The organism is Brevundimonas sp., assembly GCF_046299535.1.
GTDB lineage: Bacteria > Pseudomonadota > Alphaproteobacteria > Caulobacterales > Caulobacteraceae > Brevundimonas.
On the sequence record NZ_JBKBIB010000013.1, the window covers coordinates 1 to 53,189 of the forward strand.

Annotated in this window: 66 protein-coding genes, 1 tRNA gene and 1 pseudogene (1 of these 68 running past the window's edge); 45 read left to right on the forward strand and 23 right to left on the reverse strand. The window is 66.9% G+C overall.

Annotated elements, in window-relative coordinates; genetic code table 11:
• The 29 genes and pseudogenes from tuf to ACK4FB_RS11610 all read left to right on the forward strand — a co-directional run.
• Positions 1 to 263, forward strand: a pseudogene (tuf, locus tag ACK4FB_RS11470) (elongation factor Tu); the annotation flags it as partial.
• A 443-nt stretch (positions 264 to 706) separates the two neighbouring features.
• Positions 707 to 2,041, forward strand: a complete 1,335-nt coding sequence (locus ACK4FB_RS11475; RefSeq protein WP_409752183.1) for a hemolysin family protein — start codon at positions 707 to 709, stop codon at positions 2,039 to 2,041.
• A gap of 123 nt (positions 2,042 to 2,164) precedes the next feature.
• Positions 2,165 to 2,240, forward strand: a tRNA-Trp gene (locus tag ACK4FB_RS11480).
• Positions 2,241 to 2,391: 151 nt separating this feature from the next.
• Positions 2,392 to 2,613: a preprotein translocase subunit SecE gene (secE, locus tag ACK4FB_RS11485; RefSeq protein ID WP_409752186.1), complete on the forward strand. Its 222-nt coding sequence runs from the start codon at positions 2,392 to 2,394 to the stop codon at positions 2,611 to 2,613.
• 22 nt (positions 2,614 to 2,635) lie between these two features.
• Positions 2,636 to 3,214 (forward strand): transcription termination/antitermination protein NusG, encoded by a 579-nt coding sequence (gene nusG / locus ACK4FB_RS11490; RefSeq protein WP_409752190.1) that lies wholly within the window; start codon positions 2,636 to 2,638, stop codon positions 3,212 to 3,214.
• A gap of 275 nt (positions 3,215 to 3,489) precedes the next feature.
• Positions 3,490 to 4,458, forward strand: coding sequence for a GIN domain-containing protein (locus tag ACK4FB_RS11495; protein ID WP_409752193.1), 969 nt, complete (start codon positions 3,490 to 3,492; stop codon positions 4,456 to 4,458).
• 350 nt (positions 4,459 to 4,808) lie between these two features.
• Entirely contained in the window at positions 4,809 to 5,114 is a 306-nt protein-coding gene (gene rpsJ / locus ACK4FB_RS11500) for a 30S ribosomal protein S10 (protein ID WP_021698470.1), read from the forward strand.
• Between the two features lie 22 nt (positions 5,115 to 5,136).
• Positions 5,137 to 5,895 carry a 50S ribosomal protein L3 gene (rplC, locus tag ACK4FB_RS11505; RefSeq protein ID WP_409752196.1) on the forward strand — a complete coding sequence of 253 codons (759 nt, stop codon included), beginning with the start codon at positions 5,137 to 5,139 and terminating at the stop codon, positions 5,893 to 5,895.
• Complete coding sequence (gene rplD, locus ACK4FB_RS11510) at positions 5,892 to 6,530, forward strand: 50S ribosomal protein L4 (protein WP_409752199.1); 639 nt, start codon at positions 5,892 to 5,894, stop codon at positions 6,528 to 6,530. The genes rplC and rplD overlap by 4 nt, the downstream gene beginning before the upstream one ends.
• A complete protein-coding gene (locus ACK4FB_RS11515; RefSeq protein ID WP_409752202.1) occupies positions 6,530 to 6,835 on the forward strand; it encodes a 50S ribosomal protein L23 in 306 nt (101 codons plus the stop codon). Before rplD ends, ACK4FB_RS11515 begins: the two co-directional genes overlap by 1 nt.
• A 4-nt stretch (positions 6,836 to 6,839) precedes the next feature.
• Positions 6,840 to 7,673, forward strand: a complete 834-nt coding sequence (gene rplB / locus ACK4FB_RS11520; protein WP_409752205.1) for a 50S ribosomal protein L2 — start codon at positions 6,840 to 6,842, stop codon at positions 7,671 to 7,673.
• A gap of 3 nt (positions 7,674 to 7,676) precedes the next feature.
• Positions 7,677 to 7,955 carry a 30S ribosomal protein S19 gene (rpsS, locus tag ACK4FB_RS11525; RefSeq protein ID WP_409752208.1) on the forward strand — a complete coding sequence of 93 codons (279 nt, stop codon included), beginning with the start codon at positions 7,677 to 7,679 and terminating at the stop codon, positions 7,953 to 7,955.
• Between the two features lie 3 nt (positions 7,956 to 7,958).
• A complete protein-coding gene (gene rplV / locus ACK4FB_RS11530; protein WP_292103345.1) occupies positions 7,959 to 8,339 on the forward strand; it encodes a 50S ribosomal protein L22 in 381 nt (126 codons plus the stop codon).
• The gene (gene rpsC / locus ACK4FB_RS11535; protein ID WP_409752211.1) at positions 8,339 to 9,091 is read left to right on the forward strand and encodes a 30S ribosomal protein S3; all 753 of its coding nucleotides are present in this window, start codon (positions 8,339 to 8,341) and stop codon (positions 9,089 to 9,091) included. The genes rplV and rpsC overlap by 1 nt, the downstream gene beginning before the upstream one ends.
• A 3-nt stretch (positions 9,092 to 9,094) precedes the next feature.
• Positions 9,095 to 9,535, forward strand: coding sequence for a 50S ribosomal protein L16 (gene rplP / locus ACK4FB_RS11540; protein WP_409752214.1), 441 nt, complete (start codon positions 9,095 to 9,097; stop codon positions 9,533 to 9,535).
• A complete protein-coding gene (rpmC, locus tag ACK4FB_RS11545) occupies positions 9,532 to 9,729 on the forward strand; it encodes a 50S ribosomal protein L29 (RefSeq protein ID WP_292103339.1) in 198 nt (65 codons plus the stop codon). The genes rplP and rpmC overlap by 4 nt, the downstream gene beginning before the upstream one ends.
• A gap of 10 nt (positions 9,730 to 9,739) precedes the next feature.
• Positions 9,740 to 9,988, forward strand: a complete 249-nt coding sequence (gene rpsQ / locus ACK4FB_RS11550; RefSeq protein ID WP_409752217.1) for a 30S ribosomal protein S17 — start codon at positions 9,740 to 9,742, stop codon at positions 9,986 to 9,988.
• Positions 9,989 to 10,006: 18 nt separating this feature from the next.
• On the forward strand, positions 10,007 to 10,375 hold the full coding sequence (gene rplN / locus ACK4FB_RS11555) for a 50S ribosomal protein L14 (protein ID WP_021698481.1): 369 nt from the start codon (positions 10,007 to 10,009) through the stop codon (positions 10,373 to 10,375).
• A gap of 1 nt (position 10,376) precedes the next feature.
• Positions 10,377 to 10,685: a 50S ribosomal protein L24 gene (gene rplX / locus ACK4FB_RS11560; RefSeq protein ID WP_021698482.1), complete on the forward strand. Its 309-nt coding sequence runs from the start codon at positions 10,377 to 10,379 to the stop codon at positions 10,683 to 10,685.
• Positions 10,685 to 11,245, forward strand: a complete 561-nt coding sequence (gene rplE, locus ACK4FB_RS11565; RefSeq protein ID WP_409752220.1) for a 50S ribosomal protein L5 — start codon at positions 10,685 to 10,687, stop codon at positions 11,243 to 11,245. The genes rplX and rplE overlap by 1 nt, the downstream gene beginning before the upstream one ends.
• 22 nt (positions 11,246 to 11,267) lie before the next feature.
• Positions 11,268 to 11,573: a 30S ribosomal protein S14 gene (gene rpsN / locus ACK4FB_RS11570; RefSeq protein WP_292103337.1), complete on the forward strand. Its 306-nt coding sequence runs from the start codon at positions 11,268 to 11,270 to the stop codon at positions 11,571 to 11,573.
• A 15-nt stretch (positions 11,574 to 11,588) separates the two neighbouring features.
• Entirely contained in the window at positions 11,589 to 11,987 is a 399-nt protein-coding gene (rpsH, locus tag ACK4FB_RS11575; RefSeq protein WP_021698485.1) for a 30S ribosomal protein S8, read from the forward strand.
• Position 11,988: 1 nt separating this feature from the next.
• Positions 11,989 to 12,522 (forward strand): 50S ribosomal protein L6, encoded by a 534-nt coding sequence (gene rplF / locus ACK4FB_RS11580; protein WP_409752224.1) that lies wholly within the window; start codon positions 11,989 to 11,991, stop codon positions 12,520 to 12,522.
• A gap of 3 nt (positions 12,523 to 12,525) precedes the next feature.
• The gene (rplR, locus tag ACK4FB_RS11585; protein ID WP_292103333.1) at positions 12,526 to 12,888 is read left to right on the forward strand and encodes a 50S ribosomal protein L18; all 363 of its coding nucleotides are present in this window, start codon (positions 12,526 to 12,528) and stop codon (positions 12,886 to 12,888) included.
• An 11-nt stretch (positions 12,889 to 12,899) separates the two neighbouring features.
• Complete coding sequence (rpsE, locus tag ACK4FB_RS11590; protein ID WP_292103331.1) at positions 12,900 to 13,508, forward strand: 30S ribosomal protein S5; 609 nt, start codon at positions 12,900 to 12,902, stop codon at positions 13,506 to 13,508.
• A 5-nt stretch (positions 13,509 to 13,513) separates the two neighbouring features.
• Entirely contained in the window at positions 13,514 to 13,708 is a 195-nt protein-coding gene (rpmD, locus tag ACK4FB_RS11595) for a 50S ribosomal protein L30 (protein WP_409752227.1), read from the forward strand.
• A gap of 163 nt (positions 13,709 to 13,871) precedes the next feature.
• Positions 13,872 to 14,399, forward strand: coding sequence for a 50S ribosomal protein L15 (gene rplO / locus ACK4FB_RS11600; RefSeq protein ID WP_409693064.1), 528 nt, complete (start codon positions 13,872 to 13,874; stop codon positions 14,397 to 14,399).
• A 131-nt stretch (positions 14,400 to 14,530) separates the two neighbouring features.
• The gene (gene secY / locus ACK4FB_RS11605) at positions 14,531 to 15,892 is read left to right on the forward strand and encodes a preprotein translocase subunit SecY (protein WP_409752230.1); all 1,362 of its coding nucleotides are present in this window, start codon (positions 14,531 to 14,533) and stop codon (positions 15,890 to 15,892) included.
• Positions 15,893 to 15,914: 22 nt separating this feature from the next.
• Positions 15,915 to 16,478: an adenylate kinase gene (locus ACK4FB_RS11610; RefSeq protein ID WP_409752232.1), complete on the forward strand. Its 564-nt coding sequence runs from the start codon at positions 15,915 to 15,917 to the stop codon at positions 16,476 to 16,478.
• A 6-nt stretch (positions 16,479 to 16,484) separates the two neighbouring features.
• Here ACK4FB_RS11610 and ACK4FB_RS11615 read toward each other — a convergent pair whose 3' ends face one another.
• The 5 genes from ACK4FB_RS11615 to erpA all read right to left on the reverse strand — a co-directional run bounded on the left by ACK4FB_RS11615 (position 16,485) and on the right by erpA (position 19,661).
• Positions 16,485 to 17,402 carry an alpha/beta hydrolase gene (locus tag ACK4FB_RS11615; RefSeq protein ID WP_409752235.1) on the reverse strand — a complete coding sequence of 306 codons (918 nt, stop codon included), beginning with the start codon at positions 17,400 to 17,402 and terminating at the stop codon, positions 16,485 to 16,487.
• Between the two features lie 13 nt (positions 17,403 to 17,415).
• Complete coding sequence (locus tag ACK4FB_RS11620; protein WP_409752238.1) at positions 17,416 to 18,081, reverse strand: SdpI family protein; 666 nt, start codon at positions 18,079 to 18,081, stop codon at positions 17,416 to 17,418.
• Positions 18,081 to 18,365 carry a metalloregulator ArsR/SmtB family transcription factor gene (locus ACK4FB_RS11625; protein WP_409752242.1) on the reverse strand — a complete coding sequence of 95 codons (285 nt, stop codon included), beginning with the start codon at positions 18,363 to 18,365 and terminating at the stop codon, positions 18,081 to 18,083. The genes ACK4FB_RS11620 and ACK4FB_RS11625 overlap by 1 nt, the downstream gene beginning before the upstream one ends.
• 70 nt (positions 18,366 to 18,435) lie before the next feature.
• On the reverse strand, positions 18,436 to 19,269 hold the full coding sequence (locus ACK4FB_RS11630) for a DUF5694 domain-containing protein (RefSeq protein WP_409752245.1): 834 nt from the start codon (positions 19,267 to 19,269) through the stop codon (positions 18,436 to 18,438).
• Between the two features lie 50 nt (positions 19,270 to 19,319).
• A complete protein-coding gene (erpA, locus tag ACK4FB_RS11635) occupies positions 19,320 to 19,661 on the reverse strand; it encodes an iron-sulfur cluster insertion protein ErpA (RefSeq protein ID WP_409752449.1) in 342 nt (113 codons plus the stop codon).
• A gap of 108 nt (positions 19,662 to 19,769) precedes the next feature.
• On the opposite strand from erpA, the gene ACK4FB_RS11640 reads away from it, so the two are divergent.
• The 6 genes from ACK4FB_RS11640 to ACK4FB_RS11665 all read left to right on the forward strand — a co-directional run bounded on the left by ACK4FB_RS11640 (position 19,770) and on the right by ACK4FB_RS11665 (position 24,925).
• Positions 19,770 to 20,951 (forward strand): deoxyguanosinetriphosphate triphosphohydrolase, encoded by a 1,182-nt coding sequence (locus ACK4FB_RS11640; RefSeq protein WP_409752248.1) that lies wholly within the window; start codon positions 19,770 to 19,772, stop codon positions 20,949 to 20,951.
• Between the two features lie 83 nt (positions 20,952 to 21,034).
• Complete coding sequence (locus ACK4FB_RS11645) at positions 21,035 to 21,796, forward strand: SPOR domain-containing protein (RefSeq protein ID WP_409752251.1); 762 nt, start codon at positions 21,035 to 21,037, stop codon at positions 21,794 to 21,796.
• A complete protein-coding gene (gene nagZ, locus ACK4FB_RS11650; RefSeq protein WP_409752254.1) occupies positions 21,796 to 22,854 on the forward strand; it encodes a beta-N-acetylhexosaminidase in 1,059 nt (352 codons plus the stop codon). Before ACK4FB_RS11645 ends, nagZ begins: the two co-directional genes overlap by 1 nt.
• On the forward strand, positions 22,851 to 23,675 hold the full coding sequence (locus tag ACK4FB_RS11655; RefSeq protein ID WP_409752257.1) for a segregation and condensation protein A: 825 nt from the start codon (positions 22,851 to 22,853) through the stop codon (positions 23,673 to 23,675). Before nagZ ends, ACK4FB_RS11655 begins: the two co-directional genes overlap by 4 nt.
• Positions 23,672 to 24,328 carry an SMC-Scp complex subunit ScpB gene (gene scpB / locus ACK4FB_RS11660; protein ID WP_409752260.1) on the forward strand — a complete coding sequence of 219 codons (657 nt, stop codon included), beginning with the start codon at positions 23,672 to 23,674 and terminating at the stop codon, positions 24,326 to 24,328. Before ACK4FB_RS11655 ends, scpB begins: the two co-directional genes overlap by 4 nt.
• A 201-nt stretch (positions 24,329 to 24,529) precedes the next feature.
• Positions 24,530 to 24,925: a hypothetical protein gene (locus ACK4FB_RS11665; RefSeq protein ID WP_409752263.1), complete on the forward strand. Its 396-nt coding sequence runs from the start codon at positions 24,530 to 24,532 to the stop codon at positions 24,923 to 24,925.
• Between the two features lie 12 nt (positions 24,926 to 24,937).
• Here ACK4FB_RS11665 and ACK4FB_RS11670 read toward each other — a convergent pair whose 3' ends face one another.
• From ACK4FB_RS11670 to ACK4FB_RS11700, 7 genes are all read right to left on the reverse strand, one after another.
• Positions 24,938 to 25,360: an acyl-CoA thioesterase gene (locus tag ACK4FB_RS11670; protein WP_409752266.1), complete on the reverse strand. Its 423-nt coding sequence runs from the start codon at positions 25,358 to 25,360 to the stop codon at positions 24,938 to 24,940.
• Between the two features lie 2 nt (positions 25,361 to 25,362).
• Positions 25,363 to 25,710 carry a Grx4 family monothiol glutaredoxin gene (grxD, locus tag ACK4FB_RS11675; protein ID WP_409752269.1) on the reverse strand — a complete coding sequence of 116 codons (348 nt, stop codon included), beginning with the start codon at positions 25,708 to 25,710 and terminating at the stop codon, positions 25,363 to 25,365.
• Between the two features lie 115 nt (positions 25,711 to 25,825).
• Entirely contained in the window at positions 25,826 to 26,737 is a 912-nt protein-coding gene (locus tag ACK4FB_RS11680) for an aldo/keto reductase (RefSeq protein WP_409752272.1), read from the reverse strand.
• A gap of 2 nt (positions 26,738 to 26,739) precedes the next feature.
• Positions 26,740 to 26,979 carry a BolA/IbaG family iron-sulfur metabolism protein gene (locus ACK4FB_RS11685; protein ID WP_409752275.1) on the reverse strand — a complete coding sequence of 80 codons (240 nt, stop codon included), beginning with the start codon at positions 26,977 to 26,979 and terminating at the stop codon, positions 26,740 to 26,742.
• A gap of 58 nt (positions 26,980 to 27,037) precedes the next feature.
• On the reverse strand, positions 27,038 to 28,429 hold the full coding sequence (locus tag ACK4FB_RS11690) for a cytochrome P450 (RefSeq protein WP_409752278.1): 1,392 nt from the start codon (positions 28,427 to 28,429) through the stop codon (positions 27,038 to 27,040).
• 4 nt (positions 28,430 to 28,433) lie between these two features.
• Complete coding sequence (purL, locus tag ACK4FB_RS11695; protein WP_409752281.1) at positions 28,434 to 30,632, reverse strand: phosphoribosylformylglycinamidine synthase subunit PurL; 2,199 nt, start codon at positions 30,630 to 30,632, stop codon at positions 28,434 to 28,436.
• A 49-nt stretch (positions 30,633 to 30,681) separates the two neighbouring features.
• Positions 30,682 to 31,473: a hypothetical protein gene (locus ACK4FB_RS11700; protein ID WP_409752284.1), complete on the reverse strand. Its 792-nt coding sequence runs from the start codon at positions 31,471 to 31,473 to the stop codon at positions 30,682 to 30,684.
• Between the two features lie 140 nt (positions 31,474 to 31,613).
• Here ACK4FB_RS11700 and ACK4FB_RS11705 point away from each other — a divergent pair, with 140 nt between their 5' ends.
• A complete protein-coding gene (locus ACK4FB_RS11705) occupies positions 31,614 to 31,856 on the forward strand; it encodes a hypothetical protein (RefSeq protein ID WP_409752287.1) in 243 nt (80 codons plus the stop codon).
• 3 nt (positions 31,857 to 31,859) lie between these two features.
• Here ACK4FB_RS11705 and ACK4FB_RS11710 read toward each other — a convergent pair whose 3' ends face one another.
• From ACK4FB_RS11710 to ACK4FB_RS11730, 5 genes are all read right to left on the reverse strand, one after another.
• On the reverse strand, positions 31,860 to 33,167 hold the full coding sequence (locus tag ACK4FB_RS11710; RefSeq protein ID WP_409752290.1) for an amidohydrolase: 1,308 nt from the start codon (positions 33,165 to 33,167) through the stop codon (positions 31,860 to 31,862).
• A 70-nt stretch (positions 33,168 to 33,237) separates the two neighbouring features.
• The gene (locus ACK4FB_RS11715; RefSeq protein ID WP_409752293.1) at positions 33,238 to 33,537 is read right to left on the reverse strand and encodes a DUF1294 domain-containing protein; all 300 of its coding nucleotides are present in this window, start codon (positions 33,535 to 33,537) and stop codon (positions 33,238 to 33,240) included.
• Between the two features lie 5 nt (positions 33,538 to 33,542).
• Entirely contained in the window at positions 33,543 to 36,842 is a 3,300-nt protein-coding gene (carB, locus tag ACK4FB_RS11720; protein ID WP_409752296.1) for a carbamoyl-phosphate synthase large subunit, read from the reverse strand.
• A gap of 10 nt (positions 36,843 to 36,852) precedes the next feature.
• Positions 36,853 to 37,164, reverse strand: coding sequence for a hypothetical protein (locus ACK4FB_RS11725; RefSeq protein WP_409752299.1), 312 nt, complete (start codon positions 37,162 to 37,164; stop codon positions 36,853 to 36,855).
• Between the two features lie 116 nt (positions 37,165 to 37,280).
• Positions 37,281 to 37,982: an HAD family hydrolase gene (locus tag ACK4FB_RS11730; RefSeq protein ID WP_409752302.1), complete on the reverse strand. Its 702-nt coding sequence runs from the start codon at positions 37,980 to 37,982 to the stop codon at positions 37,281 to 37,283.
• A gap of 55 nt (positions 37,983 to 38,037) precedes the next feature.
• Here ACK4FB_RS11730 and ACK4FB_RS11735 point away from each other — a divergent pair, with 55 nt between their 5' ends.
• The 4 genes from ACK4FB_RS11735 (at position 38,038) to ACK4FB_RS11750 (ending at position 41,791) form a co-directional block, all read left to right on the forward strand.
• On the forward strand, positions 38,038 to 38,736 hold the full coding sequence (locus ACK4FB_RS11735) for an SDR family NAD(P)-dependent oxidoreductase (RefSeq protein WP_409752305.1): 699 nt from the start codon (positions 38,038 to 38,040) through the stop codon (positions 38,734 to 38,736).
• A 236-nt stretch (positions 38,737 to 38,972) separates the two neighbouring features.
• On the forward strand, positions 38,973 to 39,668 hold the full coding sequence (locus ACK4FB_RS11740) for a hypothetical protein (protein WP_409752307.1): 696 nt from the start codon (positions 38,973 to 38,975) through the stop codon (positions 39,666 to 39,668).
• 110 nt (positions 39,669 to 39,778) lie between these two features.
• The gene (carA, locus tag ACK4FB_RS11745; protein WP_409752310.1) at positions 39,779 to 40,963 is read left to right on the forward strand and encodes a glutamine-hydrolyzing carbamoyl-phosphate synthase small subunit; all 1,185 of its coding nucleotides are present in this window, start codon (positions 39,779 to 39,781) and stop codon (positions 40,961 to 40,963) included.
• Between the two features lie 321 nt (positions 40,964 to 41,284).
• Positions 41,285 to 41,791 carry a pyridoxamine 5'-phosphate oxidase family protein gene (locus ACK4FB_RS11750; protein ID WP_409752313.1) on the forward strand — a complete coding sequence of 169 codons (507 nt, stop codon included), beginning with the start codon at positions 41,285 to 41,287 and terminating at the stop codon, positions 41,789 to 41,791.
• A 131-nt stretch (positions 41,792 to 41,922) separates the two neighbouring features.
• Here the strand turns inward: ACK4FB_RS11750 and ACK4FB_RS11755 are convergent, their stop codons facing one another.
• Entirely contained in the window at positions 41,923 to 43,080 is a 1,158-nt protein-coding gene (locus ACK4FB_RS11755; protein ID WP_409752316.1) for a patatin-like phospholipase family protein, read from the reverse strand.
• Between the two features lie 89 nt (positions 43,081 to 43,169).
• A complete protein-coding gene (locus ACK4FB_RS11760; protein ID WP_409752319.1) occupies positions 43,170 to 43,436 on the reverse strand; it encodes a hypothetical protein in 267 nt (88 codons plus the stop codon).
• Between the two features lie 217 nt (positions 43,437 to 43,653).
• On the opposite strand from ACK4FB_RS11760, the gene dnaG reads away from it, so the two are divergent.
• Positions 43,654 to 45,519: a DNA primase gene (gene dnaG, locus ACK4FB_RS11765; protein ID WP_409752322.1), complete on the forward strand. Its 1,866-nt coding sequence runs from the start codon at positions 43,654 to 43,656 to the stop codon at positions 45,517 to 45,519.
• Between the two features lie 58 nt (positions 45,520 to 45,577).
• Entirely contained in the window at positions 45,578 to 47,521 is a 1,944-nt protein-coding gene (gene rpoD, locus ACK4FB_RS11770; protein WP_409752325.1) for an RNA polymerase sigma factor RpoD, read from the forward strand.
• A 281-nt stretch (positions 47,522 to 47,802) separates the two neighbouring features.
• On the opposite strand, the gene purS is transcribed toward rpoD, so the two are convergent.
• Together purS and purC are read right to left on the reverse strand one after the other, a co-directional pair.
• Positions 47,803 to 48,045 carry a phosphoribosylformylglycinamidine synthase subunit PurS gene (gene purS / locus ACK4FB_RS11775; RefSeq protein ID WP_409752327.1) on the reverse strand — a complete coding sequence of 81 codons (243 nt, stop codon included), beginning with the start codon at positions 48,043 to 48,045 and terminating at the stop codon, positions 47,803 to 47,805.
• A complete protein-coding gene (gene purC / locus ACK4FB_RS11780) occupies positions 48,045 to 48,803 on the reverse strand; it encodes a phosphoribosylaminoimidazolesuccinocarboxamide synthase (protein WP_409752330.1) in 759 nt (252 codons plus the stop codon). The genes purS and purC overlap by 1 nt, the downstream gene beginning before the upstream one ends.
• Positions 48,804 to 49,098: 295 nt before the next feature.
• Here purC and ACK4FB_RS11785 point away from each other — a divergent pair, with 295 nt between their 5' ends.
• The 3 genes from ACK4FB_RS11785 (at position 49,099) to ACK4FB_RS11795 (ending at position 51,735) form a co-directional block, all read left to right on the forward strand.
• Positions 49,099 to 49,422, forward strand: a complete 324-nt coding sequence (locus tag ACK4FB_RS11785) for a DUF1476 domain-containing protein (protein WP_409752451.1) — start codon at positions 49,099 to 49,101, stop codon at positions 49,420 to 49,422.
• 61 nt (positions 49,423 to 49,483) lie between these two features.
• Positions 49,484 to 51,286 (forward strand): porin, encoded by a 1,803-nt coding sequence (locus ACK4FB_RS11790; protein WP_409752333.1) that lies wholly within the window; start codon positions 49,484 to 49,486, stop codon positions 51,284 to 51,286.
• Between the two features lie 86 nt (positions 51,287 to 51,372).
• Positions 51,373 to 51,735: a hypothetical protein gene (locus ACK4FB_RS11795; protein WP_409752336.1), complete on the forward strand. Its 363-nt coding sequence runs from the start codon at positions 51,373 to 51,375 to the stop codon at positions 51,733 to 51,735.
• A 156-nt stretch (positions 51,736 to 51,891) separates the two neighbouring features.
• Here the strand turns inward: ACK4FB_RS11795 and ACK4FB_RS11800 are convergent, their stop codons facing one another.
• A complete protein-coding gene (locus ACK4FB_RS11800) occupies positions 51,892 to 52,473 on the reverse strand; it encodes a fasciclin domain-containing protein (RefSeq protein ID WP_409752339.1) in 582 nt (193 codons plus the stop codon).
• 107 nt (positions 52,474 to 52,580) lie between these two features.
• A protein-coding gene (gene purB / locus ACK4FB_RS11805) for an adenylosuccinate lyase (RefSeq protein WP_409752342.1) crosses the window boundary here: on the reverse strand, positions 52,581 to 53,189 show its end. The gene runs 693 nt beyond the window's last position; only the last 609 of its 1,302 coding nucleotides appear in the window; the start codon falls outside the window, past its right edge; the stop codon is at positions 52,581 to 52,583.

Sequence of the window (53,189 nt, forward strand, 5' to 3'; positions counted from 1 at the left end):
AGGCCTACATCCTGACCAAGGAAGAGGGCGGCCGTCACACGCCGTTCTTCACGAACTACCGTCCGCAGTTCTACTTCCGCACCACGGACGTGACCGGCATCGTGCACCTGAAGGAAGGTGTCGAGATGATCATGCCCGGCGACAACGCCGAGCTGAACGTCGAGCTGATCACCCCGATCGCCATGGAAGAGAAGCTGCGCTTCGCCATCCGCGAAGGCGGCCGCACCGTCGGCGCCGGCGTGGTCGCGAAGATTACGGAGTAATCTGCGCGACGAGCGCCGTGCGCGGAAACCGCACACGGAGGCGGCGCCGGCGTGGTGGCCAAGATCACCGAGTAAGCTCGGTCTTCTGAACAGCCAAACAAAGCCCCCGTCGGAGCGATCCGGCGGGGGTTTTGCGTTGTGGGTCTCTCCCATCTCGAGAAGGGCGGGCGCGGTCTTCGGTTAATCTGCAACCTCGGGGCGAGCGCGCTTGCCGGAACCCATGGTCAGGGCTTTACGTTCGAAGCGGACGTTAAGGATCTGTAAACCATGCTGCGCGCCATCAGGATCGGCCTGTTCATAGGCCTCGTCATCGGCATGAGCGTCTGAGCGCCGCGCCCCCGGGCCGCGACCGAGGAAATCGTGGCGAAATCCGCGCCTATCGCCTAATGTGCCAATGCGGCAGCCGCTGATCGCGCCGCGTCTCCGGGTTCCGAACCCCCTAAATGTTACTCATAGCCATTGCTGTCGTTCTGCTCCTGATCGTGCTGAACGGGCTTTTCGCCATGACCGAACTGGCGGTCGTGTCTTCCCGGAAATCCAGGCTGCAGGCGCGCGCCGACCGGGGCGATCGGGGCGCGCGCAAGGCGCTGACGCTGTCGGAGGAGCCCACCCAGTTCCTCTCCTCGGTCCAGGTGGGCATCACCCTGATCGGCATTCTGGCCGGCGCCTACGGACAGGCGACAATCGCCGGGGAGATCAATGATTTCCTCGAGGCGACCTTTCCGGCCGCCGCGGCCTGGTCGGAGGTGTTCGCCACGGCCGCGGTGGTGGTCTGCATCACCTATGTCTCGGTGATCGTCGGCGAACTGGTGCCCAAGCGCATAGCCCTGATCTATCCCGAACCTGTAGCCTCGGTGATGGCCGCGCCCATCGCGGCCGTGGCCGTGGTGCTGAAGCCCTTCGTCATGCTGCTGACGGCGTCCACATCAGGCATACTGAAGGTGATGGGCATCCGGGATCGGGACGGGACCGACGTCACCCAGGAGGAGGTGGAGACCATCCTCGCGGAGGGCACCTCCGCCGGGCTGATCGAGCCCGAGGAACAGGTCATGATCGAGGAGATCCTGCGTCTGGGCGACCGGCCCATCCGCGTGGCCATGACGCCGCGCCCTGAAGTGTTCTGGGTCGCCCTGGACGACACCGAGGCGCAGCTGCGCGAGGAAGTCCGCACCTGTCCCTACTCGCGCATCGTTGTGGCGCGCGAGAGCGACGTGGATAACCCTCTGGGGGTGGTCCACAAGAAGGACCTGCTGGACAGCCTGCTGGACAACGGCGAGTTCAATATCGAGAAGCTGGTGGCCGAGCCTGCGGTGATCCCCCAGTCCACCTCCGTGCTGAAGGCGCTGGAGATCCTGAAGGGCTCCAAGGTCCACATGGCCTTCGTGGTGGACGAGTACGGCGCCTTTGAGGGGGTGGTCACCGCCACCGACCTGCTGGAGATGATCGCCGGGGATTTCAACGAGAGTCACGACGAGCCCAACGCGGACATGATCCGGCGCGAGGACGGCAGCTGGCTGGTGGACGGCCGCACTGACATCGACGAGCTGGCCGACGAACTGGGCGAGGAGTTCGGCGAGACGGACGGTTTCCACACCGTGGCCGGTCTGGTGCTGCACAAGCTGTCGCGGGTTCCCCACGAGGGAGAGGTCCTGCAGATCGGGCGCTTCGAGGTGGAGGTGCTGGACATGGATGACCGGCGCATCGACAAGCTCTTGTTCCGCCAGGTCATCGCCGAGGATCAGGAACGGGCGGCGCGGGAGGCCCAGGACCACGATTGACGCGGCATGCGCGCTTCCCCGCTTGAAATGCGGCGCGGCGTGGGGCATAGCCCCCGGTCTGGCGAAGGCCTTGCGCGCCGTGGGGTCCGCCCTTCCGGCGCGCTGTTCTTTGTCCGGGGCCATAGGAGTTTAGCTCAGCTGGTAGAGCACCGGTCTCCAAAACCGGGGGTCGTGGGTTCGAGTCCCTCAACTCCTGCCACCCCGTTGTCGCGACATGGGACCTTCCCCATCTGGCGATCCAGACACCTTTGAAGCGTTAGAGACGAAATTAGATGGCCAAGGCGAAATCTCCGGGCGGACGCCGCGGAGGAAACAGGACGCAGACGGCGGCGGCGGGCGCGGGACAGACCGTGACCGTGGACACCTCTGCGCCCAAGAAGAAGACTTCGCCGGCCCAGTTCCTGTCGCAAGTGCGCGCCGAGGGCCGCAAGATCACTTGGCCCAGCCGCAAGGAGACATGGATCACCTCGGTGATGGTCCTGATCCTCGTGATGATCGCGGCCCTGTTCTTCTGGGTCGTGGATTTCGGCCTGGGCATGGTGTTCCAGCAGATCATTTCCTTCGGCCGATAAAAACAAACAAGGAGACGCGCACGTGACCGATGCGACGCCCGAAACCAAGCCGAGCAACCCCCGGCACAAGTGGTACATCGTCCACGCCCACTCCAACTTCGAGAAGAAGGTGGCGCAGCATCTGCGCGACCAGGCCCGGCAGCAGGATCTGGAGCAGAATTTCTCGGAAATCCTGGTTCCGACCGAGGACGTTGTCGAGATCCGTCGCGGCCGCAAGGTGAACTCCGAGCGCAAATTCTTCCCCGGCTATGTGCTGGTGAAGATGGAGCTGACGGACGAGGCGTATCACCTGGTCAAGAACACCCCCAAGGTGACGGGCTTCCTCGGTTCGCAGGGCGGCACCCGTCCGCTGCCGGTCTCCGACAAGGAAGTCGAGCGGATCATCGGCGCGGTGGAGGAGGGCGTGGAGCGTCCCAAGCCCACGATCACCTTCGACATCGGCGAGACGGTCAAGGTCATCGACGGTCCTTTCGCCAGCTTCGACGGGGTGGTGGAAAGCGTGGACGAGGAGCGCACGCGCCTGCGTGTGGCCGTGTCCATCTTCGGTCGTCCCACGCCCGTGGACCTGGAGTACAACCAGGTCGAGAAGGTCTCGAACTGATCCAGCCCTTCTCCGGCGGGAGAAGGGGGCCCGCGCACGAAGGCGCTTGAGCGGCTTCGTTCTGGCGCGGGGATGAGGGCCGGGTGGCTGAGCCCTGCACTCCGACCCTCACCCTCCACGCAAGAAGCGGTCTGGTTCGCATCCCGCTGCGTGGATGCCGGCCCTCTCCCGGTGGGAGAGGGTTTCATGACACAGGGTTCATGACCTCGATTTAAAATGACTCCCGGCGCCCTTTGTGGCGACTTCCTGTCCAACACGGACAGGGAGAACACGTCATGAAACCCGCTTATCTGGTCGCCGCCGCCACCGCCGTCCTCGCCCTTGCGGGCGTCGCCCATGCGGGCGAGGTTGAAATCCGCGACGCCGTCGCCCGGGTGGTGGTGATCCCCGAGGACCGCACCGACATCGCCGTGGAGATCGAGCACGGCTCGTCCGGGCTGGACCGCCTGACCGTGACCCGGCGCGGGGCGGACGTGATCATCGACGGCGGCCTGTCGGGCAATGCGGTGCGCAACTGCACCTCCGGCCCCGCAAACGCCCGCCAGCCGGGCGAGGGCGCCCGGGTCGAGGTGCGCGGCCACGGAACCCTCAATGTCAGCGACGCGCCCCTGGTGGTGGTCCGCACCCCCCGCGAGGTGGACGTCAGCGCCGGCCAGTCGGGCGGCCGCCTGCGCATACTCGGACTGCGCAGCGGCTCGGGCGGGGCGGTGTTCGGCTCCATCGGCCGGGGCGCGAGCAGCATCGAACTGAGCAATCGCGGCTGCGGCGACTGGACCGTGGCCAACACCGACGGCGAGCTGGACATCAGCAACATGGGTTCGGGCTCGATCCGAGCCGGCAACTCAAGCTCGCTGGACCTGGCGGTGATGGGTTCGGGTGACGTAACGGCCGGTGCTACGGGTGATGCGGACATTTCCGTGATGGGCTCGGGGAATGTGACTGTCACCGCCGCACGCTCTGCCGACATATCGATCATGGGATCGGGCGACGTGCGCATCAATTCGCTGCACGCTGCAGACTTGGGTGTATCGATCATGGGCTCCGGCGCGGTCACGATCAATGGCGGAGAGGCCCGTCGGGTCGATGTCTCCATCGGTGGCTCGGGTGATGTCCGCTTCGATGGCCGAGCCGGTGATGTGAATGTCTCGGTCGGCGGCTCGGGCGATGTCTGGATCGCCGAAGCGACCGGCAGCGTCAACCGCCGCATCGGCGGCTCCGGCAATGTCCGCATCGGCAACCAGTAGCCTGGAGGCTCCATAGGTGTGCGAGGGCCTCGCGGCCGGTCCGCGGGGCCCTTTCGTCTTTCCGGCTTTTCCGGCCCCACTCCGCTTGACGAAAGCGGAATCAACCGTCATAAGCCCCCACTCTTGTTGGACCGGCTGTGCACCCCCGGGTGCAGACGCGGCCCGCAGGAACGACCTGAGACCCTGTTCTTTACAGTGCCCAGGATTTCACCGGCCTTCGCAGGTTCCTGCGTGGGCCGATCGTTTTTGCGGACGTGCGTACCCTGAGGGTCGAAAGACCCAAAGGCTCCGGTCTTTGAAATGGTTCACAGGGACGCGGTCCACCGACCGCTGTAGGAAAAACAACCGATATGGATCAAAGCATCCGCATCAGGCTGAAGGCCTTCGATCATCGCGTCCTGGACCATTCCACGCGCGAAATCGTCAACACGGCCAAGCGTACCGGCGCGACTGTTCGCGGCCCGATTCCGCTGCCGACTCTGATCGAGAAATTCACCGTCAACCGCTCGCCGCACGTCGACAAGAAGTCGCGCGAGCAGTTTGAAATCCGCACGCACAAGCGCGTGCTCGACATCGTCGACCCCACCCCGCAGACCGTGGACGCGCTCATGAAGCTCGACCTGTCCGCCGGCGTGGACGTCGAAATCAAGATTTAAGAGAGAAGAGGCGGGATCCGACATGCGTACGGGCGTGATCGCCAAGAAGCTGGGAATGACGCGCGTCTTCGCTGAAGACGGCGCGCACATTCCGGTCACCGTCCTGCAGCTTGATGGCTGCCAGGTCGTTGGCCAGCGTACCCAGGAGCGTGACGGTTACGTCGCGCTTCAACTGGGCGCCGGCTCCAGGAAGGCGAAGAGAACCAACCAGGCTCAACGAGCTGTCTTCGCCAAGGCTGAAGTCGAGCCGAAGCGGTATGTGACCGAGTTCCGCGTGTCGGAAGACGCGCTGATCGACGTGGGCGCCGAATTCACGGCCGACCACTTTGTGGCCGGTCAGAAGGTGGACATCCAGGGTCTGACCATCGGCAAGGGCTTCGCCGGCGCCATGAAGCGCTGGAACTTCGGCGGCCTGCGCGCCTCCCACGGCGTGTCCGTGTCGCACCGTTCGCACGGTTCGACCGGTCAGCGTCAGGATCCGGGTAAGGTCTTCAAGGGCAAGAAGATGGCCGGTCACCTGGGGCAGGAAACTGTCACCCAGCAGAACCTGACCATCGTCCGCATCGACACCGAGCGCGGCCTGATCCTGGTCAAGGGCGCCGTGCCCGGCCACGACGGCGCCTATGTGAAGGTGCGCGACGCGACCAAGAAGGCTCACGCCGACCTGCCGTTCCCCGGCGCGTTCAAGAAGTCCGGCGCAGAAGCCGCTTCGCAGCCCGCTGACAAGCCGGCCGACGAAGCCGTGGCGGCTGAAGCCTCCGAAGGCGGTGAAGAGCAATGAAAATCGCTGTAACCAATCTCGACGGCAAGAAAGCCGGCGACATCGAGCTGAACGACGCTGTGTTCGGCATCGAGGACATTCGCGGCGACCTTCTGGCCCGTGTGGTGAACTGGCAGCTGGCCAAGCGCCGCGCCGGCACCCACAAGGTCCAGACCCGCAACGAGAACAGCCGTACCGGCAAGAAGATGTACAAGCAGAAGGGAACCGGCGGCGCACGCCACGGTTCGCGTCGTGCGCCCCAGTTCGTTGGTGGTTCGCGCGCCTTCGGCCCGATCGTTCGCGATCACGGCTTCTCGCTGCCCAAGAAGGTCCGGGCCCTGGCCCTGCGCCACGCCCTCAGCTCCAAGGTCAAGGCCGGCGAGCTGGTGGTGGTGTCGGACCTGACGGTCAAGGAAGCCAAGACCTCCGCCCTGCGCGCCACCTTCGGCAACCTGGGATGGGACAAGGCCCTGATCATCGCGGGTCCGGAAGTGGACGCCGGCTTCGGTCTGGCCGCCCGCAACATTCCGCACATCGACGTGCTGCCGAACGCCGGCCTGAACGTCTATGACATCCTGCGCGCGAACAAGCTGGTCCTGACCAAGGCCGCCGTCGAGGCGATCGAGGCCCGCTTCTCCGAGAAGGAGGCCGCATAATGGCTGCCGCTCAACCCACCGCCCGTCATTACGACACGATCCTGGCGCCGCTGATCACCGAGAAGTCGACCCTGCTCTCCGAGCAGAACAAGGTCGTGTTCAAGGTCGCGGGGACCGCCACCAAGGACGAGATCGCCGCTGCGGTCGAGAGCCTGTTCAAGGTCAACGTCGTCAAGGTCAACACCCTCGTCCAGAAGGGCAAGACCAAGCGGTTCCGCGGCATCAAGGGCCGTCGGAACGATATCAAGAAAGCGATCGTGACGCTGGCCGACGGCCAGTCAATCGACGTCACCACGGGGCTCTGAACCGATGGCTCTGAAGACATTCAATCCGACATCGCCGGGCCGTCGCGCCCTGGTGCTGGTCGACCGCTCCGAGCTGCACAAGGGCCGCCCGGAAAAGTCCCTGACCGAGGGCCTGACGAAGTCAGGCGGCCGCGGGCAGGGTGGTCGCATCGCCGTCCGCTTCCGCGGCGGCGGCGCCAAGCGCCTGTACCGCAAGATCGACTTCAAGCGTCGCAAGTTCGCCACGGCGACCGTCGAGCGCCTGGAATACGATCCCAACCGGACCGCGTTCATCGCCCTCATCGTGTATGAGGACGGGGAAAAGGCTTACATCATCGCGCCGCAGCGCCTGAAGGCCGGCGACCAGGTCGTCGCCGGTGAAAAGGTCGATGTGAAGCCGGGCAACGCCGCCCCGCTGCGCTCGATCCCCGTCGGCACCATCATCCACAACGTGGAGATGAAGCCGGGCAAGGGCGCCCAGCTGGCCCGTTCGGCCGGCGCCTACGCCCAGCTGGTCGGCCGCGATCAGGGCTACGCCCAGATCCGTCTCGGCTCGGGCGAACTGCGCATGGTTCTGGATACCTGCATGGCCACCATCGGCGCCGTGTCGAACCAGGACCACATGAACCAGAACCTGGGCAAGGCGGGCCGCAAGCGTCACATGGGCTTCCGTCCGCACGTCCGCGGCGTGGCCATGAACCCCATCGACCACCCGCACGGTGGTGGTGAGGGACGCACCTCGGGCGGCCGCAACCCGGTCACCCCGTGGGGCAAGGACACCAAGGGCGCCCGCACCCGCAAGAACAAGGCGACGGATAAGTTCATCATCCGGACCCGCCACGTGAAGAAGGCTCGCTAACCGATGGCTCGTTCATCCTGGAAGGGCCCGTTCGTCGACGGGTATCTGCTCACGAAGGCCGAGGCCGTACAGACCTCGGGCCGCAAGGACGTGATCAAGACCTGGTCGCGCCGCTCCACCATCCTGCCGCAGTTCGTCGGCCTGACCTTCGGCGTCCACAACGGGCAGAAGCACATCCCCGTGCACGTGTCCGAGGACATGGTCGGCATGAAGTTCGGCGAGTTCGCCCCGACCCGGAGCTTCCCGGGTCACGCGGCGGACAAGAAGGCGAAGAGGAAGTAAGCCATGGGCAAGTCCTCCAATCCGCGCCGCGTCGGCGCCGCCGAAGCCCGCGCCAAGCTGGTCAATGTGCGCATCAGCCCTCAGAAGCTGAATCTTGTCGCGCAGTCGATCCGCGGCCTGCCGGTCCAGAAGGCGCTGAACGAGCTGGAATTCAGCCGCAAGCGCATCTCGACCGACGTGCGCAAGGCGCTGTACTCGGCCGTGTCCAACGCCGAGAACAACCACAACCTCGACATCGACAACCTGATCGTCGCCGAGGCTTTCGTGGGCAAGAACATGGTGATGAAGCGTTTCGCGAGCCGTGCTCGCGGTCGCTCGTCGCGCATCCTGAAACCGTTCAGCGAGATCACCATCGTGGTCCGTGAAGCCGGCGAGGCCGCCTGATGGGACAGAAAATCAATCCGGTCGGCTTCCGACTGGGCATCAACCGCACCTGGGACAGCCGCTGGTTCGCCGGCGACAAGGACTATGCGCGCCTGCTGCACCAGGACCTGAAGCTGCGTGAGTACCTGAAGGAGCGCCTGTCGGGCGCCGGGGTTTCGCGCATCATCATCGAGCGTCCGCACAAGAAGTGCCGCGTGACGATCTACGCCGCCCGTCCGGGTGTCGTGATCGGCAAGAAGGGCGCCGACATCGAGAAGCTGCGCAAGGACATCGCGGCGATGACCGAAGGCGAGGTTCACCTGAACATCGTCGAGGTCCGCAAGCCCGAGACCGACGCCCAGCTGATCGCCGAGAACATCGCCCAGCAGCTGGAGCGCCGGATCGCGTTCCGCCGCGCCATGAAGCGCGCGCTGCAGTCCGCCATGCGTCTGGGCGCCAAGGGCGTCCGGATCAACGTGTCGGGCCGTCTGGGCGGCGCGGAAATCGCGCGGATGGAATGGTATCGCGAAGGCCGTGTGCCGCTGCACACCCTGCGCGCCGACATCGACTACGGCTTCATCCAGGCCAAGACGACCTACGGCATCATCGGTGTGAAGGTGTGGGTCTTCAAGGGCGAGGTGCTGGAGCACGACCCGATGGCGCAGGACAAGCGCTGGGCGCAGGAAGCTTCCGGCCCGTCGTCGAATGAAGGCCGCGAGCGTGGCCCCCGCGGTGATCGCGGTCCGCGCCGTGACCGGGGACGTGAGAGCTAAGTCATGCTGCAACCCAAAAAGACCAAGTACCGCAAGGCGTTCAAGGGCCGCATCCACGGCTCCTCGAAGGGCGGCTTTTCGCTGAACTTCGGCTCCTACGGCCTGAAGGCCATGGAACCCGAGCGCATCACTGCGCGTCAGATCGAGGCGGCCCGCCGCGCGATCACCCGCCAGATGAAGCGCCAGGGCCGTGTGTGGATCCGCATCTTCCCGGACGTGCCGGTCTCCGGCAAGCCTGCCGAAGTCCGCATGGGCAAGGGCAAGGGCGCGGTGGATCACTGGGCCGCCCGCGTGGCTCCCGGCCGCGTGATGTTTGAAATCGACGGCGTGCCGGACGACGTGGCCCGCGAGGCGCTGCGCCTCGGCGCCGCCAAGCTGCCGATCCGCACCAAGGTGGTCACCCGCCTTGACGCCGGCGTCGCGCATACGGAGCACGCGGCATGACCAAGATCGCCGACCTGCGGGGCCAGACCCCGGACCAGCTGTCCGACGAGCTGATCAAGCTCAAGAAGGAACAGTTCAACCTGCGCTTCCAGGCGGCCACCGGCCAGCTTGAGAAGACGCACCGCGTCAATGAAGTCCGCAAGGACATCGCCCGCGTCTCGTCGCTTCTGCGCGAGAAGCAGGCGGCCTCGTAAGGAAACGAAGATGCCCAAGCGTATTCTCGAAGGCGTGGTCGTGTCCGACAAGGGCGACAAGACCGTGGTGGTCCGCGTCAACCGCACCATTCTGCACCCGCTTCTGAAGAAGACGGTGCGCCTGTCCAAGAAGTACCACGCTCACGACGAAGCGAACGTCGCCAAGGAAGGCGAAATCGTCCGCATCGCCGAGTGCGCCCCGAAGTCCAAACTGAAGCGCTGGGAAGTCGTCTCCGACGCCCAGGCCTCGGCCAGTTAAGAAGAAGGATCGGATCCCATGATCCAGATGCAAACTAACCTGGAGGTGGCCGACAATTCGGGCGCTCGCCGGGTCATGTGCATCAAGGTGTTGGGCGGCTCCAAGCGCCGCTACGCCTCGGTGGGCGACACGATCGTCGCTTCCGTCAAGGAAGCCATCCCGCGCGGCCGCGTGAAGAAGGGCGACGTCGTGCGCGCCATCGTCGTGCGCACCGCCAAGGACATCCAGCGCAAGGACGGATCGGTGATCCGCTTCGACAAGTCCGCCGCTGTCATCGTCAACAAACAAAACGAGCCGGTCGGCACGCGGATCTTCGGCCCGGTTCCTCGCGAACTGCGCGCCAAGAACCACATGAAGATCATCTCGCTGGCTCCGGAGGTCCTGTAACATGGCCGCCAAGATCAAGAAGGGCGACAACGTGATCGTCCTGACCGGCAAGGACAAGGGCCGCACGGGCCAGGTGGTCAAGGTGCTGCCGTCCGAGAACCGCGTCGTCGTCCAGGGCGTCAATATGGTCCAGCGCCACACGCGCCCGACCCAGGCTGACCCGAACGGCGGCATCAAGCACAAGGAAGCCTCGCTTCACCTGTCGAACGTCGCGATCGCCGACGCCAACGGCAAGGCGACGCGCGTGGGCTTCAAGGTGGAGAAGGACCAGAAGGTCCGCTTCGCCAAGACGACCGGAGACGTCATCTGATGGCCACCGAAAAGTACACCCCCCGGCTGAAGGCCGATTATCAGGACCGCATCCGGGCCCTGATGACCGAGAAATTCGGCTACACCAACCCGATGCAGACGCCCCGCCTGGACAAGATCGTCCTGAACATGGGCATCGGCGAAGCGGTGGCGGATTCGAAGAAGGCCACCACGGCCCTCAAGGACCTGACCATGATCGCCGGCCAGAAGGCGGTGCCGACCAAGGCCCGCAACTCCATCGCCGGCTTCAAGCTGCGCGAAGGCATGGTCATCGGCGGCAAGGTCACCCTGCGCGGCGACCGCATGTACGAGTTCCTGGACCGTTTCATCACCGTGGCCCTGCCGCGGGTGAAGGATTTCCGGGGCCTGAAGGGCACCTCCTTCGATGGTCGCGGCAACTACGCCACCGGCCTGCGGGAGCACATCGTGTTCCCGGAGATCAACTACGACCAGATCGACCAGATGTGGGGCATGGACATTGTCGTCTGCACCACGGCCAAGACCGATGAGGAAGCCAAGGCTCTTCTCACCGAGTTCAAGTTCCCGTTCGTGACGAACTGAGCGGGAAGGGAAAAGAACCGATATGGCTAAGAAATCCGCCGTCAACCGCAACGAACGCGTCAAGAAGCTCGTCGCGCAATACGCCGAGAAGCGCGCCGCGCTCAAGGCGATCGCCAACGACGAGAGCAAGCCGCTGGAAGAGCGTTTCGAGGCCCGCCTCAAGCTCGCCAAGCTGCCGCGCAACTCGGCCGCCGTTCGTATCCGCAACCGCTGCGAGGTCACGGGCCGTCCGCGCGCCTACTACCGCAAGCTCAAGATGAGCCGTATCGCATTGCGCGAACTCGCATCGCTGGGACAGATCCCCGGCATGACCAAGTCCAGCTGGTAAGGGGAGCGAACAGACATGATGATCAACGATCCCCTGAGCGACATGATCGCCCGCATCCGGAACGCCGCCATGCGCAAGCGTTCCAAGGTGCTCACCCCGGCTTCCCGCCTGCGCCAGCGCGTCCTGGACGTTCTGCAGGACGAGGGCTACATCCGCGGCTATTCGCTGGTTCAGAACCCCGGCGAGTTTCCGCAGTTCGAGATCGAGCTGAAGTACTTCGATGACCAGCCGGTCATTGCGGAAATCAGCCGCGTGTCCAAGCCTGGCCGCCGCGTCTATTCGGCCATCGGCGACCTGAAGCCGGTCAAGAACGGCCTGGGCATCTCGATCCTGTCCACCTCCAAGGGCGTCATGTCCGACACGGCGGCCCGCGAGGCCAATGTGGGCGGCGAAGTCCTCTGCAAGGTGTATTGATATGTCCCGCATTGGCAAGAAAACCATCTCCGTGCCCAAGGGCGTGACCCTGACCCTGAACGGCCAGACCGTTTCGGTGAAGGGGCCCAAGGGCGAGGCGACCTGGACCGTGGTCGAGGACATCGAGGTCAAGCACGAGGGCGACGAGCTCTCCCTGACCCCGCGTTCGGACACCCAGCGGGCCCGCTCCATGTGGGGCCTGTCGCGCACCCTGGTCGCCAATATGGTGACTGGCGTGACCGACGGCTTCGAGGAGACCCTGGAACTGGTGGGCGTGGGCTACCGCGCCGCCATGAAGGGTCAGTCGCTGTCCCTGCAACTGGGCCTGAGCCACGACGTGGATATCGCCCCGCCCGCCGGCATCACCTTCGCCGTGCCCAAGCAGACCGAGATCAAGATCTCGGGTTCCGACAAGCAGTCGGTGGGCCAGATCGCGGCGGTGATCCGCAAGCTCCGTCCGCCCGAGCCCTACAAGGGCAAGGGCATCCGTTACGCCGGCGAAAAGGTCCGGCGTAAGGAAGGCAAGAAGAAGTAAGTCATGGCTCTCTCTTCTATCCAAACCGCAAAGCGCCGCAGCGAGCGCACCCGTCGTCGCCTCAAGGCGGTGGCCAACGGTCGTCTGCGCCTGTCTGTCCACCGTTCGGACAAGAACATCTCGGCCCAGATCATCGACGACGCCAAGGGCGTCACGGTGGCTTCGGCCTCCTCGCTGGAAGGCGAGAAGGGCAAGAAGAACAAGGGCTCGGATGTCGACGCCGCAACGCGCATCGGCAAGTTGATCGCCGAACGCGCCATCGAAAAGGGCGTCAAGGACGTGGTCTTCGACCGCGGCGGCTACATCTATCACGGTCGGGTGAAGGCGCTGGCGGAAGCCGCGCGTGAAGCCGGCCTGAACTTCTAAGGAACCGCAGCATGGCGCACCAACCCCAACGCGGCGGCGGCGGCAACGATCGCAATCGTCGTGACAACCGCAACGCTCCCCAGGCCGACGGCCCGGACAGCGACATCGTTGAAAAGCTGGTCCACATCAACCGTGTGGCCGCGACCGTCAAAGGCGGCCGTCGTTTCTCGTTCGCCGCCCTGATGGTGGTGGGCGACGGCAAGGGCCGGGTCGGCTTTGGTCATGGCAAGGCGCGTGAAGTGCCGGAAGCCATCCGCAAGGCGACGGAAGAAGCCAAGAAGACGATGATCCGCGTTCCGCTTCGCGAGAACCGCACCCTGCACCACGACGGCAACGGCCGCTGGGGCGCCGGCAAGATCATGGTCCGCGCGGCGCCTCCCGGCACCGGCATCATCGCGGGCGGCCCGATGCGCGCCGTTCTCGAGACCCTGGGCGTGCAGGACGTGGTGGGCAAGTCCACCGGCTCGTCCAACCCCTACAACATGATCCGTGCGACCTTCGAGGCGCTGAAGGTCCAGTCGTCCCCCCGTCAGGTCGCGTCCAAGCGCGGCAAGAAGGTTTCGGATCTGCTGGGTCGCCGCAACGACGGCGCCTCGTCGCCTGAAGCCGTGGAGGGCTGATAGAGATGGCCGCCAAGGACAAGAAGACCGTCACCGTGCGTCAGGTCGGAAGCCCGATCCGTCGCAAGAACGACCAGCGCGCCACCCTGGCGGGCCTGGGCCTGAACCGCATGGGCCGTGAGTCCACGCTGGAGGACACTCCTTCGGTGCGCGGCATGATCGCCAAGGTCGCCCACATGGTGGAAGTGGTCGAGAAGTAAATCGCTACGCGAAGTGGCGAGTGATGAGTGGCGAGTGACGAGCGTGGGGTGATCGGTTCAGCCGATTTTCCTTGACTCGCCACTCATCACTCGCCACTCGCCACTTTCTTTTTTCTGCCGAGTCTGGCTTCGCCAGGCGCGAGAACCCGAAAGGATCAGGCACATGAAACTGAACGAAATCCGCGACAACGAAGGCGCCCACAAGAAGCGCATGCGTGTCGGCCGCGGCCCCGGCTCCGGCAAGGGCAAGACCGCCGGACGCGGCGTCAAGGGCCAGAAGTCCCGTTCGGGCGTCGCCATTGGCGGCTTCGAAGGCGGGCAGATGCCCCTGTACATGCGCATGCCCAAGCGCGGCTTCAACAATCCGAACGCGCTGAAGCTGGCCGAAGTGAACCTGTGGCGTCTGCAGGACGCCGTGGACGCCGGCAAGCTGGACGCCAAGGCCGAGATCAACGGCGACGCCCTGGTCGCCGCCGGCGTTCTGCGCCGCACCCGCGACGGTGTGCGCGTGCTGGGCACCGGTGAACTGAAGGCCAAGCTGAACCTGGTCGTCTGGTCGGCTTCGGCCGGCGCGAAGAAGGCCATCGAGGCGGCGGGCGGCTCGGTCGTCGAGCAGCGCATCGCCGCCGAGGAAGCCGCCAAGGCGCGCGTCGACAAGCGCAACGCCGCCCGCGGCAAGCCCAAGGCCTGAGACCCGTGTCATCGCGGCCCGGCGCCGCGCGCCAGGTTCGCGATGACGATTAGATAAAGGCGGCCCTCGCATGGGGGCCGCTTTTCACCTATCTGACGTCGAACCGTCAGCGTCCTCGGGGGACACACAATATGGCTTCGGCCGCCGAACAACTCGCCGCGAACATGAACATCGGCTCCTTCGCCCGCGCGAAGGAACTGCACAAGCGCCTCCTGTTCACCCTGATGGCGCTGATCGTGTACCGCATCGGCACCTACATCCCGATCCCGGGAATCAACTCGCAGGCGTTCCTGGATTTCTTCGGAAACCCGGACCAGCAGCGGGGCATCCTGGACATGTTCAACATGTTCTCGGGCGGCGCCGTGGAGCGGATGGCCGTGTTCGCCCTGAACGTGATGCCCTACATTTCGGCGTCCATCATCGTGCAGTTGATGCAGGCGGTCTATCCGCCGTGGGAGAAGCTGAAGAAGGAAGGCGGCGAGGCCGGCCGCAAGCAGCTGAACCAGTACACCCGCTATCTGACCGTCGTGCTGGCCATCGCCCAGTCCTTCGGCATCGCCGTGGGCCTGCAGAACTCGCAGGGCATGGTCGATCAGCCGGGCGTGTTCTTCGTGCTGACCACGGTCGTGACCCTGACCGGCGGCACCATGTTCCTGATGTGGCTGGGTGAGCAGGTGACGGCGCGCGGCGTCGGCAACGGCATCAGCCTGATCATCTTCGCCGGCATCGTGGCGGTCCTGCCCAGCGCCATCGGGCGTCTGCTGGGCCTGGCCCAGGAAGGTCAGATCTCGGCCTTCGCCCTGTTGTTCATCACGGTCCTGTCCATCGCCGTGGTGGTGTTCATCGTGTTCATGGAGCGGGCCCAGCGTCGTCTGCTGATCCAGTATCCCAAGCGCCAGCAGGGCAACCGCATGGTCGGCGGCGAAAGCTCCTTCCTGCCCCTGAAGGTCAACACCGCCGGCGTCATCCCGGCCATCTTCGCCTCGTCGCTGCTGATGCTGCCGACCACGGTGGCGGCCATGGCGCCCCAGGCCAACATGGGGCCTTGGATGCAGTGGCTCGTGGGCCAGATGCAGCACGGCCAGCCCGTGTTCATGGTGTTCTATGGCGCGCTGATCATCTTCTTCTGCTTCTTCTACACCTCCATCACCTTCAACCCGGAGGACACGGCCGAGAACCTGCGCAAGTACGGCGGCTTCCTGCCGGGCATCCGTCCGGGCAAGCGCACGGCGGAGTATCTGGACTATGTGCTGACCCGTCTGACCACCATCGGCGCGGCCTACATCACGGCGGTCTGTCTGCTTCCGGAGTTCATGATCACCCGCTTCGCCAGCCTCGGCTATTTCGGGGGCACCTCGCTGCTGATCGTGGTGGTGGTGTCCATGGATACGGTGGCGCAGATTCAGTCTCATCTTCTGGCGCACCAGTACGAGGGCCTCATCAAGAAGGCCAAGCTGCGTGGTCGGGGGGCCCTGGCGCCCGGCCGCAAATAAAACCGGCCGGGAGGGCTGCGACGTGAACATCATCCTGTTTGGACCGCCGGCGGCGGGCAAGGGAACACAGGCCAAGCGGCTGGTTGAACAGCGCGGCATGGTCCAGCTGTCCACCGGCGACATGCTTCGCGCGGCCATCGCCTCGGGGTCGGAGCTGGGTCAGACGGTCAAGGACGTGCTGGCGCGCGGCGATCTGGTCACCGATGAGATCGTCATCGCCCTGATCAAGGAGCGTCTGCCCGAGGCTGACGCCGCCGGCGGCGCCATCTTCGACGGCTTTCCCCGCACCGTGGCCCAGGCCGAGGCGCTGGACGCCATGTTGGCCGAGCGGGGCAGCGGCATCGACAGGGTGATCCGGCTGAAAGTGGACGACGCCGCCCTGATCAGCCGCATCGCCAAGCGCTTCGCCGAACAGGGCCGCCCGGACGACAATCCCGAGACCTTCAAGGACCGGCTGGGCGTCTACAACCGCCAGACCGCGCCGCTGCTGCCGTACTACGAGGACGCGGGCAAGCTGGTGGAGATCGACGGCATGGGCGGCATCGACGAGGTCGCCGCGGCCCTGGACGCCATCCTCGACGCCTGACCGGCGTCAGTTCTCCAGAATGAACGCCGCCACCGCATCCGCCAGGCCCTCAGCCAGCGGGGCGTCGGGATCGGCGTAGACGGCGATGTTGCCGGCGCGGTCTGCGGGCGCGGCCTTCAGCACGTGATTCACGCCTTCGAGATCAAGCCGCCGGGCGTTCGGCTGAGCTGCGGCCAGCGCTTCTGCGTCGGCTTCGCCCACCTGAATGTCGCGCCCGGCGTGGACGATCAGCATGGGCCGCTCATAGGCCGCCGCCAGTTCTCGCGGATCGTGCCGGAACCAGGAGATCAGGTAGGGCTGTACGGAGGGGCGGAACAGCGCCTCAAGACCCGCCACGGGCTCCACGGTCCGCCCGGCTTCCAGTTCGGTCAGGGCGTGCATGGCCTGATCGTTCATGGGCTGGGGCAGGGCGGCCAGCTGTTCGCGCAAGACATCCGCCGCCGGGCGTCCGGCCGACGCCAGCAGCACGACGCCGCAGACCTGCGGATTGTCTGCGGCCGCGACCTGGGCCACCAGCCCGCCCTCGCTGTGGCCCATCAGCCAGACGCAGTCCCGGCCGGTGCGCGCCGTCAGATCTGCGGCCCCGGCGCGGGCGTCCTCGACCATGTGATCGAACCGCAGCGCATCTTCGGACAGGGTCGCGGCGGCGCTGGCGCCCACGCCGCGCTTGTCGATGCGCACCGTGGCCACGCCTTGCCCGGCCAGCCCCTCGGCAAGCAGACGCAAGGTCGCGGCCCGGATGGCGGGCAACTGGTCGCCGTTGCGGTCCGTGGGACCGGAGCCGGGGATCAGGACCGCCGCCGCCTGTGTCTCGACGGGCGTCAGCAGCGTGCCGTGCAGGGGCGCGGGCTCCGAGAGGATGAAGATGTCCTCCGAAACCGGCGCGGACTGGATCAGGGCGGCCAGGGCGATGGCGCTGAGCATGGGAGTCACCGGGTCAGAAGGGTTGGCGATCAGGGTCTGCGCGCCACACGCGCCAGCTTTCAAAGCCCGCCCAGATGGCGGCGACGAAGATGGCCCCGATCAGGACCAGCATGCCGGCGGGCTGGGGCGAGAAGGGCGCGGCCACGATGCCGGTCAGGCCCAGAAGGCTGAACAGCCGCCCGGCCAGTCGGTTGGATTTTTCCCACGCCAGCTTGCTCTTGAAGGCCCAGGGCGTGCGCACGCCGATGACGACGTTCGGCCCCACGCGGCCCAGAAAGGCGCCCACGGCAAGGAACAGCAGACTCACGCCGCCCATCTGCAGGGCGGGCGAGGGCAGGGCGCCGCCGGTCATCAGCATCACCATGAAGGCCGTCGTTGCGGCGATGGTCAGAAGGGTGACCAGCTGTCCAGCCAGCAGGCCCCGGCGTCGTGAGACGTCGTTTGTGCGGCGGGCGTAATGGGCGAAGCCCCAGCCGACGCCGGCCAGCATCAGGCCCATTGAGCCGATCACCAGCCCCGCCTCCATCCGGTCCCCGAAGCGCGTGGGCGTCCCATCGGCGCTGTAGTGCATGGGAATGGCGCCTTGCGGCCCGGACAGGAGCATCCAGGCGGCGTAGGCCAGGATGGCCAGGCTGGCCGCGGCCGTGGCCAGGTCGATCAGGTTCAGTCGCTGGTTCATCACCCCTCCTTGTCGTTCATGTCGTCGCGCGAGCCGGTCAGATCCATCAGGAACGCCAGCGCCTCCTCTACCGCCGAGATGTCGAGCCGATAGCGGATGGACGATCCATCCCGCTCGGCGCTGACCAGCCCGGCGTCCTTCAGCGCGGTCAGGTGCCCGGTCACTGTCGGCCAGGCCATGTCGAAGGCCGCGGCGATGTCGCCGGACGCCATAGGGCCTGCCCTCAGCATGGCGATGATGCGCCGCCGCACCGGATGGGACAGGGCCTTGAACACGCTGTTCATAGGGAGAAGGCTAATTAGGAACTATCCTAAATGCAAGCCGCCTCACATCAGGCTCTGGAGAGGCGACCCTTCAGTCGGCCAGATAGGGCAGGGGATCAGCCAGGGTTAGCCAGGGGGTGTCGCGGATCATCTGTGCCAGGGTGGGGATATGGCCTTGGCCATAGAAGACGACCACGCGCCGAACGCTCCCGTCACTTTCCTCCACCTCGCGCAGGATATTCTGGAAGATGAGGATGTTGCGTTCGTACCAGTTGGCGATGGTGTGCGCCCCGCCCTGGTTCTCGTCCTGCCAGACGCGGATCAGGTGCCGCATGTAATAGTCGTGGTTTGCGGTGAGGGCCTCGGGGGAGTTCATCCATGCGAGGAAATCCCCGATGCTGCTTTCGGCCAGGCGGCGTCCCTGTTCGCCGATGACCCACTGGCCATAGGCGTCGATTTCGGCGTTGAGTTCGCGGATGCGGGCGTCGGGATCGACGTTCACGGCGCCGTGCTCATCGGCGAAGAAGGGGGTCTGGACGTCGATGGACGCGATCCGGTCGTGGTCGAGTCTGTTCGCCAGACGGAAGCCCAGCTGCACGACCTCGTTGCGGCTGTCGCGCTGTCCACCGTCGCGGTATTCCCCGTACTCGGCGTTTGTACGGGCCGTACTCTGACGGGTCCATTCGACCATGACCAGATCCGGGCCCCAGGCGGCCAGCCGCTCGGTCATGGCCGAGATTTCGGCCTGGCGACGATCCGACAGCACGTCGTCCGCCTCCATGTTGAACTGATCCGCCCCGGGGTTGTGCATGTGGTAGACGCCAACCAGCATGACCTCCGCGAGCGGTTCGGGCCGCTGATCCGCCCTCACGGCGGTGGCCAGGATGCAAGAGGCGGCGGCGATGAGCGAAACGAGGATTTTCATGCCCTCACGCTACCTTGGAAATGCCCGATCGCAACCCGGTCAGCTACGCCTCAGATCGAAAAACTGACGCCGCAGCCGCAGCTGGAGGCCGCATTGGGGTTGCGCACCACGAACTGGGCGCCGGCCAGTTCGTCCACGAAGGCGATCTCCGAGCCCTTGAGGAAGGGGATGGAGACCGGATCGATGAGCACGGTCTGGCCGCCCCGCTCGACGCGCAGGTCATCGTCCTCGGCCGCCTCCACCAGTTCGAAGCGGTACTGGAAGCCCGAACAGCCGCCGCCGTCCACGGCCACGCGCAGCATGACCGTGCGGCCCTCGTCCGCCGAAAGCTCGGCCAGACGGCGGGAGCCGCTTTCGGACAACGTTATGCCCTCGGGCGCGCGCGGCGCAATGCTGAGGGCCAGGCCGGCGGGGATGATGGGTTGGACGGTGCTCACGTCCCTCTATATGAGGCGCGTGCGGGCGTTCGCAAAGGCCCGCGATCAGACAAAGACGCCTAAGTGACCTTGTCCGCCCAACGCGCCCCCTATGCCGAGACCCCTGACGCTTCCCGGGGCCGGCTGTTTCCCGAGACCGTCAGCCGCACCCGCAACGCCTTTGCGCGGGATCGGGACCGCATCATCCACTGCACCGCCTTTCGCCGCCTGAAGGAAAAGACCCAGGTGTTCGTGGCCCACGAGGGCGACCACTATCGCACCCGCCTGACCCACAGCCTGGAGGTGGCCCAGATCGCGCGGTCCATCGCCCATGCGCTGAAACTGGATCAGGATCTGGCCGAAACGGTCGCCCTGGCCCACGACCTGGGCCATCCGCCGTTCGGCCATGCCGGCGAGGACGAGCTTCAGCTGTGCATGGCGGCCCACGGCGGCTTCGACCACAACGTCCAGACCTTCCGCGTGGTGACGAAGCTGGAGGAGCGCTATCCTGCCTTTGACGGTCTGAACCTGAGCTGGGAGACCATCGAGGGGGTGGTCAAGCACAACGGGCCGGTGACGGACCAGCTGCACAAGCCGTCCTGGCGCGCCATCGCCGACTACGGCGCCGAATGGGACCTGCGGCTGGACAGCTTCGCCTCGCTGGAGGCCCAGGCGGCCGCCATCGCCGACGACATCGCCTACAACAACCACGACGTGGACGACGGGGTGCAGGCGGGGCTGTTCCGTCTGGACGACCTGAATGACGTGCCGCTGATCGGGCCGATCCTGCACGGCACGCGTAAGGACTGGCCCGATCTGGACAACCGCATGATCCGGCTGGAGGCCGTGCGGCGCATGATCGGGGCCATGATCGACGATGTGTTGGCCGAGACCGAGCGCCGCATCGCCGAGGACGGGATCAGGACGGCGGAGGACGTGCGCGCGGCCAGCCGCACCCTGGTGCAGTTCTCCGGGCCCATGATGGAGGATTTGGGGCGGCTGCGGGCGTTTCTCTACGAGCGCATGTACCGCCACTACCGGGTCAACCGCACCCGCAGCCAGGCCAGACGCATCCTGTCCGAGATGTTCGCCCTGTTCATGCGCGAGCCCGACGTCCTGCCCCCGGAATGGAGCGGCAAGGCGAAGAACGACGACCCCGACCGGCGCGCCCGGGCGGTGTGCGACTACATCGCCGGCATGACCGATCGCTACGCCATCGAGGAGCACCGGAAGCTGTTCAGTCTCGACCTGCAGCTCGATCTGTGATTCGACTTAGAACGAAGGCCGGGCGGGGCGTAAGATAAGGGTTCGATCCCGCGATTCGCGGGCGGCCTGACCTGGAACGCGCCATGTCCTACGACGACAACAACCGAAACGACCCCGACCGCGGCGCCTATACGCCCCCGGACGACGATGACCTGCCGTTCCGCCGCGGAGGTTTCGATGCGCGCGGGCCGGAGCCCAGGAAGCCCATTCCCATGATGCTGATCATCAGCGTGGTGGTGCTGCTGGTGCTTCTGGCGGCCATTGGGCTGATCTACGGCCTGGGCGGCGTACGGTCGCCGGGCGATGCGCCGCCGGTTGTCGGGGAGTCGCTGGGCGATCTGACCGGCCCCGCGCCTGTGGACGCCCAGCCGGTGGACCCGGAAGGGGACATCACAGCCTATGACGCGGCGCCCCAGGGAGAGACGCCGCAATTCGCGCCGCCGCCGGAAGAGGTTCAGCCTCGGCCCGAGCCGGAAGCGGAAGCCGCGCCCCTGCCGCCGGCCCGCGTGCCTGAGACGACCCGCCCCGCCGCCGCCGCGGACGCCGCGCCCCCGCGCACGGAGACGGTTCCGGATCGCGCTGCGACCGCCCCGACGCCGACGACAGGAGGCTCTGCGGTGCAGATCGGGGCCTTCTCCTCGCGGGACGTGGCCGACCGTGAGTACGCCGCTGTGGCCGCCGCCTTCCCCGAATATGCGCGGGGCCGAACCAAGGGCGTGGAGCAGGTGACCAGCTCTTCGGGCTCGACCCTGTACCGCACCACCTTCAACGGCTTCTCGCGCGAGCAGGCGACAGCCTTTTGCGCCGCGCTGAGGAACGCCGGGCGCGACTGTCTGGTCCGCTAGTGAGTTCGGCGGCGATCTATGGGTGTGAAGGCCCGGTGCTGGGCGAGGAGGAGCGACGCTTCTTCCGCGAGGTCCGGCCCTGGGGCTTCATCCTGTTCCGTCGCAATGTGGAGACGCCCGATCAGGTCCGGGCCCTGACCGCCGCCCTGCGCGAGTGCGTGGGCCGGGCTGATGCGCCCATCCTGATCGATCAGGAGGGCGGACGGGTCCAGCGCCTGCGCCCGCCCCACTGGCCCGCCTGGCCGCCGGGCGGGGCCTATCTGCAGGCCGCCACCGATCCGCTGGAAGCGCGCGAGCTGGCGCGTCTGGGCGCGCGGCTGATCGCCCATGATCTGCTGGCGCTGGGCGTCACGGTGAACTGTTTGCCGGTGCTGGATACGCCGACGCCGGGCGCCCACGACATCATCGGCGACCGTGCCTACGCCCACGATCCCGCCATGGTGGCCCTGCTGGGCCGTGCGGCGGCCGAAGGCCTGCTGGCGGGCGGCGTCCTGCCGGTGATCAAGCACATGCCGGGGCACGGCCGCGCCACGGCGGACAGCCACCACGCCCTGCCGGTGGTGGCCGACCCCATGAAGACCCTGGACGCCTGGGACTTCGCCCCGTTCCGCGCCCTGTCGGACATGCCCCTGGCCATGACCGCCCACGTGGTGTTCGAGGCCATCGACAGGAAGCGCCCGGCCACCACCTCCCGCAAGGCGGTCCGGCTGATGCGCGACGACGTGGCGAAGGGTGGTCTGGGCTTCGGCGGCCTCATCATCACCGACGACCTGTCCATGAACGCGCTGAGCGGCTCGCTGCGGGAACGGGCCGAGGCCTCGCTGAGGGCCGGATGCGATTTGGTCCTGCACTGCAACGGCAATCTGAACGAGATGCGCGCCGTGGCCGAGGGCGTCGGGCGTCTGAGGGGCGCGCCGGCCAAACGTGCCGAAGCCGCGCTGGCCCGTGTTCCGGCGACGCCCGAGCCGCTGGACGAGACCCATGCCCGCGCCCGGTTCGAGGCGCGTCTGGCGGGACGCATGACGGCGGCGGCCGGCCCGGCGGCGGGTGAGGCATGAGCGAGGAATTCCAGACCGATCTGGGCTTCGACGCCGTGGACGCGGCGCCCGACGACCAGACCTTCGTGGTGGACATCGACGGCTATGAGGGGCCGCTGCACGTGCTGCTGGCGCTGGCCCGCACCCAGAAGGTCGATCTGCTGAAGCTGTCGATCACGAAGCTGGCCGAACAGTATCTGGCCTTCGTGCATGAGGCGCGCAGCCGAAATTTCTCGCTGGCGGCGGACTATCTGGTGATGGCGTCGTGGCTGGCCTATCTCAAATCGCGCCTGCTGCTGCCCCGTAACGAGCAGAAGGCGAAGGACGAGCCGCCCGCCGAACTGATGGCCGCCGCGCTCGCCTTCCGCCTCAAGAAGCTGGAGGCCATGCGCACGGCGGTCGAGGCCATCACCGCCCGGCCCCAGCTGAAGCGCGACGTGTTCACCCGCGGCGATCCGGAAGCCACCGTCATCGTGCCGTCCGACCGGGTGGATGTCAGCCTCTATGATCTGATGGTGGCCTATGTGGTCCAGCGCCGACGTGAGGATCAGCGCCGCTATACCCCCACCCAGCGGGTGGAGGCCTTTGCGCTCGAGGAAGCGCGCGACTGGCTGCGCGAGATGATGCCGAAACTGGCCGACTGGACCCCGCTTGAGAAGGTGGCCCCCACGCGCGAGCGCGGCAGGGAGGGGCCGACCCAGGCCTCCTATGTGGCCTCGACCCTGTCGGCCAGCCTGGAGCTGGTCAAGGAAGGTGCCATGGATGTGCGTCAGACCCGGCCATTCGACGACCTCTATCTGCGCCGCCGGGACATCGGCCAGCCGCTGGAGCTGACCCCGTGACCGTGGAGCCCGATGATCTGGAGCGCCGCATCGAGGCGCTGCTGTTCGCCGCCGCCGCGCCCCTGTCGGTGGAGGAGATCGCCCGCCGCCTGCCTGAAGGCGCCGATGTGGGCGGGACCCTCACCGCCCTGATCGAGCGCTATGCGGGCCGGGGTGTGGAGCTGGAATGCGTGGCGGGCCGCTGGCGCTTCCGCACCGCGCCGGACCTGTCGTTCCTGATGACCGAGGAGCGCGAGGAGCCGCGCCGGCTGTCCAGGGCCGCGCTGGAGACCCTGGCCATCATCGCCTACCACCAGCCGGTCACCCGCGCCGAGATCGAGAGCGTGCGGGGGGTCAGCATCTCCAAGGGCACCCTGGACCTGTTGCTGGAGATGGGCTTCGTGCGGCTGAAGGGGCGGCGGCGGACGCCGGGGCGACCGGTCACCTACGCGACGGCCGACCGCTTCATGGAGCATTTCGGACTGGCCAGCCTGTATGATTTGCCCGGTGTGCAGGAAATGAAGGCCGCTGGACTGCTGGACCTGTCACTGCCTGCCGGCTTCGAAGTTCCTGATCCGTCGCGCGGGGAGGGTGAGGACGAGGATCCGGTCGAGGACGGCGATACGCCCGAATTCGTTCAGGACTTCGTGGAAGAGGACGAGGACAAGGGCTGACACCCTTTCCGATTGTTCACGTGCCTTTGCATGCGCGCCTTGGCAGTATTGCGCATCAAGTCATTCCCGAGGGGCCTTTCCAATGCTTCGTATTCTTCTCATCGCCGCTATCGCCGCGCCCATGCTCTCGGGCTGCATCATCATCGCCACGGATAAGCCGTCCACGCGCGTGATCACCACCAGCGACGATACGAACCGTTGATGCGCGTTCTTCCCTTGGTGCTGGCGGCCCCGCTGATGCTGGGGGGCTGCGTCATCTACGCCAGCGACAGCGGCGAGACGACGACGGTGCGCACCAGTTCCGCAAGCTCTGTCCAGGTTCAGGCCCGCGAGCTGGAAAGTGTTCACGCCGTCCGGTTCGAGCGGGACAGTGCGGTGGTGCGCGTCACCTCCAACGGCTGCACCGACAAGTCCGACTTCCGTGTGGAGATTACGGATGGTGGCGACATGGCAGGGGAAATGACCCTGGTGCGCGCCGAACCGGACCACTGCCGCGCATTGGTCGCCGAGGGCGTTGAAGTGTCCTGGACCTATGCGGAACTGGGCCTCGAGCGCGGTGCGGCGCTGGTGCTAGCCAATCCGCTGGTCGTGCCCTGAATGTGAGGATGGTCAGGCCTCGAATGGCCTGACCATTTCAGGCGGAATGCGGTGGGGGCGCATGGTCGCCGAGTCCACCAGACACCATTCGGACAGGCCCTGGGCGCACAGACGACCCTCGCCATCCTCGATGCGGACATAGCGGGCGAAGCGGGGGCCTTGCGGGTCGCCGACCCATGTGCGGGCCACAGCCGTCGCGCCGGGGGGCAGGGGGCGAAAATAGTCCACCTCGTGCCGCAGGGCGACCCAGGACCAGCGGGCGCGATCCTCGGCGCTGAAGCGGCTGTTCCAGTGGGCCGTGCCCGCTTCCTGCAGCCAGCCCACATAGACCACATTGTTGACATGGCCGTTCTCGTCGATGTGCTCGTCGAGGATAGTCAGGGGCAGGGTGAAGACCTGACGATCCTCGCGCGGGGTCCACGCCTGCCGCGCCACGATCAGGCCTCGCCCAGGACCACGCCCTTTTCGGTCAGGGCCTGCTGAAGCTCGCCCGACTGGAACATCTCGCGCACGATGTCCGAACCGCCGACGAATTCACCCTTCACATAGAGCTGCGGAATGGTGGGCCAGTCGGTGAAGGCCTTGATGCCGTCGCGCAAGGCTTCGTCCTGAAGCACGTCCACGCCGACGAAGGACGCGCCCACATGATCGAGTATCTGCACGACGGCGGCCGAGAAGCCGCAGCGTGGCGCGTCGGGGGTGCCCTTCATGAACAGCACCACCGGGTGTTCGGCCACGGTGGCGGCGATGAAGGCATGGACGGGGTTCTCGGTCGTATCGGTCACGGGAGTTCGCCTGTTCGGGAGGAACCTGTCAGCTAGGGATCGATCAGGGCCCGGTCAAGGCGAGCGGACCCTTTGCCCTCGGCTCGTGACCCCGGTGTGTGCGGAGTCAGGGCGTTCAGGCCGCCGCCATGCGGACCCGGGCCATCTCGATCTGGGCGGCCAGACCGGGGGGTAGATCCCGCTCTGGCACGCTGGCCAGCGCCTCGATGCGCTCGGCGTCGGGGGCGTCCACCATAACCGTGGCGATGGACGGATCGGTCAGGGTGAAGGCCAGGCAGATGTGCTCGGCGCTCCAGCCGTGAGTTTGGTGAAGAAAGGCGAAGGTGCCCGCGCCCGCCAGAGGATCGTGCCGGGGGCGGCCGCCGCCCAGGCCAAACAGGCCCTTTTTCGGCGCATGGACAGTCTCGGCCTTCCTCGCCGTGTCCAGCGCTTCGGGGAAATAGCTATAGGCCATCACCGCCATGTCACGCTCCAGCGCCGCGCGCATGCGGTGGCGGGTCTGCCAGGGCGAGTTCACGTGATAGCTGGTGGCCAGGACGTCGAACGCGCCTGTGGAGACGTAGGCGTCCATGACGTCCCCGTCTCCGGAAATGCCCAGCATGCGGATGCGGCCGGACGTGCGCTGGGCCTTGAGGGCGTTCAGGGCGGTCTGGGGCATCTCGTCCTCTCCCGGCTCGTTCAGCATGGCCAGGTCGATCCAGCCCAGGTTCGAGGCGTGCAGGGTGCGATCGATCGCGCCGGTCAGGGCTTCGGGGGAAAAGTCCCGACCGCCCCGACGGCCGTCGGCCCGGCCCAGACTGACGGAGACCTGGATCAGCTTGCGGTCCACCTCGGACAGCGCCTGGCCCACCGCCTCGGCAAGGACCGGATCGGCGCTGGTCAGATGGATGGTGTTGATGCCGGCCTCCAAGGCCGCAAACACCAGCGCCTGCGCCCGCGAAGGCCCGCCCGCCAGCGTGTCGGCGCCGATGTTCAGGGTGAGGACGGACACAGCAGAACCGGACCGGCCGAGGGGGCGATAGCGCATGGTCAGGCTCCCTGCGGGGCGCTGGTCTCCAGCGCCAGGGCATGAAGTTCGCCGCCCATCTTGCCCTTCAGGGCCGCATAGACCGCCTGATGCTGCTTGATCCGGGGCAGGCCGGCGAAGGCGGTCGAGACGATGCGCGCACGGTAATGGTCACCGTCGCCCGCCAGATCGTGAATTTCGATCTCGGCGTCGGGAAAGGCGTCGCGCAGATGCTGTTCCAGCGTCTCGACAGGCATGGGCATGGGGAATCGGCCTCCGGATAACGCCGTTAAGGATGCTCGATAATCCTTAAGGGGCGGCTTACGCGGTCTTCTGGCGTTGTCTGAGCCGCAGCTCGATGGGCCGGCGGGCGCGAAGCGTCACCTGATGCACAGGGCGGGGCTCGGCGCGCGTGACCGGCTCCACCTGCGCTTCGCGCAGGATGACGGCCAGGGCGACCATGGCCTCCTGCACCGCGAAGCTGGCGCCGATGCACACCCGCGGCCCCGCACTGAAGGGAACATAGGCGTAGCGGTCGACCGCCTTGCGGTTTTCCGGCAGGAACCGCTCCGGCCTGAAGGCGTCGGGATCGTCCCACAGCCGGCGGTGACGCTGCAGCACCCAGGGTGAGATCACCACTGTAGTGCCCGCGCCGATGGCCTGGCCTCCGATCACATCCGCTTCCAGCGCCTTGCGGGCCATGGTCGGGGCGGGCGGGAACAGGCGCATGGTCTCCTCGAAGGCGGCGCGGATCCAAGGCATGCGATCGGCCCAGTCCGGGTGGTCGATGTCGAAGCCGTCCGCCTCGGCCTGGACCCTGGCCATGACCTCGGGCTGGCGTGACAGCAGATGCAGGGTCCAGCCCAGCGCCCGGGCGGTGGTCTCATGCCCGGCCAGGATGAAGGTCAGGATGTTGGCGGCCACCTCGCTGTCACTGAGCCCCCGTCCGCCGCCCTCGTCCCGGGCGGTCAGAAGAGCGGTCAGCAGGTCGGGCGGCGCGGCATGGCCGTGTTCCATGCGCGCGCGCCGGGCGGCGACGAGGGCGGTGACGCGCTTTTCGAAGAAGACCGCCGAGCGGTGGCTGGCGACGCGACCCAGCCGCGGCGCCCAGTCCGGCGCGCCCATCACGTCCAGCGGATCAATGCGGGCCCCGGCGGAAAGAAAGCTGTTGAGGGCGCGCTCGAAGCCGGCGGCCTGTCCCCCCAGATCATCGGAGAACATGGTGGCGGACAGGATGTCAAAGGTCAGGCCAGACAACTCGCTGTCCATGTCCATGATGCGGCCCTGAGGCGCCAGCCGCCATCCGCCGATCCGCGTTTCGCACACCTCGGCCATGCGCCGGGTCAGACCGCCGATGCGGGCCGGGGTGAACAGGGGGGCCATGATGCGCCGGGCGCGGCGCCAGTCCTCCCCTTCGGCCAGCAACAACCCCTCGGCCAGCAGGGGGCCGAGAACGCGCCGTTGAAGGTCGCCCTTCACATAGTTGGCGGCGTTCTCGGTCAGGACATGTCGGACGCCTTCGGGATGGCTGACCACCAGCATTTCGCCAAAGACGCCGCGCCCATGGATTTGCGGCAGCTCGAAGTGCCGGTCCGACCAGATACGCAGGGGATCGCGCCAGCTCAGCCACAGGAAAGCGGGCATGGACAGCGGGCCGCCGGAGCGTCGCGGCGGAACCTGGGGTCTGTAAACCGTGTCCGCCGTGATGCTCATGGGGTCAGCCTTGTATCCAGTCGGGCAGCCAGCCTTCGTGACGGCGACGAAGCTCGGCCAGGGGGATGCTGAACAAGCCCTTCGACGCGAAGTCGGTTCCACCGGCGCGGCCCACCACCGAGGCGTGCAGACCGGCCTCCCGGGCGCCGGCGATCAGCGCGTCGGCGTCCTGAACCGCGACCAGATAACGGGCCTGGTCCTCACCGAAGAGCAGGATGTGGGCGTGCTGCTCGCTGGTGGCGTCCAGCATGACGCCCGTGTCCGACGCCAGGGCCAGATCCGCCGCCGCGCCGATCAGGCCGCCGTCGGACAGGTCGTGCACCACCGTCAGCTTGCCCGCCTCGATCAGGCTGCGCACGAAGTCGCCGGTCTTGCGTTCCATCGCCAGATCCACCGGGGGCGGGGCGCCGTCCTCGCGGCCCAGAACCTCGCGCAGATAAAGGGATGCGCCCAGTTCCCCATGGGTGTCGCCGATCAGCACCAGCGCATCGCCCTCGACCATGCCCGCGAATCCGGTGGTTATGTCATAGTTGGGCAGCAGGCCTACGGCGCCCACGGTGGGGGTGGGTGGAATGGCGACGCCGTTGGTCTCGTTGTAAAGGCTGACGTTCCCGCTCACGACGGGGAAGTCCAGCACGGCGCAGGCCTCGGCCATGCCGTCGATGGCGCGCACGATCTGGCCCATGATCTCCGGGCGCTGGGGATTGCCGAAGTTCAGGTTGTCGGTGATGGCGATGGGGCGGCTGCCCACGGCGGTCAGGTTGCGCCAGGCCTCGGCCACCGCCTGCTTGCCGCCTTCATAGGGATCGTTCTGAACATAGCGGGGGGTGCAGTCCGAGGTGACCGCCAGACCCTTGTCCGTGCCGTGCACGCGGACCACGCCGGCGTCGGCCCCGGTCGAGGAGTCCTGCAGGGTGTCGGCCATCACGTGGCGATCGTACTGCTCCCAGATCCAGCGCTTGGAAGCCATGTCGGGACAGGTGAGGACCTTCAGCACCGCCTCGGTCCAGTCAGCGGGCGCGGGCACGTCCTTCGGGTCGAGGCGCGGGTGCAGAAGCGGCTGGGTCCACGGCCGGTCATACAGCGGCGCGTCGTCGAACAGGGGCGCCAGCGGCACGTCGCAGACCACCTCGCCCTTGTGCTTCAGCACCAGATGGCCGGTGTCGGTGGTCTTGCCGATGACGGCGGCGTCCAGCCCCCATTTCTCGAAGATGCTGCGGCCGTCGTCCTCGCGCCCGGGCTTCAGCACCGCCAGCATCCGCTCCTGGCTTTCGGACAGCATCATCTCATAGGCGGTCATGCCTTCTTCGCGCTGGGGCACCTGGTCCAGGTCCAGCTCGACGCCCACGCCGCCCTTGCCAGCCATTTCCACGGAGGATGACGTCAGGCCCGCCGCGCCCATGTCCTGAATGGCGGCCACGGCGCCCGAGGCCATCAGCTCAAGGGTCGCCTCGATCAGCAGCTTCTCGGCGAAGGGGTCGCCCACCTGCACTGTGGGGCGCTTGGCGTCGGACTCGTCGTCGAACTCGGCCGAGGACATGGTCGCCCCGTGGATGCCGTCCCGACCGGTCTTGGAGCCGAAATAGACCACCGAATGGCCCGGCGCAGGGGCGGCCGAATAGAAGATGGAGTCGGCCCTGGCCACGCCCACGCACATGGCGTTGACCAGGATGTTGCCGTTGTAGCCCCGGTGGAAATTGGTCTCGCCCGCCACGGTGGGCACGCCCACGCAGTTGCCGTAGCCGCCGATGCCGGCCACCACGCCGGTGACGAGGCGGCGGGTCTTCTCATGCTCGGGGTCGCCGAAGCGCAGGGCGTTCAGCAGGGCCACGGGGCGCGCGCCCATGGTGAAGACGTCGCGCATGATGCCGCCCACGCCGGTGGCCGCGCCCTGATAGGGTTCGATGAACGACGGGTGGTTGTGGCTCTCCATCTTGAAGATGCAGGCGTCGCCGTCGTCGATGTCGATGACTCCGGCGTTCTCCCCCGGCCCGCAGATGACGCGCGGCCCCTTGGTGGGGAACTTTCCCAGATGGATCTTTGACGACTTGTAGGAGCAGTGCTCGGACCACATGACCGAGAAGACGCCCAACTCCACCAGCCGGGGCTCCCGGCCCAGGCGGTCGAGGAGGACCTGATATTCGTTTTCGGCCAGGCCGTACTCGGCGGCCAGTTCGGCCATGGTGGGGGTGTGCGCGCTCATGGGCGCGCTTCTAGCGTCCCCGGGGAGTCGTGTCAGCCTCTCGCGTGCGTCAGCGTGCTATGTCGCGCTTCAGGCGGAACACCAGGATCAGGGCGACGATCAAAACCAGCAGCGATGCGGCGAGGGCGGAGAAGCCCAGCAGCGGGTTTCGCTCCTGTTCGGCCACGAACACCGCCATCAGGCCCCAGGCGATGGGGAGGGGATAGGCCATCAGGCGCAGGCGCCATGTCACCAGCAGGGCGGCCGCCACCACGACGCCTACGGCCAGCAGGGCCCAGCCCGTGGGCGGCAGGCCCGGCGGCAGGGCTTCATTGGCGGTGGCGACCGTAAGGACGTTGGCCGCCGTGGCGATGGTCAGCCAACCGGCCAGAAGGCCCAGCGGCCACGCGATCAGCCAGCGGTCGGAATCCCGTGACGGCGCGGCGCGGATCAATTGGGTGCTCATCAGCATGGGCGCGATCAGCACCAGTCCCGACCCGGCGATCAGCACGATTGTGGCTGCGTCCCAGCCGGCCGCCGAGGCGATGACCCACAGGCCGATGCCGAACATGGCCGCCGCCGAGGGCCAGCCCAAGCGGCTCAGTAGATCGCTCTCGCCGGTGCGCGGCAGCACCTGCCAGACTCCATAGGCGATCAGCCAGGCGTAGATCAAACCCCATATGGAGAAGGCGTAGCCCGCCACCCGCAGGGTCTGGTCGCCGTCGGCGGAGAACTCGGCCGGACTCTGGCCCCAGCCCAGCAGCATCTGGCCGTATCCCACGATGGGCGCGAACAGGGCCGCGGCCAGCACGACGTAGCGGCGCATCTGCTGGGCGGAGGTGGGGCGGTTGATGGAGGACATGGCGCGCCTTCGAATGGCTTCAAGCGTTACAGCAACTACGCTTCCGGGCTGTTAAAGGTTGCGACTGCGCTACCGGAACATTCGGCGAGGCCCGAGGTTGCCGCCATGGAGGGCGGACTGTCCGCCCGACGGAGAGCACCATGACCGACAGCACCACCACACCCGAAGATCCCCGCTTCGAAACCGACGAAACCAGGGCTGATCAGGCGAGCCAGCAAGGCCTTGGGCTCGGCGCGCGCGAGCTTGAAGCCCAGCGCGATCCGAACGCGATCCAGGCCGCCAACGCGGAAGACGAAGACCTCGAAAATGATCAGGACGACGCCGACCCCATCGACGAGTCGATCGGCGTTCAGGGGCAGGCGCCGAGCGAAGCCGGCGTCTGAGGTCTAGTCTGCGGCGAACAGCGCCTCGGCCGCGAGCACCATGGCCGTCACCCCGGAAGTGACGGACGGCTCCGGTTCGATGCGGAAGAAGGGCGAGTGGTGGGACGACGCCGTCTCCAGCTCGCCCTGAGCCGTGCCGCCCACCGCGAAATAGACCCCGCGCACGCCCGTGCCCGGCGCGATGAAGTAGGAGAAGTCCTCCGCCCCCATGCCCTCGCGCGGTCGCTCGATCAGGATGTCCTCGCCCATGCCCGCCGCGATGGCCGCGCGCACGATGGCGGCGGTGGGCGTGTCGTTGATGGTCGGCGGTGTGGTCTGGGTCTGCGATCGCGTCACCACCGGCAGCAGATCGTCGGGCACCCCCAGCGCCACCGCCGTGCCCCGCGCCACCCGGTCTATGCCGTCCAGAAGCTGTTCGCGCACCTCGAAATCATCGGAGCGCACGGTCAGCTGCAGGTCCACCCGGTCGGGGATGATGTTGTGCTTGATGCCGCCGTGAATCGAACCGACGGTGATCACGCCGGGGTTCAGGGGCGCGATCTCCCGGCTGACCACCGACTGCAACGACACCACGATCTGGCTGGCCACCAGCACCGGGTCCACGCCCATGTGCGGCGAGGCGCCGTGGGCCCCTACGCCCCGCACCGTGATGTCCACGCTGTCCGAGCTGGAATAGGCGATGGCCTCGGGCACCATGATGCGTCCGGCCTCAAGCCCCGAGGCCACGTGGAAGGCGACGGCGTGATCCGGCTTCGGGAAACGCTCGTACAGCCCGTCCTGCATCATGGTGCGGGCGCCGGAGATGGTCTCCTCCGCCGGCTGGGCGATCAGGATCAGGGTGCCGGACCAGTTGTCGCGCCGCGCCTGCATCTGGCGGGCCGCGCCCACCAGGGCTGTGATGTGCACATCGTGGCCGCAGGCGTGCATGACCGGCTTTTCGGTCCCGTCATGGTCCACCTGCCGCGCTGTGGAGGCGTTGGCCAGGCCGGAATCCTCCGCGATGGGCAGGCCGTCCATGTCGGCGCGCAACATGACGGTGGGGCCCTCGCCGTTGCGCAGGATCGCCACCACGCCGTGGCCGCCCACGCCGGTGGTCACCTCATAGCCCAGCGCCTCCAGCTCCTGCGCCATGCGCGCGGCCGTCTGGACCTCCAGCCCCGACAGTTCGGGGTTGCGGTGGAAGTGGTCCCAAAGGGCCGCCAGATTAGCCTGGTAGTCCTGCGCCACCGCCCGTTCCAGCGCCGCGTCCTGTGCGAAAGCGGGCGAGGCGAGGGCGGCCGCGCAGGCCGCCAGCATCAGCAGTCGTTTCATGGTTCGGTCCCCCTGAATTTTCGGGAGTTTGGTCCGGTGCGGCGTTTCCGGCAACCGGGAGGGGCGGGATTTATCCCCGCGTCGGCCAGACGAGCCATGCCGCGCCACAAACGACGGCAAGCAAATAAAGGGTGAGCAGCAGGCCCAACCAAGTGCGAAAAGGTTCCTTTCGGGTCTTGTGACGCAGGATGTTCTGACCCATCCAGGCGCCCAGCCCGCCGATGAGAACGGCCGCCAGAAGCGTCTGCTCCGAGACCCGTTTCCCCCCGGTCCGCGCCTGAGATTTATCAAAAGCGAACAGGCCGAAAGCAGCAAGGTTGCCGAGCACGACCAGGATGAGAATCCCGTCGATGGCCGACAGCAACCTCATGTTTGTCAGCCATACCCCTGCAACGGTCTCACATCCAGTTCGCCGGCCTTGATGGCGGCGATGGCCTGGGCCGACGCGAGGGCGGCGGGGGTGGTGGTGTAGTAGGGGATCTTCATCATCAGGGCCGAGCGGCGGATGGAGAAGCTGTCCGACAGGGACTGCTTGCCCTCGGTGGTGTTGAAGACCAGCTGGACCTCGCCATTCTTCATGGCGTCGACGATGTGGGGACGACCCTCCAGCACCTTCTTGACCAGCCCGACTTCAAGCCCCTGTTCAGTCAGATAGGCGTGGGTGCCGCTGGTGGCCAGGATGGAGAAGCCCTGCTCGATCAGCTTCTTCACCGCGCCGAGGATGAACGGCTTATCGTCGTTGCGCACCGAGACGAAGGCGCAGCCCGAGGTGGGCAGGATGGTCCCGCCGCCCAGCTGCGATTTGGCAAAGGCGCGGGCGAAGGCGCCCTGCATGTCCGCCTCCTCCTCGCGCTTCCAGTCCAGACCCATGACCTCGCCGGTGGAGCGCATCTCGGGCCCCAGCACCGTATCGACGCCGGCGAACCGGGCGAAGGGGAACACCGCTTCCTTCACCGCGATGTGGTCATAGGGTTTGTGCGTCAGGCCGAAGGAGGCCAGCGTCTCGCCCGCCATGACCTTGGCGGCGATGGCGGCGACAGGTTCGCCGATGGTCTTGGCCACGAAGGGCACGGTGCGGCTGGCGCGCGGATTGACCTCCAGCACGAAGATGCGGGGATTGTCGCTGTGCGGCTCCTCGATGGCGAACTGCACGTTCATCAGGCCGCGCACCTTCAGGGCCTTCGCCATGGCTTCCGTCTGGCGCATCAGCTCGGCGACCACGGCCTCGGACAGGGAGTAGGGGGGCATGGAACAGGCGCTGTCGCCCGAGTGGACGCCGGCTTCCTCGATGTGCTCCAGCACACCCGCCACGAACACGTCGTCGGCGTCGCAGATGGCGTCCACGTCCACCTCGGTGGCGCGGTTCAGATAGTGGTCGATCAGGACCGGATCATCGCCGGAGACCTTCATGGCCTCGCCCACGTAGCGGTCCAGCTGCTCGCGGTCGTGCACGATCATCATGCCGCGACCACCCAGCACATAGGAGGGGCGCAGCACCACCGGATAGCCGACTTCCTCGGCCTTCTGCGCGGCTTCCTCGGCCGAGCGGGCCAGGCCGTTGGGCGGCTGCTGCAGGCCGATGTCGTGCAGCATCTTCTGGAACCGCTCGCGGTCCTCGGCCAGGTCGATGGAGTCGACGCTGGTCCCCAGGATCGGCACGCCGTCCTCTTCCAGCGCATGGGCCAGCTTCAGCGGGGTCTGGCCGCCGAACTGGACCACCACGCCGATGAGGTCGCCCTTCGAGCGCTCCACATCGATCAGTTCCAGCACGTCCTCGGCCGTCAGGGGCTCGAAATACAGGCGGTCGGAGGTGTCGTAGTCGGTTGAGACGGTCTCCGGGTTGCAGTTGACCATGATCGACTCGACGCCGATGTCGGCGAAGGCGAAGGCTGCGTGACAGCAGCAATAGTCGAACTCGATGCCCTGACCGATGCGGTTCGGCCCGCCGCCCAGGATGATCGCCTTCCTGCGGTCCGACGGCGCGGCCTCGCAGTCGGGGACCTGACCCAGGGCGCCGGTCTCATAGGTCGAGTACATATAGGCCGTGGCGCTGGCGAACTCGGCGGCGCAGGTGTCGATGCGCTTGAACACCGGGCGCACCGACAGACCCCGGCGGGCGTCGCGCACGGCCTTCTCGGTGGTTCCGGTCAGCTGGGCGAGGCGGGCGTCGGAAAAGCCAATGCCCTTCAGGCGGCGGAAGTCGGCGGCGTCGGTGGGCAGGCCCTTGACTCGAATATGGCCTTCCTCGCGGACGATCTCGGCGATCTGGCGCAGGAACCACGGCTCATAGGAACAGGCGGCCTGCACCTCCTCGACGCTCAGGCCGTGTCGGAAGGCCTGGGCGATGACGCGGATGCGGTCCGGCGTGGGCAGGCCCAGGGCGCGGACGACCGCCCCCTTGATGGCGGCCTCGTCCTCGGCTCCCGTGACGCCCTCGATCTCGATCTCGTCGAAGCCGTTCAGCCCGGTCTCCAGCCCGCGCAGGGCCTTCTGCATGGACTCCTTGAAGGTCCGGCCGATGGCCATGACCTCGCCCACCGACTTCATGGAGGTGGACAGCATCGGCTCGGCGCCCGGGTACTTCTCGAAGGCGAAGCGCGGGATCTTGGTGACCACATAGTCGATGGACGGCTCGAAGCTGGCCGGGGTCACCTGGGTGATGTCGTTGGTCAGCTCGTCCAGGGTGTAACCGACCGCCAGACGGGCGGCGACCTTGGCGATGGGGAAGCCCGTGGCCTTGGAGGCCAGCGCGGAGCTGCGCGACACGCGCGGGTTCATCTCGATGACGACCATGCGGCCGTCCTTCGGATTGATCGCCCACTGGACGTTGGAACCGCCGGTCTCCACCCCGATCTCGCGCAGGACGTTGATCGAACCCGTGCGCATCCGCTGATACTCCTTGTCGGTCAGCGTCAGGGCAGGGGCCACGGTGATGGAATCGCCGGTGTGGACGCCCATCGGATCGACGTTCTCGATGGAGCAGACGATGATGCAGTTGTCCGCATGGTCGCGGACCACCTCCATCTCGTATTCCTTCCAGCCCAGCACCGACTCCTCGATCAGCACCTCGGTGGTCGGGGACAGGTCCAGGCCGCGCTCGACGATCTCGCGGAACTCCTCCACATTGTAGGCGATGCCGCCGCCGGTGCCGGCGAGGGTGAAGCTGGGGCGGACGATGGCGGGCAGGCCCACGAAGGCCAGGGCGTCCTCGGCCTCGTCGATATGGTGCACGGCCTTGGAGCGCGGACTTTCCAGACCCAGCTTGTCCATGGCGTCGCGGAATTTCTGGCGGTCCTCGGCCTTGTCGATGACCTCGGCCCGGGCCCCGATCATCTCCACGCCCAGCCGCTTCAGGGTGCCCGAGGCGTCCAGCGCCAGGGCGGTGTTCAGCGCGGTCTGGCCGCCCATGGTGGGCAGCAGGGCGTCGGGCCGCTCCTTCTCGATGATCTTCTCGACCATCTCGGGCGTAATCGGCTCGATATAGGTGGCGTCGGCCACCTCCGGGTCGGTCATGATGGTGGCCGGGTTCGAGTTGACCAGGATCACCCGGTACCCTTCGGCCTTGAGCGCCTTGCACGCCTGCACGCCTGAGTAATCGAACTCGCACGCCTGCCCGATGACGATGGGGCCCGCGCCGATGATCAGGATGGACTTGATGTCTGTGCGTTTGGGCATGGGCGCCTACTCAGTTCGTCACGACCGCGCACTCCCAGCCGTCATAGTCCAGCTGGAAGGCCGCGGCCCAGGATTGCATCATGGCGGAGACGGGGGCGAAAGACGCCTCGTCCACCGGGATCGTGGTCTCGAGGATGGTGGTTTCGTCCTGACCGCGGGTCAGGAACCCGGCGCGCCGGGCCACCTCGTTCAGGTCGTCGTGGGCGCCGTCGCCGTGAAAATAGAACAGGGTGTGACGCGGCGTCCGCCCGCTGTCGCCGTGCTCGGCCAGGGCGGCGCGCACCATGGCGTCACGGTCCTCATGGCTGGGGGCGTCGGACAAGGCGGCTTCTGCTCCGGGTTTCACGCGCGCGAACGCCCCCGCCGGGGCGGGGCGAGACGGATGAGGTTGTCGGTTAAGCGGTCCGTTTAGAGGCGAGCACGCCTCACGACAAGCACTTATCGATCACTGCGCGTTTCCACCCACGGCGGCACTTCGCCGATTGCGTCCAGGGCGGCGAACCGGGGCTCGTTGTCCGGGGCGTCGGCCAGCTCGTGGGCCCAGGTGACGGCGTAGGGGATGTGGGCGGCCCAGGCGCCGGCCTGGAGGGCGGGCAGGACATCGGATTTCATGGAGTTGCCCACCATGGCGGCCTGCCCGGCGCCCGTGCCGTGGCGCCGGAAGGCGCGGTCATAGGTCTCGGCGGTCTTCTCGGACACGATCTCCACGGCCGAGAACAGGTCGCCCAGTCCGGAGGCGGCAAGCTTGCGCTCCTGATCCATCAGGTCGCCCTTGGTGATCAGCACCAGACGGTACTGCTCCGACAGGCGGTTCAGGGTCTCGGCCACGCCGGGAAGGGTCTCCACCGGATGGGACAGCATCTCGCGCCCGGCGGCCAGGATCTCGCTGATGACCCGGGGCGGGGGCGCGCCGTCGGTCAGCTCCATGGCCGTCTCGATCATGGACAGGGTGAAGCCCTTCACCCCGTAGCCGTAAAGGCGAAGGTTACGCTGTTCGGTCGCCGCCAGTCGGGATTCGATCCGGTCGCGGTCGTGGTGCTCTGACAAAAGGTCGGCGAACCGGTCGTGGGTCAGCCGGAAGATGGTCTCGTTGTGCCAGAGGGTGTCGTCGGCATCCAGGCCGATGGTGGTGATGGGCATGATCGCTCCCTATCATGGGGACGGAAGCGGCGGAAAGCGGTCGGGAGAGCGCCTCATGCGGGCTGTGATAATTGGAGCGTCAGGCGGGATCGGCGCGGCCATGGCTGCGCGGCTGGCGGCCGACGACCGGTACGAGGCCGTGTTCGGCGTATCGCGCACAGGCCGGGCGCCGGACGGCGTCGCAGCTCTGAAGGCGGACATTACCGATGCGGCGTCGCTCGAAGCGGCGGCGGCGACGGTGGGCGCTCCGGTGGACCTGTGCGTGGTGGCCAGCGGCGTGCTCCATGACGGGTTTCAGCCTGAACGGAGCTGGCGCGCCCTGGACGCCGACCATCTGCAGAGGGACTTCGCGGTCAACGCCATGGGCCCGGCCCTGGCGGCGCGGGCCTTCCTGCCGCTGGCGCCGCGCGAGGGCAGGGCGGTGTTCGCGGCCCTGTCGGCCCGTGTGGGCAGCATCGGCGACAACCGGCTTGGCGGCTGGCACAGCTACCGGGCGTCCAAGGCTGCCCTGAACATGATCCTCAAGACCCTGTCGGTCGAGCTGGCCCGCACCCATCCCGGCATGATCTGCGTCGGGCTTCACCCCGGCACCGTAGACACGGCGCTGAGCGAACCGTTCCAGAAGGGCGTGGCGCCGGAAAAGCTGTTTCAGGCGGCGTATTCCGCCACACGTCTGCTGGCCGTGGTGGATGTACTGACGCCGGCGGATTCAGGCTTCGTTTTCGACTGGAAAGGGGAACGCATCGCCGAATAACCGTGCTTGATAACCGCGTTCTTTCATCCTTTTTGTTAGCGTTACATTTTTGTTTTCCACGTCATTCTGGCCGACTTCACAAGCCCGCTCCAGGCGGGGCAGTGAAGGTGGGAGAGATCGCAATGGCTTACCCGACGGGGCATTCGCTTCCGGCGGGATTGAGCGACACGCCAGCCGGAGCGGATGGGGACCGCCCGGTCGAAGCGCGCAGCTTCAGTCCCGTTGGGACCAAAAGTTTGACATTTCCTTTGGTCACCGAGGCTCGCAGAGAGCTGACGGTCACCCTGGCCGCGAAGCCGGTCTTTGATCTTGTGAAAAAAAGTCACGTGGGCGCCCGTCTGGCGCGAAACGTGCGTCGGGCGGGCGGCGAAAGCGCTCTGGCCGGCATGCACCGCGTCCGGCTTGAGGTCGCCGACCTGAGGCGCATTGATGTGGAGACCCTGCGTCATGGGGTGGGGCTGCTGGACCTGCCGGGCGGCGCGACGGGCGTCGCCCCGGCCTTCTGGCGCACGGTGGCCTCGTCGGCGGGACGGTTCTCCCTGCTCTATACGGGGCTTGCGGCCGATGTGGACGCAGGCCTCCTGCTGGTCGAGATCATGGGCGTGGACATGAAGGCGACACCGGAGGACGTCCGCGCAGCCATAGACCATATGGGGGCCCAGCGACGCGGGGTGATCGTCCATGCCCCGCCCGAAGCCGGTTTGATCGCCCGTCTGGCGCCGGTGCAGCCTCGCTGCGTCTCGCTGGATTTCGCCGGGATCGAGACCGCCAGTGCGGTTGACTGGCGCGCCGCTGCCGAGCTGATCGCCCAGGCGAGGCGTGTTGCGCGCGACGTGTTGCTGGTCAATCTGCCCCCCGCGCGGGGGGAGGCTGCAGCTGCTGCGGGCGCCACCCACGCCGTGTTCTGCGACATGGCCCGTGTGACCGCCTGAGGCGTCCCGTAGCGCTTGACCTGCGCGGTGCGAATCCATAGGAACGCGGCCGTTTGCCATCGGGGTCGGTTCGGCCCATGAAGGCGCGTCCCCAAGTCCAGGAGCCCGCCATGACCACCCTGCTGCCCGGCGCCACCGGCGTGCTCGTCCTGGCCAATGGAACCGTGCTGCAGGGGATCGGGGTCGGCGCGACGGGATCGGCCTTGGGCGAGGTGGTCTTCAACACCGCCATGACCGGCTATCAGGAGATCCTGACCGACCCCAGCTACATGAAACAGGTTCTGGTCTTCACCTTCCCACACGTGGGCAACGTGGGGACCAACGGCGAGGACGTGGAGCAGATCGGCGACGGCGGCGCCGGCACGGCGGCCGTGGGCGCGGTGTTCCGCGACCTGCCCACCGATCCGGCCAACTGGCGCAGCGACCACGGCTTCGACACCTGGATGAAGCGGCGCGGCGTGGTGGGTCTGGCCGGCGTTGACACCCGCGCCCTGACCGCCGCCATTCGCGACAACGGCTCGCCCCACGGGGTCATCGCCCATGACCCGGACGGCAAGTTCGATCTGGACGCCCTGATCGCCCAGGCGCGCGAATGGTCCGGCCTTGTGGGTCTCGATCTGGCGAAGGACGCCTCGTGCCTGCAGGCCTTCGACTGGAACGAAGCGACCTGGGAATGGCCCGAGGGCTACGCCGCCGGCGACGGCCGCCGCAACGAGGTCGTCGTCGTGGACTACGGCGTGAAGCGCAACATCCTGCGCGCCCTGGCCGCCACCGGCGCGAAGATCACCGTGGTGCCCGCTGCGACCACGGCCGAGGAGATCCTGGCCCGCAATCCCGACGGCGTCATGCTGTCCAACGGCCCGGGCGATCCGGCGGCAACCGGCGAATACGCCGTGCCCGAAATCCGCAAACTGGTGGACTCGGGCAAGCCCGTCATGGGCATCTGCCTGGGCCACCAGATGCTGGCCCTCGCGCTGGGCGCGAAGACAGTCAAGATGGATCAGGGCCACCACGGCGCCAACCATCCGGTCAAGGACGTCACCACCGGCAAGGTGGAGATCGTCTCGATGAACCACGGCTTCACCGTCGACCGCGACAGCCTGCCGGAAGCCGTCACCGAAACCCACGTGAGCCTGTTCGACGGCACCAACTGCGGCATCGCGCTCAAGGACCGCCCCGTCTTCGGCGTCCAGCATCACCCCGAAGCCTCCCCCGGCCCGGCCGACAGCCTTTACCTGTTCGACCGCTTCGCTGAGCACATGGACGCGGCGCGGGGTCAGGGCGCGTCCTCATAAACATCGCTGATGTCGCAGCGTCCGCTGACAAGCAGACAGTCGGTGTTTGATCACGGCCCTTGGGCGACGTAGGGAACGTCAGCTTGGCGGCAGTCAGGCCGCCCCAGCGCTGGCGTTCGGGTCTGCGGCCAGCGCTTGCGCCCTGTAAGGTTCGATCCCGAGGTGGCCACGCTCTGGAAAGCGCCAATAGCGGGCGCTGGCGCGGATCCCGAGGTGCGACGTTCGCGAACGCGCGCCCTCCCAAGACAGCTATCTCCCGGCATCGAGGCAACGGCCAGGCGGGCTTGGCGTTGGAGTGGAGTTGAACAAGAGGAGACGCCCGTGAAAGAGCGACAAGACGACAATGCGAAGCCGCCAGAAGAAGTTCGCGAGCGCATCTGGGAGCTGGCCGACAAGATCGATATCTGCATGTTCACGACCTGGGACGGGGAGCAGCAGCATAGCCGGCCTCTTTCGGCCCGCGTTCGCAAAGACGAGCACAGCATCTATTTCCTGGTAGATCAGTCCGGCGAAAAGAATGGCCAGATTGATCGCTTCCCGAAGGTGTCCTGCGCCTGGGCGGACAACGGCGACTACAAATACGTCCTGATCGGAGGGACGGCGGTCCTGACGAATGACCGCGCCAGGATCGCTGAACTCTTCACCAAGGCCGATGAAGCCTGGTGGGAGGACAAGAACCATCCGACGATACGTCTCCTTACCGTCACCCCCGAGCGCGGGGAACTGTGGGATAGCCCTGGCAAGGCGGTGGCGCTCGTCAAGATGGTCAAGGCGGTCGTGACAGGCGACGCCCCCAAGATGGGTGACAACGCAAAGGTCGCCCTGTGAGCGCAAGCTCCGGCTAGCGCCGCCATCGCCCCGATCGAAGACATCAGCCGTATGGTTCTGGCGTGGGAAACGTCCGCTCTTCGGCCGTTCGGCCAGGACCGAGTCCGACCCCTTACTTATGAGGACACAATCTAGGGCTCCACCACCTCGGGTTCGGCCAGGGTCTGCCAGCCGGAGCCGTCCAGCCCCAGCCGCCGCCCGGCCTCATAGCTGCGCTGCATGGACTCCTGACTGAAGTCGAACGCCGCGTCCGGCGCATCCTCGGGCATGGAAACCACGTCCAGACCCATCCCCAGGGTCCGCGCCAGCTGGGCTGTGCGGGCCACATCGGCGCGGGTGATGGCCTTGCGCATGATGTCGAAGCTGCGCACCGCCACCGACAACCCGCTGAGCGTCGCCGTGGCGAAGGTGGGCTCGGGGTGGCCGTTGATGATGACCCAGATGCGGCCGGGCAGCCCGCCGGTCAGGTCCTGCGCCCCGTCGGGCGGGCGCAGCAGGAACGGTTCCGGCGCCACCAGCACATTGGCCACCGTGCCGCCGTCCACGTGCAGCTCCACCGCCTGACGCCCCTCGTTGCTGAGGGTCAGCGGGACGGGCGGAAAAGCCACCGGAATGCTGGCCGAGGCGATCAGGATGTCCATGAACAGCAGGCGCGAGGCGTCGTCGGTCCGCTGGGCCAGGGCGCCCATGTCCCAGACGATCTGCGTCTGGGTGTCCAGGCTGGTGGTGGCCACATACAGCCGTCTGCCCGCACGGTGCTGTTCGGCCACGGCGCGCAGCAGGTCCTCGTCCACATTGTTGACCACCAGTTGGGCCAGCGGCTCGGGGCGAAACACGCTGGGCCGGAACAGCACGCCGAGGCCCCGCGAGCGCAGCAGGCCCTCGGACCCGCCGTCGGTGAAGGCCTGGGCCAGCCCGGCGTCCCCCGTCTCGCCGACGAAGGCGAAGGGCGCGATCAGGGCGCCGGTGCTGACGCCGGTGACGATTTCGAATTGGGGCCGGTCCCCGCGCTCACCCCAGCCGTTCAGCACGCCCGCCCCGAAGGCGCCGTTCGCCCCGCCGCCGGACAGCGCCAGCAGGTCCACCGTCCCGTCCTCAGCCGACCGGGCCGCCACGGCCAGTTCGCGGACAAAGCGCAACTGGGCCTCTTCCACGTCGAAATCGTAGCGAATGGCCGGGCTGGCGGCGCTCAACTGGGCGGCCGTGACCTCAACCCGCGGATAGGTCTGGCAGGCGGCGAGCGCCATCAGCAGGATGCAGCCCGCAACGATGCGGCCCTGACGCGCCATGATCTTCTCCCTTGCCCTGCGGGGAGAGTGCGCCGCCGTGCGGACTGGGACAACCCGCTTTGTCCGACAAACCGTGGACCGCCGATGGCCTAGGGCAGGGCGCTCAGTCGACAGTCCCGTCGCAACTCCGCAGCCTTGCGGAGTGCAAGCGGCGCCGCGCCGAGCCAGTAGGCGGCGTCGTCCGGCCGCCCGGCGTGTCGGCGCTCGAGACCGCGCCGTCGACGCAGGGCGGCGTTCTGCATCAGCCGGGCGTGCAGCGCGCGGGGATGGTCATTGATGACGGTTGGAGAGCAGGGAACCGCGACGGCGTCGGGCCCCTTCGGCTCCACCGCCGGGCGGGCGATGGCAATGAACATGGTCAGCTTCCGGATGACCCTTTCGCCTGCTGGCGTCGGTGGTCCTGATCGTCCGCTTTCTGGGGACGGGTTGGATAGTTAACCACAGGCGGCTGTGGATAGTTCCGTTCGAATAGGAAAAAGAACATAGAAGTCAGTGGCTTATGTCTCAGTTTCGCCTTTATGGTTAATCAAACCCTAAGATCACGATCCCGCAAGGACTGGTCTATAAGGCCCTGTGCGCTTCGACGACCGTTTCATTGATGAGCTGAAAAGCCGCCTGCGTCCCTCGGACGTCATCGGGCGGACGGTGAAGCTCAAGCGTCAGGGACGGGAGTTCGCCGGCCTGTCGCCCTTCACCAAGGAAAAGTCGCCGTCCTTCTTCGTCAACGACGAGAAGGGCTTCTTCCACGACTTCAGCTCCGGCAAGCACGGCGACATCATCAGCTTCCTGCAGGAAACCGAACGCCTCAGCTTCGTCGAGGCGGTCGAACGTCTGGCGGCCGAGGCGGGCATGGCCCTGCCGGCCCCCGATCCCCAGGCCGCCGAGCGCGAGCAGAAACGCCAGGGTCTGGCCGACTGGATGGACCTGGCCCAGAAATGGTTCGCCGCCAATCTGCGCCGCTCGAACGGCAAGGCCGCCCGCGAGATGCTGGAGCGGCGCGGCCTGCCCGAGGACCAGTGGGACCGCTTCGGCCTGGGCTACGCCCCTAACGACCGTGAAGGCTTGAAGAACGCCCTGATCCAGCGCGGCGCCAAACCGTCCGAACTGGTGGACGCCGGACTGTTGATCGCCCCGGAGGGGGGCGGAGCTCCCTATGACCGGTTCCGCGACCGGTTGATGTTCCCCATCCACGACGCGCGCGGCCGCATCGTCAGCTTCGGCGGCCGGGCCATGAACCCGGACGACCGGGCCAAATATCTGAACGGGCCCGAGACCACGCTCTTTCACAAGGGCGCCACCCTCTACGGACTGCCCGAGGCGCGCCGCATCCTAGGGGCGGGGTCCCGGTCCGATACCGCCATCGTGGTGGTGGAGGGCTACATGGACGTGATCGCCTGCCACCGCGCGGGCATTCCTGCCGTCGCCCCCATGGGCACCGCCCTGACAGAGGAGCAGATGGCCCTGCTGTGGCGGGTCAGCGCCGAGCCGGTGCTTTGCTTCGACGGCGATTCCGCGGGACAGCGCGCCGCGGGCCGGGCGCTGGAGCGGGCGCTGCCCCTGCTGAAGTCGGGCCGGTCCTTCCGTTTCGCCCTTCTGACAGGCGGACAGGACCCGGACGACATCCTGCGCGACAAGGGCGCGCCCGCCCTTCGAAACGCCCTGTCCGAAACCCGGCCCTTCGCCGAGATGCTGTTCGAGCGTGAGCGGGACGCCGAGCCGCTGGACACCCCCGAACGCAAGGCCGGCCTGAAGGGCCGCCTGCGGCAGGCCGCCCAGGCCATTCAGGACGCGGATCTGGCCGAACAGTACCGCCGCGAGTTGTTCGAGCGGTTCGACGACCTGTTCCCGCGCCGCCCGGCGTTCCAGCCGCGCCAGCCCGGCGCCCGCTGGGCCCCCGGCAAACCCGCCGTCATCGGCGCCACCGACGAGGGCAGGGCGGCGGTGACGGCCCTGTCGCGTTCCATCGAGCCCCTCGCAGCCGCCCTGGCCCATGCGGCCATAGACGACCCCGAACGACTGGACGATCATCTGGAGGCCGTGGGCCGCCACGGCTTCGGCGATCCGGCCCTGACAGCCCTCGCCGACGAGATCGTCAGGCTCAGGATGTCGGGCCTGGCCCTTGACAGCGCCGCCCTGCGACGCCATCTGGCGCAATCGGGTCTTGATGCGTTGATGCGCGAGGTCGAGAAGGCGGCGGCGAAGTCCGGTACGCCATTCCTGGCCGCGAATGCGCCCCTCGCCGAAGCGCGGGCCCGATGGTCGCAGGCGTTCGACGCTCTGACCCGCATGGCGGCGTTGGAGGGAGCGCTTAGCTCAGCGAAGTCGGAGGCGCACCGCGGCTTCGACGCCTCGGCTTTCAGTCGTCTGAAAGCCGAGCGCGATGCATTGCGACGAGCCATCAAGACGGGAACCTTGTGGGACGAGGCGGCGGGTTCGTAACAAACCGCGCCTTCGAACGTTGTTAAAGCCAGCGATATTTCGCGGCTGGAGAGACTGAATGAGCGCGCAGACCGAGACCCAGGAAGCGGAAACCACCAATGACGGGCCGCTGCTCGATCTGACTGACGCCGGCGTCAAGAAATTCATCCGCCAGGCCAAGACCCGTGGTTTCGTCACGATGGAGGAGCTGAACAAGGTCCTGCCGTCCGAGGAATTCACCCCCGACCAGATCGAAGACACCTTGGCCATGCTGTCCGAGATGGGGGTCAACGTGGTCGAGGCGGAGGAAGACGGCGAAGCGCAGTCCACAGAAGTGGCCGAGCGCGCCGAGACCGCCGTGGCGGAAACGGGCGCCAAGCCCGCCTATGACCGCACCGATGATCCTGTCCGCATGTATCTGCGCGAAATGGGCTCGGTCGAACTTCTGAGCCGCGAGGGCGAAATCGCCATCGCCAAGCGTATCGAGGCCGGCCGCGACGCCATGATCTCGGGCCTGTGCGAAAGCGCCCTGACGTTCGAGGCCATCATGGTGTGGCGCGACGAACTGGCCAACGGCCGCATCCTGCTGCGCGAGGTCATCGACCTGGACCAGACCTACGGCGGCCAGAACACCGGCGAGGGCGAGGGTGAAGGCGAGGACGCCGAGGAAGAGGGCGAAAAAGCCGAACCCGAGGCCAAGGAAGAAAAACCCGAAGGCGACGACGACGAGGACGACGACGATTTCGACGACGGCGGCGGTCTGTCCATCTCGGCCATGGAAGCCGAGCTGCGCGACGGGGTCATGGAGATTCTGGACGCCGTGGCGTCGGACTTCGACGCCTTCCGCAAGCTGCAGGACAAGCTGGTCGAGGCGCGCCTGAAGGGCGACGCCCTGTCGACCAAGGACCAGAAAAACTACGAGGCCCTGACCGGCGCCATTTCGGACCGGCTCAAGACCCTCAAGCTGAACAACAACCGCATCGAGGCGCTGGTCGAGCAGTTGTACGCCATCAACAAGCGCCTGATCGGCCTGGAAGGCCGCCTGCTGCGTCTGGCCGACAGCTACGGCATCTCGCGCCCCGAATTCCTCAAGGCCTATTTCGGCGCCGAACTGGACCCGACCTGGAGCGAACGGGTCAAGGAAATGGGCGTGCGCTGGACCAAGTTCAGCGACAACGAGGCCGAACAGATCGCCCAGATCCGCTCGGACGTGGCCGCCGTGGCCACCGAGGCCGGCCTGCCCATCGACGATTACCGCCGCATCGTCCAGACCGTCCAGAAGGGCGAGCGGGAGGCCCGTCAGGCCAAGAAGGAAATGGTCGAGGCCAACCTGCGCCTGGTCATCTCCATCGCCAAGAAATACACCAACCGCGGCCTGCAGTTCCTTGATCTCATTCAGGAAGGCAACATCGGCCTGATGAAGGCGGTGGACAAGTTCGAGTATCGCCGCGGCTACAAATTCTCCACCTACGCCACATGGTGGATCCGTCAGGCCATCACCCGCTCCATCGCCGATCAGGCCCGCACCATCCGCATCCCGGTGCACATGATCGAGACGATCAACAAGATCGTGCGCACCCAGCGCCAGATGCTGCACGAGATCGGGCGCGAGGCGACGCCGGAGGAGCTGGCCGAACGTCTGGCCATGCCGCTGGAGAAGGTCCGCAAGGTCCTCAAGATCGCCAAGGAGCCCATCAGCCTCGAAACGCCCATCGGCGACGAGGAAGACTCGCACCTGGGCGACTTCATCGAGGACAAGAACGCGATCCTGCCCATCGACGCCGCCATCCAGTCGAACCTGCGCGAAACCACCACCCGCGTGCTGGCGTCCCTGACGCCGCGCGAGGAGCGGGTGCTGCGCATGCGCTTCGGCATCGGCATGAACACGGACCACACCCTTGAGGAGGTGGGCCAGCAGTTCAGCGTCACCCGCGAGCGCATCCGTCAGATCGAGGCCAAGGCCCTGCGCAAGCTCAAGCACCCCTCGCGGTCGCGGAAGCTGCGCTCGTTCCTGGACAGCTGACGCTCAATCCTGCCTCATTGAGGGAGGGGGACCGTGTAGCGGTGGAGGGGGCTGGCCGGGAGGCTGGATGCTCAACCGCGCTCAGCATTAAGTCCTCAACACCCGCTCATCCCGGCGAAGGCCGGGATCCAGATGCGAGGCCTCGAGAGCGGTTCAGCTATCAGGCTGTTTATGCCGCCCACCCCAAACCCGGCCATATGATCTGGATCCCGGCCTTCGCCGGGACGAGCGGAATGAGGTCGCTATAACGGCCAAAACAGGCGCGGAACGCGCCCGTGGGCTCAGCCCACCTCGACCCGGTAGCTCTCGATCACCGTATTGGCCAGCAAGGTCTCGCACATGCGCTTCACCTCGGCTTCGGGGTCGGCCACGTCGTCGGCCAGATCGAACTCGATCATCTTGCCGACGCGGGCGTTCGTAACGCCGGGCCAGCCCAGGCTGTGCAGGGCGCCTTCGACGGCCTTGCCCTGGACGTCCAGAACGCCGGGCTTGAGATAGACGTGAACCTTAACCTTGCGGGCCATCAGTGCAGGCCTCCCTGAATCACGGTGGGCATGTCCTTCATGATGCCGAGACGGCGCGCGACCTCGGCGTAGTTCTCGATCACGTCGCCCAGGTCGCGGCGGAAGCGGTCCTTGTCCATCTTCTCGCCGGTGGTGGTGTCCCACAGGCGGCAGGAATCGGGGCTGATCTCGTCGGCCAGGATGACGCGGGCGAAGTCGTTCTCCCACACCCGGCCGAACTCGATCTTGAAGTCCACCAGGGTGATGCCCACCGCGCCGAACATCCCCGACAGATAGTCGTTGATGCGCACGGTCATGGTCAGCATGTCATCGATCTCCTGGGTGGTGGCCCAGTTGAAAGCGGTGATGTGCTCTTCGGTCACCATCGGATCGCCGAGCTCATCCTTCTTGTAATAGAATTCGATGATCGAGCGGGGCAGGGGGGTCCCTTCCTCCTGGCCCAGACGCTGGGCGAGGGAGCCGGCCACCACGTTGCGGCAGACCACCTCCAGCGGGATGATCTCCACCTCGCGGATTAGCTGTTCGCGCAGGTTCAGCCGCTTGATGAAGTGATTGGCGATGCCCATGCCCGCCAGGCGGGTCATGATGAACTCGCTGATCTTGTTGTTCAGCACGCCCTTGCCTTCCAGCGTGGCCTTTTTCTGGGCGTTGAAGGCGGTGGCGTCGTCCTTGAAGTACTGGATCAGGGTGCCGGGCTCGGGACCCTCGTAGAGGATCTTGGCCTTGCCTTCGTAAATCTTCTTGCGGTTCTTCATCACGGTTCCCGTAGGGGGAGGCGGCGGCGCAGGGCCGAAAAAACGAAAACCGCGCCGCCTCGGGCCTGAAGAGGCCGAAAGGGCTGCGCGGACGGAATCAGGCTGGCGCCACTATAGCGCTCGGCGGTAGACTGCGCGGCGCCTATATCGCATGGGCGTGAAAGGCACAAACGCCGCCAACCGGCTGCGTCGGATTCGCAAGTGCGTCGCCTGTCCCAGTTCCTGTTGCGTTCGCGCCGGGGCGGGCTATAGACGGCGCCGCGACCCGCCGGGGGCGCGTCAGGAGTTGATGCTGCGTATGACCACCTTTGACGAACGCGAAAAGGGTTTTGAGAGCAAGTTCGCCCGCGACCAGGAGCAGGAATTCAAGGCCGTCGCGCGCCGCAACAAGCTGCTGGGCCTCTGGGCCGCCGAGAAGATGGGTTTGTCCGCCGAAAGCGCGGAAACCTACGCCGCCGCCGTGGTGCGCGCCGATTTCGAGCAGCCGGGCGACGAGGATGTGGTGCGCAAGGTCGCCGGCGACCTGAAGGGCTCGGGCCTGTCGGTCTCCGAAAGCGAACTGCGCTCCAAGATGGACGAGCTCATGTCCCACGCCCGCGAGCAGATTCGCCAAGGCGACTGATACCTTATTGGCGAAAGAACCGCGTTAGGTTAGAAATGCCCCCGGGGAAGCGGGGGGCGTCATGCAAAAGCGTGTTCTGTTGGGGCTGGGTTTCGGGTGCGTCGGCGCGTGGGCTGCGAGCCCTGACGCCGCGCTCAGTCAGCCTGTCGAATATGTGCGCGTCTGCGACATCTACGGAGCCGGGTACTATTACATCCCCGGCACGGAGCGCTGCCTTCGGGCCGCTACCGGCGAGATTCGCTGGGAAACCGCCTTCGGCACCATGCGCAACGTCAGCGGGATCGGCGGGACGGTCCAGGGCACGTCCGCCTTTTCGTCCGGGGACGGCGCCACGGTGATCGGGGCCGGGGCCTGGGGCGGCGGCGATCCGACAACCGACAATCCGCCCTATGATCCTTCGAGCGGCGCAACGCTGGAGCAATGGCAGCTGCAGTTTCCGCGATCCGCCTTCAGCAACGTCGGCGCCACCGCGATAGGCTACCAAGCCCGGGCAGGGGCCGGGGCGGACGGGCAGGACAACGCAACGGCCGTCGGTCATTCGGCCTCGGCCAATGCCCTGAACGCCGCCGCCTTCGGCCAGGGCGCCACCGCCTCCGCCGAGGGGGCCGTGGCTATCGGTCAGGGCTCCATGGCCACCATCGCCAATACCGTCTCGTTCGGGGCGGCGGGCGCGGAGCGACGGCTGATGAACGTCTCCGCCGGCGTGATGGGCACAGACGCGGTCAATCTGGCCCAGATGACGGCCGCCATCACCAGCGCCGAGGCGGTGTTGAACAGCTCCATCGGCACGGTCGAGGCGGACCTCACCGGCGCCCTGGCCGCGGCCCAGACCGCCCTCAATGACGCCATCGCCGCCGCCCGGCTGGACTTCAACCAGTCCATCGCCGGTCTGGGGGACGACTTCGACATCGATCTGACTGCGCTCAGCGCCGACGTCAGCAATCGGCTCGCCGACCTCCAGCAGCAGATTCAGGACATAACCGCCGCGGGCGGCGGCTTCGCCAGCGGCGGCACGGGGCCCGCCCCCACCGCCACCGGGCAGGGGGCCCACGCCTCCGGTCACGGCGCACAGGCCCACGGGGGCAACACCACGGTCTACGGGACCAACGCGCGCGCCACCTTCGAGGGGGCTGTGGCCATCGGGGCCAACGCCCTGGCGTCTGCGGACCCGACCACGGCGGTCGGCTTCTCCGCCCAGGCCACGGGAAACAACGCCTCGGCCTTTGGCGGCTTCGCGACGGCGTCCGCTGAAAACGCCACGGCTCTGGGCGAGAGCGCCGTTGCTGATGCGATTGGCGCGACGGCGGTCGGACGGGGGGCGACGGCCTCCCATGCCAACAGCGTCGCGCTGGGCGCGGGTGCGGAAACCGGCCGGGGCGCCCAGTCCGGCTATGCGGCGCTTGGCCTTGCGGCCCCGCAGAACTCGGCGGGCGAGGTCTCGGTGGGCGTGGCCGGCGGGGCGCGCCAGATCACCAATGTCGCCGCCGGCAGTGCGGCCACCGACGCCGTCAATGTCAGCCAGCTGGCCGGCGTCCGCAGCGAGGTCATGGCCTACACCGACGACCGCATCCTGACCCTCATGGCCTATACCGACGACCGTTTCGAGGACATGGCCGTCGGTCTGGACCGGGTGCGCGAGCGGGCGGATGCGGGCGCGGCGTCGGCCGCGGCCCTCGCGGGCCTTCCCATGGCCGTCAGCCCGGGCGCAAGCATGGTCTCCGGCGCGATCGGCGTGTGGCGCGATGAGGCGGCGCTGGCTTTCGGCCTGTCCCATCGGTTCGACCAGCGCTGGTCGGTAAGGGCCGGCGGGACCTACAGCCAGCGCGGCTCCGGCTTCAACGCAGGCGTGGGAATCGAGTTCTGATCCGTCGCCGTGATCTGTGGACGGCCGGGCCAGCGTTGGCCGCAGCTGCGGCCAGCGCCGCGCGGGCTCAGTCACAGGTCACGCGCGTGCCCCTGGACCGCGCCGCCCAGGTCATTCTGATCCGCGGGCCATTGACCGCCCTGCATCAGGCCAATGTCACGGGCAACTACGGCGTTCTGCGCGACCTGGGCGGGCCGTCATTTCGGGTGAATACGTCAGCGGGCCTGGCGGCCCTGTTCGAGCCGGTGCGAAGCCGCAGCCTCGATCTGGCACAGGTGCTGGTGCACGAGCCGGTGGTTATTCGCGGCCCGCTGCTGGATGAGCAAGGCCGCCTGCGCTTGACCGGATTCTTCCCCTTGCCGAGCTATCAACTCGTATTCGACATCGCCTATGAGCCTGCCGAGGGCGAATGGAAGCTGTTTGGTCTGGCGGTTTCGGCCGAAGCGTGAACGGCCGGACGGAATAAGGGCCGCACCCGGGGGAAAGTGCGGCCCTTGGAGACCGGGGCGCCCGGGGGGGATGTGGCGACCCGATTCATGTTTGCGCTGTCAAACTGTCTGCGCTGGGTGGGTAACGCAGCGCAGACAATTTGGTTCTGCCGAAAATCAGTTCGGCATCACCACGGTGTCGATGGCGTGGATCACGCCGTTCGACGCGGCGACATCGGCCATGGCGATGGTCGAGGTGTTTCCGTTCTCGTCCGTGATGACCCACTGGCCGTTGCTTTCGCGCAGGGTCAGCGTTCCGCCCTGGACAGTGGTCAGCTCGGCGGCGCCGTTATTGGCCTGAGCCTGGCTGGCGATGTCGGCGGCCGTCAGTCGGCCCGGCACCACGTGATAGGTCAGAATGCCTTGCAGCGCCTCGCGTTGGTCGGGCTGCATCAGGGCCTGACGGTCGGCGGCGGGGATCTTTTCAAACGCCGCGTTGGTGGGGGCGAAGACCGTGAAGGGCCCGGCGCCGTTCAGGGTGCCGGCCAGGTCGGCGGCCGTGACGGCCTCGACCAGGGTGCTGAACTCGGGATTGCCCTGGGCGACCTCGACCACGGTTCCGCCTGCGGCAGGCGTGGCGGGCTGTTCAGCGACAGCGCCTTCGGTCATGGCGGTTTCCGTGGCGTCTTCGCCGCTGTTGCAGGCGGACAGGGCCAGCAGGGCGGCGGCGGACACGCCGGCGATCATGAAGGTACGCATAAGATTTCTCTCCCAGCATCACCGCGTCGAATGGCGGCTCATGGGGAGTTACCGATCGGAGCCCCTAAAGGATGCGCTCGCGATCAAATAAATGTGTGCGGGCGTGATCAGCTGGCGCCGAACACCCTCTCAAACACCGTATCCACGTGCTTCGTATGGTAGCCCAGATCGAACAGGGCCTCCAGATCGCCGTCCGGCAGCGTGACCCGCGCGTCAGCCTTGAGGAAGTCGATGAATCGGCCCTCGCCGCGCCAGACCTTCATGGCGTTCTCCTGCACCGCCGCATAGGCGTCCTCACGGCTGATCCCCGCCTGGGTCAGGGCCAGCATGACCCGCTGCGAGAACACCAGACCGCCGAGGCGATCCAGATTTTTCTGCATGTTCTCGGGGTAAACATTCAGCCGCTCGATCACGCCGGCCATGCGGTGCAGGGCGAAGTCCAGATGCACGGTGGCGTCCGGGCCGATGCCGCGCTCCACCGAGGAGTGGCTGATGTCCCGCTCGTGCCACAGCGCAACATTTTCCATTGCGGGGGTTACGGCGGAGCGCACCAGACGGGCCAGGCCGGTCAGGTTCTCGGTCAGGATCGGGTTGCGCTTGTGGGGCATGGCCGACGAGCCCTTCTGGCCCTTGTCGAAGAACTCCTCGGCCTCCAGCACTTCGGTGCGCTGCAGGTGGCGGATCTCGACAGCCAGACGCTCGATGGACGAGGCGAC

Excerpts from the sequence above, each read along its gene's own strand:
- rplO (WP_409693064.1), top strand. The coding sequence starts at position 13,872 with ATGAAACTGAACGAAATCCGCGACAACGAAGGCGCCCACAAGAAGCGC.
- ACK4FB_RS11785 (WP_409752451.1), top strand. The coding sequence starts at position 49,099 with ATGACCACCTTTGACGAACGCGAAAAGGGTTTTGAGAGCAAGTTCGCC.
- ACK4FB_RS11495 (WP_409752193.1), top strand. The coding sequence starts at position 3,490 with ATGAAACCCGCTTATCTGGTCGCCGCCGCCACCGCCGTCCTCGCCCTT.
- rpsC (WP_409752211.1), top strand. The coding sequence starts at position 8,339 with ATGGGACAGAAAATCAATCCGGTCGGCTTCCGACTGGGCATCAACCGC.
- rplN (WP_021698481.1), top strand. The coding sequence starts at position 10,007 with ATGATCCAGATGCAAACTAACCTGGAGGTGGCCGACAATTCGGGCGCT.
- rplC (WP_409752196.1), top strand. The coding sequence starts at position 5,137 with ATGCGTACGGGCGTGATCGCCAAGAAGCTGGGAATGACGCGCGTCTTC.
- rplR (WP_292103333.1), top strand. The coding sequence starts at position 12,526 with ATGGCTCTCTCTTCTATCCAAACCGCAAAGCGCCGCAGCGAGCGCACC.
- rpsH (WP_021698485.1), top strand. The coding sequence starts at position 11,589 with ATGATGATCAACGATCCCCTGAGCGACATGATCGCCCGCATCCGGAAC.
- carB (WP_409752296.1), bottom strand. The coding sequence starts at position 36,842 with ATGCCCAAACGCACAGACATCAAGTCCATCCTGATCATCGGCGCGGGC.
- rplV (WP_292103345.1), top strand. The coding sequence starts at position 7,959 with ATGGGCAAGTCCTCCAATCCGCGCCGCGTCGGCGCCGCCGAAGCCCGC.
- ACK4FB_RS11630 (WP_409752245.1), bottom strand. The coding sequence starts at position 19,269 with ATGAAAATCCTCGTTTCGCTCATCGCCGCCGCCTCTTGCATCCTGGCC.
- ACK4FB_RS11690 (WP_409752278.1), bottom strand. The coding sequence starts at position 28,429 with ATGAGCATCACGGCGGACACGGTTTACAGACCCCAGGTTCCGCCGCGA.
- rplB (WP_409752205.1), top strand. The coding sequence starts at position 6,840 with ATGGCTCTGAAGACATTCAATCCGACATCGCCGGGCCGTCGCGCCCTG.
- ACK4FB_RS11475 (WP_409752183.1), top strand. The coding sequence starts at position 707 with ATGTTACTCATAGCCATTGCTGTCGTTCTGCTCCTGATCGTGCTGAAC.
- rpsN (WP_292103337.1), top strand. The coding sequence starts at position 11,268 with ATGGCTAAGAAATCCGCCGTCAACCGCAACGAACGCGTCAAGAAGCTC.
- rpmC (WP_292103339.1), top strand. The coding sequence starts at position 9,532 with ATGACCAAGATCGCCGACCTGCGGGGCCAGACCCCGGACCAGCTGTCC.
- ACK4FB_RS11800 (WP_409752339.1), bottom strand. The coding sequence starts at position 52,473 with ATGCGTACCTTCATGATCGCCGGCGTGTCCGCCGCCGCCCTGCTGGCC.
- ACK4FB_RS11625 (WP_409752242.1), bottom strand. The coding sequence starts at position 18,365 with ATGAACAGCGTGTTCAAGGCCCTGTCCCATCCGGTGCGGCGGCGCATC.
- ACK4FB_RS11790 (WP_409752333.1), top strand. The coding sequence starts at position 49,484 with ATGCAAAAGCGTGTTCTGTTGGGGCTGGGTTTCGGGTGCGTCGGCGCG.
- ACK4FB_RS11760 (WP_409752319.1), bottom strand. The coding sequence starts at position 43,436 with ATGTTCATTGCCATCGCCCGCCCGGCGGTGGAGCCGAAGGGGCCCGAC.
- rpsS (WP_409752208.1), top strand. The coding sequence starts at position 7,677 with ATGGCTCGTTCATCCTGGAAGGGCCCGTTCGTCGACGGGTATCTGCTC.
- rplE (WP_409752220.1), top strand. The coding sequence starts at position 10,685 with ATGGCCACCGAAAAGTACACCCCCCGGCTGAAGGCCGATTATCAGGAC.
- rplF (WP_409752224.1), top strand. The coding sequence starts at position 11,989 with ATGTCCCGCATTGGCAAGAAAACCATCTCCGTGCCCAAGGGCGTGACC.
- ACK4FB_RS11715 (WP_409752293.1), bottom strand. The coding sequence starts at position 33,537 with ATGAGGTTGCTGTCGGCCATCGACGGGATTCTCATCCTGGTCGTGCTC.
- rplP (WP_409752214.1), top strand. The coding sequence starts at position 9,095 with ATGCTGCAACCCAAAAAGACCAAGTACCGCAAGGCGTTCAAGGGCCGC.
- ACK4FB_RS11655 (WP_409752257.1), top strand. The coding sequence starts at position 22,851 with ATGAGCGAGGAATTCCAGACCGATCTGGGCTTCGACGCCGTGGACGCG.
- ACK4FB_RS11710 (WP_409752290.1), bottom strand. The coding sequence starts at position 33,167 with ATGAAACGACTGCTGATGCTGGCGGCCTGCGCGGCCGCCCTCGCCTCG.
- ACK4FB_RS11685 (WP_409752275.1), bottom strand. The coding sequence starts at position 26,979 with ATGCCCATGCCTGTCGAGACGCTGGAACAGCATCTGCGCGACGCCTTT.
- rpsQ (WP_409752217.1), top strand. The coding sequence starts at position 9,740 with ATGCCCAAGCGTATTCTCGAAGGCGTGGTCGTGTCCGACAAGGGCGAC.
- ACK4FB_RS11700 (WP_409752284.1), bottom strand. The coding sequence starts at position 31,473 with ATGTCCTCCATCAACCGCCCCACCTCCGCCCAGCAGATGCGCCGCTAC.
- rpoD (WP_409752325.1), top strand. The coding sequence starts at position 45,578 with ATGAGCGCGCAGACCGAGACCCAGGAAGCGGAAACCACCAATGACGGG.
- secY (WP_409752230.1), top strand. The coding sequence starts at position 14,531 with ATGGCTTCGGCCGCCGAACAACTCGCCGCGAACATGAACATCGGCTCC.
- purS (WP_409752327.1), bottom strand. The coding sequence starts at position 48,045 with ATGGCCCGCAAGGTTAAGGTTCACGTCTATCTCAAGCCCGGCGTTCTG.
- ACK4FB_RS11665 (WP_409752263.1), top strand. The coding sequence starts at position 24,530 with ATGCGCGTTCTTCCCTTGGTGCTGGCGGCCCCGCTGATGCTGGGGGGC.
- carA (WP_409752310.1), top strand. The coding sequence starts at position 39,779 with ATGACCACCCTGCTGCCCGGCGCCACCGGCGTGCTCGTCCTGGCCAAT.
- ACK4FB_RS11680 (WP_409752272.1), bottom strand. The coding sequence starts at position 26,737 with ATGCGCTATCGCCCCCTCGGCCGGTCCGGTTCTGCTGTGTCCGTCCTC.
- ACK4FB_RS11620 (WP_409752238.1), bottom strand. The coding sequence starts at position 18,081 with ATGAACCAGCGACTGAACCTGATCGACCTGGCCACGGCCGCGGCCAGC.
- ACK4FB_RS11730 (WP_409752302.1), bottom strand. The coding sequence starts at position 37,982 with ATGCCCATCACCACCATCGGCCTGGATGCCGACGACACCCTCTGGCAC.
- rpsJ (WP_021698470.1), top strand. The coding sequence starts at position 4,809 with ATGGATCAAAGCATCCGCATCAGGCTGAAGGCCTTCGATCATCGCGTC.
- ACK4FB_RS11755 (WP_409752316.1), bottom strand. The coding sequence starts at position 43,080 with ATGGCGCGTCAGGGCCGCATCGTTGCGGGCTGCATCCTGCTGATGGCG.
- rplD (WP_409752199.1), top strand. The coding sequence starts at position 5,892 with ATGAAAATCGCTGTAACCAATCTCGACGGCAAGAAAGCCGGCGACATC.
- rpmD (WP_409752227.1), top strand. The coding sequence starts at position 13,514 with ATGGCCGCCAAGGACAAGAAGACCGTCACCGTGCGTCAGGTCGGAAGC.
- ACK4FB_RS11645 (WP_409752251.1), top strand. The coding sequence starts at position 21,035 with ATGTCCTACGACGACAACAACCGAAACGACCCCGACCGCGGCGCCTAT.
- ACK4FB_RS11515 (WP_409752202.1), top strand. The coding sequence starts at position 6,530 with ATGGCTGCCGCTCAACCCACCGCCCGTCATTACGACACGATCCTGGCG.
- rpsE (WP_292103331.1), top strand. The coding sequence starts at position 12,900 with ATGGCGCACCAACCCCAACGCGGCGGCGGCGGCAACGATCGCAATCGT.
- ACK4FB_RS11705 (WP_409752287.1), top strand. The coding sequence starts at position 31,614 with ATGACCGACAGCACCACCACACCCGAAGATCCCCGCTTCGAAACCGAC.
- ACK4FB_RS11615 (WP_409752235.1), bottom strand. The coding sequence starts at position 17,402 with ATGCTCAGCGCCATCGCCCTGGCCGCCCTGATCCAGTCCGCGCCGGTT.
- ACK4FB_RS11735 (WP_409752305.1), top strand. The coding sequence starts at position 38,038 with ATGCGGGCTGTGATAATTGGAGCGTCAGGCGGGATCGGCGCGGCCATG.
- rplX (WP_021698482.1), top strand. The coding sequence starts at position 10,377 with ATGGCCGCCAAGATCAAGAAGGGCGACAACGTGATCGTCCTGACCGGC.
- purL (WP_409752281.1), bottom strand. The coding sequence starts at position 30,632 with ATGAGCGCGCACACCCCCACCATGGCCGAACTGGCCGCCGAGTACGGC.